Source organism: Mycolicibacter sinensis (assembly GCF_001667945.1).
Taxonomy (GTDB): domain Bacteria; phylum Actinomycetota; class Actinomycetes; order Mycobacteriales; family Mycobacteriaceae; genus Mycobacterium; species Mycobacterium sinense_B.
Genome location: NZ_LZJK01000039.1, coordinates 56,450 through 112,482, shown reverse-complemented (window position 1 = coordinate 112,482; position 56,033 = coordinate 56,450). Strand labels below are relative to the sequence as shown.

The 56,033-nt window shown below is 68.2% G+C and carries 56 protein-coding genes, 1 tRNA gene and 1 pseudogene (2 of these 58 running past the window's edge); 37 read left to right on the top strand and 21 right to left on the bottom strand.

Features of this window, described 5'->3' with window-relative positions; genetic code table 11:
* The 3 genes in view from A5694_RS04780 to A5694_RS04770 are tightly spaced (at most 60 nt apart) and all read left to right on the top strand, a layout consistent with a single transcriptional unit that may run on beyond the window.
* Positions 1-46, top strand: the end of a protein-coding gene (locus A5694_RS04780; protein ID WP_064920727.1) for an NINE protein. The gene continues 335 nt to the left of window position 1, outside the view; the window shows 46 of its 381 coding nt (coding positions 336-381); the start codon falls outside the window, past its left edge; the stop codon is at positions 44-46.
* A gap of 60 nt (positions 47-106) precedes the next feature.
* Positions 107-1,525: a pyruvate kinase gene (gene pyk / locus A5694_RS04775; RefSeq protein WP_064920689.1), complete on the top strand. Its 1,419-nt coding sequence runs from the start codon at positions 107-109 to the stop codon at positions 1,523-1,525.
* Complete coding sequence (locus tag A5694_RS04770; protein WP_064920688.1) at positions 1,525-2,403, top strand: acyl-CoA thioesterase II; 879 nt, start codon at positions 1,525-1,527, stop codon at positions 2,401-2,403. The genes pyk and A5694_RS04770 overlap by 1 nt, the downstream gene beginning before the upstream one ends.
* 9 nt (positions 2,404-2,412) lie before the next feature.
* Here the strand turns inward: A5694_RS04770 and A5694_RS04765 are convergent, their stop codons facing one another.
* The 4 genes from A5694_RS04765 to A5694_RS04750 all read right to left on the bottom strand — a co-directional run bounded on the left by A5694_RS04765 (position 2,413) and on the right by A5694_RS04750 (position 6,350).
* Positions 2,413-2,982 (bottom strand): DUF4190 domain-containing protein, encoded by a 570-nt coding sequence (locus A5694_RS04765; protein WP_064920687.1) that lies wholly within the window; start codon positions 2,980-2,982, stop codon positions 2,413-2,415.
* Positions 2,983-3,080: 98 nt separating this feature from the next.
* Positions 3,081-3,689 carry an HdeD family acid-resistance protein gene (locus A5694_RS04760; protein ID WP_064920726.1) on the bottom strand — a complete coding sequence of 203 codons (609 nt, stop codon included), beginning with the start codon at positions 3,687-3,689 and terminating at the stop codon, positions 3,081-3,083.
* Between the two features lie 40 nt (positions 3,690-3,729).
* Positions 3,730-4,974, bottom strand: a complete 1,245-nt coding sequence (locus A5694_RS04755; RefSeq protein ID WP_064920686.1) for an alpha/beta hydrolase — start codon at positions 4,972-4,974, stop codon at positions 3,730-3,732.
* A gap of 68 nt (positions 4,975-5,042) precedes the next feature.
* Positions 5,043-6,350 (bottom strand): adenylate/guanylate cyclase domain-containing protein, encoded by a 1,308-nt coding sequence (locus tag A5694_RS04750; protein ID WP_207515917.1) that lies wholly within the window; start codon positions 6,348-6,350, stop codon positions 5,043-5,045.
* 66 nt (positions 6,351-6,416) lie between these two features.
* Between A5694_RS04750 and A5694_RS04745 the strand changes: the two are divergent.
* Positions 6,417-6,632: pseudogene (locus tag A5694_RS04745) on the top strand (YnfA family protein); the annotation flags it as partial.
* Between the two features lie 58 nt (positions 6,633-6,690).
* Positions 6,691-8,802 (top strand): AAA family ATPase, encoded by a 2,112-nt coding sequence (locus A5694_RS22385; protein ID WP_082952505.1) that lies wholly within the window; start codon positions 6,691-6,693, stop codon positions 8,800-8,802.
* Between the two features lie 89 nt (positions 8,803-8,891).
* Here A5694_RS22385 and A5694_RS04735 read toward each other — a convergent pair.
* Positions 8,892-8,965, bottom strand: a tRNA-Leu gene (locus A5694_RS04735).
* An 81-nt stretch (positions 8,966-9,046) separates the two neighbouring features.
* Between A5694_RS04735 and A5694_RS04730 the strand changes: the two genes are divergently transcribed.
* The 8 genes from A5694_RS04730 (at position 9,047) to A5694_RS04695 (ending at position 17,846) form a co-directional block, all read left to right on the top strand.
* A complete protein-coding gene (locus tag A5694_RS04730; RefSeq protein ID WP_064920724.1) occupies positions 9,047-9,670 on the top strand; it encodes an ANTAR domain-containing response regulator in 624 nt (207 codons plus the stop codon).
* 37 nt (positions 9,671-9,707) lie between these two features.
* Entirely contained in the window at positions 9,708-11,066 is a 1,359-nt protein-coding gene (pafA, locus tag A5694_RS04725) for a Pup--protein ligase (RefSeq protein WP_109535593.1), read from the top strand.
* Positions 11,067-11,084: 18 nt separating this feature from the next.
* Positions 11,085-12,080, top strand: coding sequence for a helix-turn-helix transcriptional regulator (locus A5694_RS04720; protein ID WP_064920683.1), 996 nt, complete (start codon positions 11,085-11,087; stop codon positions 12,078-12,080).
* Positions 12,077-13,036 (top strand): helix-turn-helix transcriptional regulator, encoded by a 960-nt coding sequence (locus A5694_RS04715; protein WP_064920723.1) that lies wholly within the window; start codon positions 12,077-12,079, stop codon positions 13,034-13,036. Before A5694_RS04720 ends, A5694_RS04715 begins: the two co-directional genes overlap by 4 nt.
* 75 nt (positions 13,037-13,111) lie before the next feature.
* Positions 13,112-13,339: a Sec-independent protein translocase subunit TatA gene (gene tatA / locus A5694_RS04710; protein WP_064920682.1), complete on the top strand. Its 228-nt coding sequence runs from the start codon at positions 13,112-13,114 to the stop codon at positions 13,337-13,339.
* Between the two features lie 33 nt (positions 13,340-13,372).
* Entirely contained in the window at positions 13,373-14,284 is a 912-nt protein-coding gene (gene tatC / locus A5694_RS04705) for a twin-arginine translocase subunit TatC (protein ID WP_064920722.1), read from the top strand.
* 9 nt (positions 14,285-14,293) lie between these two features.
* The gene (locus A5694_RS04700) at positions 14,294-17,038 is read left to right on the top strand and encodes a DEAD/DEAH box helicase (RefSeq protein ID WP_064920681.1); all 2,745 of its coding nucleotides are present in this window, start codon (positions 14,294-14,296) and stop codon (positions 17,036-17,038) included.
* A 73-nt stretch (positions 17,039-17,111) separates the two neighbouring features.
* Positions 17,112-17,846 (top strand): DUF4333 domain-containing protein, encoded by a 735-nt coding sequence (locus A5694_RS04695; protein WP_064920680.1) that lies wholly within the window; start codon positions 17,112-17,114, stop codon positions 17,844-17,846.
* A 1-nt stretch (position 17,847) separates the two neighbouring features.
* On the opposite strand, the gene A5694_RS04690 is transcribed toward A5694_RS04695, so the two are convergent.
* Entirely contained in the window at positions 17,848-18,801 is a 954-nt protein-coding gene (locus A5694_RS04690) for a 5'-3' exonuclease (RefSeq protein WP_064920721.1), read from the bottom strand.
* Positions 18,802-18,896: 95 nt separating this feature from the next.
* Here A5694_RS04690 and A5694_RS04685 point away from each other — a divergent pair, with 95 nt between their 5' ends.
* Positions 18,897-20,024, top strand: coding sequence for a M24 family metallopeptidase (locus A5694_RS04685; protein WP_082952504.1), 1,128 nt, complete (start codon positions 18,897-18,899; stop codon positions 20,022-20,024).
* On the opposite strand, the gene A5694_RS04680 is transcribed toward A5694_RS04685, so the two are convergent.
* Positions 20,021-20,434 (bottom strand): F420-dependent biliverdin reductase, encoded by a 414-nt coding sequence (locus A5694_RS04680; RefSeq protein WP_064920678.1) that lies wholly within the window; start codon positions 20,432-20,434, stop codon positions 20,021-20,023. The two genes, A5694_RS04685 and A5694_RS04680, sit on opposite strands and share 4 nt — an antisense overlap.
* 35 nt (positions 20,435-20,469) lie before the next feature.
* Between A5694_RS04680 and A5694_RS04675 the strand changes: the two genes are divergently transcribed.
* The 4 genes from A5694_RS04675 to ric all read left to right on the top strand — a co-directional run bounded on the left by A5694_RS04675 (position 20,470) and on the right by ric (position 22,898).
* The gene (locus A5694_RS04675; RefSeq protein ID WP_064920677.1) at positions 20,470-21,219 is read left to right on the top strand and encodes an SDR family NAD(P)-dependent oxidoreductase; all 750 of its coding nucleotides are present in this window, start codon (positions 20,470-20,472) and stop codon (positions 21,217-21,219) included.
* Between the two features lie 128 nt (positions 21,220-21,347).
* A complete protein-coding gene (locus tag A5694_RS04670) occupies positions 21,348-21,665 on the top strand; it encodes a hypothetical protein (protein ID WP_064920676.1) in 318 nt (105 codons plus the stop codon).
* A gap of 66 nt (positions 21,666-21,731) precedes the next feature.
* Positions 21,732-22,115, top strand: a complete 384-nt coding sequence (locus A5694_RS04665; RefSeq protein WP_064920675.1) for a PPOX class F420-dependent oxidoreductase — start codon at positions 21,732-21,734, stop codon at positions 22,113-22,115.
* Between the two features lie 84 nt (positions 22,116-22,199).
* A complete protein-coding gene (ric, locus tag A5694_RS04660) occupies positions 22,200-22,898 on the top strand; it encodes an iron-sulfur cluster repair di-iron protein (RefSeq protein WP_064920674.1) in 699 nt (232 codons plus the stop codon).
* Here ric and A5694_RS04655 read toward each other — a convergent pair.
* Positions 22,895-23,602 carry a dienelactone hydrolase family protein gene (locus A5694_RS04655; protein WP_064920673.1) on the bottom strand — a complete coding sequence of 236 codons (708 nt, stop codon included), beginning with the start codon at positions 23,600-23,602 and terminating at the stop codon, positions 22,895-22,897. The genes ric and A5694_RS04655 overlap by 4 nt on opposite strands.
* Before the next feature lie 65 nt (positions 23,603-23,667).
* Between A5694_RS04655 and A5694_RS04650 the strand changes: the two genes are divergently transcribed.
* The 4 genes from A5694_RS04650 to A5694_RS04635 all read left to right on the top strand — a co-directional run bounded on the left by A5694_RS04650 (position 23,668) and on the right by A5694_RS04635 (position 28,278).
* Positions 23,668-24,177, top strand: a complete 510-nt coding sequence (locus tag A5694_RS04650; protein ID WP_109535591.1) for an FxsA family protein — start codon at positions 23,668-23,670, stop codon at positions 24,175-24,177.
* Positions 24,178-24,292: 115 nt separating this feature from the next.
* Positions 24,293-25,810, top strand: a complete 1,518-nt coding sequence (locus tag A5694_RS04645) for an amidohydrolase (protein ID WP_234786339.1) — start codon at positions 24,293-24,295, stop codon at positions 25,808-25,810.
* On the top strand, positions 25,803-27,533 hold the full coding sequence (gene lnt, locus A5694_RS04640) for an apolipoprotein N-acyltransferase (RefSeq protein WP_064920671.1): 1,731 nt from the start codon (positions 25,803-25,805) through the stop codon (positions 27,531-27,533). The genes A5694_RS04645 and lnt overlap by 8 nt, the downstream gene beginning before the upstream one ends.
* Entirely contained in the window at positions 27,526-28,278 is a 753-nt protein-coding gene (locus A5694_RS04635) for a polyprenol monophosphomannose synthase (protein WP_064920670.1), read from the top strand. Before lnt ends, A5694_RS04635 begins: the two co-directional genes overlap by 8 nt.
* A gap of 6 nt (positions 28,279-28,284) precedes the next feature.
* Here the strand turns inward: A5694_RS04635 and A5694_RS04630 are convergent, their stop codons facing one another.
* Positions 28,285-28,620, bottom strand: coding sequence for an RNA polymerase-binding protein RbpA (locus tag A5694_RS04630; RefSeq protein WP_064920669.1), 336 nt, complete (start codon positions 28,618-28,620; stop codon positions 28,285-28,287).
* 140 nt (positions 28,621-28,760) lie between these two features.
* Here A5694_RS04630 and A5694_RS04625 point away from each other — a divergent pair, with 140 nt between their 5' ends.
* Entirely contained in the window at positions 28,761-29,099 is a 339-nt protein-coding gene (locus A5694_RS04625) for a hypothetical protein (RefSeq protein ID WP_064920668.1), read from the top strand.
* 3 nt (positions 29,100-29,102) lie between these two features.
* Here the strand turns inward: A5694_RS04625 and A5694_RS04620 are convergent, their stop codons facing one another.
* Entirely contained in the window at positions 29,103-29,813 is a 711-nt protein-coding gene (locus A5694_RS04620) for a hypothetical protein (protein WP_064920667.1), read from the bottom strand.
* A gap of 151 nt (positions 29,814-29,964) precedes the next feature.
* On the opposite strand from A5694_RS04620, the gene A5694_RS04615 reads away from it, so the two are divergent.
* Together A5694_RS04615 and A5694_RS04610 are read left to right on the top strand one after the other, a co-directional pair.
* A complete protein-coding gene (locus tag A5694_RS04615; protein ID WP_064920666.1) occupies positions 29,965-31,473 on the top strand; it encodes a carboxylesterase/lipase family protein in 1,509 nt (502 codons plus the stop codon).
* Between the two features lie 63 nt (positions 31,474-31,536).
* Positions 31,537-33,120, top strand: a complete 1,584-nt coding sequence (locus tag A5694_RS04610) for a gamma-glutamyltransferase family protein (RefSeq protein ID WP_064920665.1) — start codon at positions 31,537-31,539, stop codon at positions 33,118-33,120.
* A gap of 15 nt (positions 33,121-33,135) precedes the next feature.
* Here the strand turns inward: A5694_RS04610 and A5694_RS04605 are convergent, their stop codons facing one another.
* Positions 33,136-33,678: an RDD family protein gene (locus tag A5694_RS04605; RefSeq protein ID WP_064920664.1), complete on the bottom strand. Its 543-nt coding sequence runs from the start codon at positions 33,676-33,678 to the stop codon at positions 33,136-33,138.
* 99 nt (positions 33,679-33,777) lie between these two features.
* Here A5694_RS04605 and A5694_RS04600 point away from each other — a divergent pair, with 99 nt between their 5' ends.
* Genes A5694_RS04600 through A5694_RS04585 form a run of 4 tightly spaced genes read left to right on the top strand, consistent with a single transcriptional unit; the run spans position 33,778 to position 36,005 of the window.
* Positions 33,778-34,191 carry a DUF2784 domain-containing protein gene (locus A5694_RS04600; RefSeq protein ID WP_064920663.1) on the top strand — a complete coding sequence of 138 codons (414 nt, stop codon included), beginning with the start codon at positions 33,778-33,780 and terminating at the stop codon, positions 34,189-34,191.
* Positions 34,148-34,720, top strand: coding sequence for an isochorismatase family protein (locus A5694_RS04595; protein WP_064920662.1), 573 nt, complete (start codon positions 34,148-34,150; stop codon positions 34,718-34,720). Before A5694_RS04600 ends, A5694_RS04595 begins: the two co-directional genes overlap by 44 nt.
* Complete coding sequence (locus A5694_RS04590) at positions 34,717-35,529, top strand: ketosteroid isomerase family protein (RefSeq protein WP_064920661.1); 813 nt, start codon at positions 34,717-34,719, stop codon at positions 35,527-35,529. The genes A5694_RS04595 and A5694_RS04590 overlap by 4 nt, the downstream gene beginning before the upstream one ends.
* Positions 35,530-35,561: 32 nt before the next feature.
* Positions 35,562-36,005 carry a TOBE domain-containing protein gene (locus A5694_RS04585; RefSeq protein WP_064920660.1) on the top strand — a complete coding sequence of 148 codons (444 nt, stop codon included), beginning with the start codon at positions 35,562-35,564 and terminating at the stop codon, positions 36,003-36,005.
* 1 nt (position 36,006) lies between these two features.
* On the opposite strand, the gene A5694_RS04580 is transcribed toward A5694_RS04585, so the two are convergent.
* Positions 36,007-36,360: a DoxX family protein gene (locus A5694_RS04580; RefSeq protein WP_064920659.1), complete on the bottom strand. Its 354-nt coding sequence runs from the start codon at positions 36,358-36,360 to the stop codon at positions 36,007-36,009.
* A 74-nt stretch (positions 36,361-36,434) separates the two neighbouring features.
* Here A5694_RS04580 and A5694_RS04575 point away from each other — a divergent pair, with 74 nt between their 5' ends.
* The 8 genes from A5694_RS04575 to A5694_RS04540 are packed head-to-tail and all read left to right on the top strand — an operon-like array spanning position 36,435 to position 45,665.
* The gene (locus A5694_RS04575) at positions 36,435-37,370 is read left to right on the top strand and encodes a sigma-70 family RNA polymerase sigma factor (RefSeq protein ID WP_064920658.1); all 936 of its coding nucleotides are present in this window, start codon (positions 36,435-36,437) and stop codon (positions 37,368-37,370) included.
* Between the two features lie 12 nt (positions 37,371-37,382).
* Positions 37,383-38,117, top strand: a complete 735-nt coding sequence (locus tag A5694_RS04570) for an ATP-binding cassette domain-containing protein (protein ID WP_064920657.1) — start codon at positions 37,383-37,385, stop codon at positions 38,115-38,117.
* 3 nt (positions 38,118-38,120) lie between these two features.
* Positions 38,121-40,034: a YhgE/Pip domain-containing protein gene (locus tag A5694_RS04565; protein WP_064920656.1), complete on the top strand. Its 1,914-nt coding sequence runs from the start codon at positions 38,121-38,123 to the stop codon at positions 40,032-40,034.
* 6 nt (positions 40,035-40,040) lie between these two features.
* A complete protein-coding gene (locus tag A5694_RS04560) occupies positions 40,041-41,360 on the top strand; it encodes an ABC transporter substrate-binding protein (RefSeq protein ID WP_064920655.1) in 1,320 nt (439 codons plus the stop codon).
* On the top strand, positions 41,357-42,241 hold the full coding sequence (locus tag A5694_RS04555) for a carbohydrate ABC transporter permease (protein WP_064920654.1): 885 nt from the start codon (positions 41,357-41,359) through the stop codon (positions 42,239-42,241). Before A5694_RS04560 ends, A5694_RS04555 begins: the two co-directional genes overlap by 4 nt.
* Positions 42,238-43,077, top strand: coding sequence for a carbohydrate ABC transporter permease (locus A5694_RS04550; RefSeq protein ID WP_064920653.1), 840 nt, complete (start codon positions 42,238-42,240; stop codon positions 43,075-43,077). The genes A5694_RS04555 and A5694_RS04550 overlap by 4 nt, the downstream gene beginning before the upstream one ends.
* Positions 43,078-43,079: 2 nt before the next feature.
* Positions 43,080-44,150 carry an ABC transporter ATP-binding protein gene (locus A5694_RS04545; RefSeq protein WP_064920652.1) on the top strand — a complete coding sequence of 357 codons (1,071 nt, stop codon included), beginning with the start codon at positions 43,080-43,082 and terminating at the stop codon, positions 44,148-44,150.
* A 45-nt stretch (positions 44,151-44,195) separates the two neighbouring features.
* Entirely contained in the window at positions 44,196-45,665 is a 1,470-nt protein-coding gene (locus A5694_RS04540; RefSeq protein ID WP_064920651.1) for an HNH endonuclease signature motif containing protein, read from the top strand.
* On the opposite strand, the gene A5694_RS04535 is transcribed toward A5694_RS04540, so the two are convergent.
* From A5694_RS04535 to A5694_RS04495, 9 genes are all read right to left on the bottom strand, one after another.
* Positions 45,662-46,732 (bottom strand): tellurite resistance/C4-dicarboxylate transporter family protein, encoded by a 1,071-nt coding sequence (locus A5694_RS04535; RefSeq protein ID WP_419179696.1) that lies wholly within the window; start codon positions 46,730-46,732, stop codon positions 45,662-45,664. The two genes, A5694_RS04540 and A5694_RS04535, sit on opposite strands and share 4 nt — an antisense overlap.
* On the bottom strand, positions 46,719-47,465 hold the full coding sequence (narI, locus tag A5694_RS04530; protein WP_234787901.1) for a respiratory nitrate reductase subunit gamma: 747 nt from the start codon (positions 47,463-47,465) through the stop codon (positions 46,719-46,721). Before narI ends, A5694_RS04535 begins: the two co-directional genes overlap by 14 nt.
* The gene (narJ, locus tag A5694_RS04525) at positions 47,453-48,100 is read right to left on the bottom strand and encodes a nitrate reductase molybdenum cofactor assembly chaperone (RefSeq protein ID WP_064920649.1); all 648 of its coding nucleotides are present in this window, start codon (positions 48,098-48,100) and stop codon (positions 47,453-47,455) included. The genes narI and narJ overlap by 13 nt, the downstream gene beginning before the upstream one ends.
* Positions 48,097-49,743: a nitrate reductase subunit beta gene (gene narH / locus A5694_RS04520; RefSeq protein ID WP_064920648.1), complete on the bottom strand. Its 1,647-nt coding sequence runs from the start codon at positions 49,741-49,743 to the stop codon at positions 48,097-48,099. The genes narJ and narH overlap by 4 nt, the downstream gene beginning before the upstream one ends.
* The gene (locus A5694_RS04515; RefSeq protein WP_064920647.1) at positions 49,740-53,453 is read right to left on the bottom strand and encodes a nitrate reductase subunit alpha; all 3,714 of its coding nucleotides are present in this window, start codon (positions 53,451-53,453) and stop codon (positions 49,740-49,742) included. The genes narH and A5694_RS04515 overlap by 4 nt, the downstream gene beginning before the upstream one ends.
* A gap of 184 nt (positions 53,454-53,637) precedes the next feature.
* Positions 53,638-54,366, bottom strand: a complete 729-nt coding sequence (gene ureG, locus A5694_RS04510; protein WP_064920646.1) for an urease accessory protein UreG — start codon at positions 54,364-54,366, stop codon at positions 53,638-53,640.
* Complete coding sequence (locus A5694_RS04505; RefSeq protein WP_064920645.1) at positions 54,329-55,159, bottom strand: urease accessory protein UreD; 831 nt, start codon at positions 55,157-55,159, stop codon at positions 54,329-54,331. The genes ureG and A5694_RS04505 overlap by 38 nt, the downstream gene beginning before the upstream one ends.
* Positions 55,160-55,175: 16 nt before the next feature.
* Positions 55,176-55,850: an urease accessory protein UreF gene (locus A5694_RS04500; protein ID WP_064920644.1), complete on the bottom strand. Its 675-nt coding sequence runs from the start codon at positions 55,848-55,850 to the stop codon at positions 55,176-55,178.
* Position 55,851: 1 nt separating this feature from the next.
* A protein-coding gene (locus A5694_RS04495; RefSeq protein ID WP_064920643.1) for an urease subunit alpha crosses the window boundary here: on the bottom strand, positions 55,852-56,033 show its 3' end. 1,528 nt of this gene lie beyond the right edge of the window; the window shows 182 of its 1,710 coding nt (coding positions 1,529-1,710); the start codon falls outside the window, past its right edge — the gene reads right to left on this strand; the stop codon is at positions 55,852-55,854.

Below are 56,033 nucleotides of genomic sequence, written 5' to 3'. Positions count from 1 at the left end.
GCGGGTGCACGACAAGCAGGGCCGGACGCTGCGCGAGTTCACATAACCCCTTGGCGCCAAGTGTTCCTGAGGAAGACAGCTCAGGCGGCCCGACTATGCTGGCGTCGTGAATAGGCGCGGCAAGATCGTCTGCACTCTCGGCCCGGCGACCCACTCCGCGGAGATGGTCAGGGCATTGGTCGATGCCGGCATGGATGTGGCCCGACTGAACTTCAGCCACGGCGACCACGAAGACCACCGAGCTTCTTACGAATGGGTGCGCATCGCCTCGGACGCGACCGGGCGGGCGGTCGGCGTGCTCGCCGATCTGCAGGGACCCAAGATCCGCCTGGGCCGCTTCGCCGACGGCCCCACCTATTGGGCGAACGGTGAGACGGTGCGCATCACCGTCGCCGATTGCCCCGGTGACCACGATCGGGTCTCCACCACCTACAAGCAGCTGGCCGCCGATGCCGCACCCGGCGATCGGGTCCTGGTCGACGACGGCAAGGTCGGCCTTGTGGTGGAGCACATCGACGGCGACGACGTGGTGTGCACCGTCACCGAGGGCGGTCCGGTCAGCAACCACAAGGGCATGTCCCTGCCGGGCATGAACGTCTCCGCGCCCGCGCTGTCGGAAAAAGACATCGAGGACCTGGAATTCGCCCTCGACCTCGGTGTCGACATGGTGGCACTGTCGTTCGTGCGCTCGCCTTCGGACGTGGAGTTGGTGCACGAGGTGATGGACCGGGTTGGGCGCCGGGTCCCGGTGATCGCCAAATTGGAGAAGCCCGAGGCGATCGATGACCTCGAGGCCGTGGTGCTGGCCTTCGACGCGGTGATGGTGGCTCGTGGCGACCTGGGGGTGGAGCTCGCCCTCGAAGAAGTGCCGTTGGTGCAGAAGCGTGCCATCCAGGTGGCGCGGGAGAACGCCCGGCCGGTGATCGTCGCGACCCAGATGCTGGAGTCGATGATCGAGAACTTCCGGCCGACCCGCGCCGAGGCGTCCGATGTGGCCAACGCGGTGCTCGACGGCGCCGACGCGGTGATGCTTTCCGGTGAGACCGCGGTGGGCAAGTATGCCCTGGAGGCGGTGCGGACGATGAGCAGGATCGTGTGTGCGGTGGAGGAGAATTCCACGGCCGCACCGCCGTTGACGCATGTGCCGCGCACCAAACGCGGGGTGATCTCATACGCGGCCCGCGAGATCGGTGAGCGGCTCGACGCCAAGGCACTGGTGGCGTTCACTCAGTCGGGTGACACCGTCCGGCGGCTGGCGCGGTTGCACACCCCGCTGCCGTTGCTGGCCTTCACCGCGCTGCCCGAAGTCCGCAGCCAACTCGCAATGACTTGGGGCACTGAGACATTCATCGTCCCGCAGATGCAGTCGACCGACGGGATGATCCGTCAGGTCGACAAGGCGTTGCTGGATCTGGGCCGCTACCAGCGCGGTGATCTGGTGGTCATCGTCGCGGGCGCCCCGCCTGGCACGGTGGGCTCGACCAACCTGATCCACGTACACCGGATCGGGGAGGACGACGTCTAGTGCCGGCCGAGTCGAACACGGACTTCGTGGAGCTGTTGGCCATCCTGGATCTCAAGGCCACCCAAGACGACGTGTTCGTCGGATCGCATCCCAGCAAGACCCCGCTGCGCACCTTCGGTGGACAGCTGATGGCGCAGTCGTTTGTCGCCGCGAGCCGCACCGTCGCCGACACCCTGCCGCCCGGCGCACTGGCGGTCCATTTCATCAACGGCGGAGATCCGGCCCGCGACATTGAATTCCGGGTGCACCGGCTGCGCGACGAACGCCGTTTCGCCAACCGCCGGGTCGACGCGATGCAGGGCGACACCTTGGTCGCCACCGCGATGGTCTCCTACCTATCGGGGGGCCGCGGACTCGAGCACAGCGTGGCAGCGCCGACGGTCGCCGAGCCGGAGTCGCTGCCCCGGGTCCGAGAGATACTCAAGGGCTACGAAGAGGTCGTGCCCGGCTTCGTCAACGCGCCGCATCCGATCGAATGGCGCTACACCAACGACCCCGCCTGGGTGATGCGCGACAAGGGCGAGCGGCTCGAACACAATCGGGTCTGGATGAAGGCTGACGGAGTGCTGCCCGAAGACCCGGTGCTGCATACCGCGCTGATGGTGTATTCGTCGGACACCACGGTGCTCGATTCGATCATCACCACCCATGGGCTGTCGTGGGGCTTCGACCGGATCTTCGCGGCGAGCGCCAACCACAGCCTGTGGTTTCACCGGCCGGTGCGTTTCGACGACTGGGTGCTGTACTCGACGTCCTCCCCGGTGGCCGCGGACTCGCGCGGGTTGGGCAGCGGGCACTTCTTCGACCGGTCCGGGCAGCTGATCGCCACCGTCACCCAAGAGGGCGTCCTGAAGTACTTCCCGAGCACCAAACGCTGACGCGCAGATCTAAGCCGGCATCAGCGCCGGATCCGACGACTCCTGCACCAAGGGTGCTTCGGCGCTACCGAACTTGTTCTCGAAGTGCTCCCGGAACCGCTCGGTGCACTGCTGCTGGGCGGCAGTATCGGAGCCGGCCTTCGTCATGCAGTCCACGTAGTCACCGCCGCCGGCGGTCCGCCAGATGCCGACGTAGACGAAGATGCAGCCGATTCCGGCCACCACGGCCAGCGCCCCGAGCACGATACCGGCGATCGCGACCCCGCCGTTGTCGGCTTCACCGCGCTTGGCCCGGCCGTGGCCGACGAACCCGAGCACCATAGCGACGATGCCGAGCACCACACCGCCGATCACCGACAGCGCGGTCACGATGCCGGCGATGGCGACCACCAGGGCGGCGATGCCGGCACCGTTCCGGGGCGCGCTGCGCGGGCCCGGCGGAGGATAGCCGGGGTGGCCGGGGTACTGCCCGGGCACCGGATACGGGTACGGGTAGCCCGGCGGGGGATAGCCGCCGCCGGCCGGCGGCCAGGACGGTTGAGACTCAGGCGACAGCGAAGGCATCCCGGGCTCGGGCATTGCGCGGACTCCACATCAGAGCATCAGACAGGTGTCAAACGGGTCAGATCTCAGGGTACCCGCGTTGGCGCCAGCGGGTCCCCGAGCTGGTAGGGCGGCTATGTGCCCGACACCGCCGCGTCGATCCGGCGGGACGCCGCCCGCACGCGCAAGGCCGTGATGATCTCGACGATCCCGATGACGATCAGCCAGCTGCCGACCACCAGCGCCAGGATCCACAGCGAGGTGAACGGCGCCGCCAGCGTCACCAACCCGGCCAGCAGGCTGACCACACCCATGACGATCTGCCAGCCACGGCCCGGCAGCGCCGGGTCACTGATGGCCGCGACGGTGGTGGCCACACCGCGGAAAATGAAGCCGACCGCGATCCAGATGGCCAGCAGCAACACCGCGAGGGCTTCCTCGTCGGCGTTGAAGTGCCGGAAACACAGCACGGCCAGAATCACCGAGGCGGTACCACTGAGAAACAGCAGCACCCGCCCGCCCGCGGACACGATGGGCAGACTGAACGCGAAGATCAGCTGAGCAACGCCGGTGATCACCAGATAGATGCCGAACAGCACGGCGGCGGCCAGGATGGTCCGGCCCGGCCAGACCAGGATCAGCACGCCCAGGGCCAGGGCCAGCACACCGGAGACCAGTGTCGACTTCCACAGATGCGGCAGCAGACCGGAAGGGGTTGTTTCCATGGCCGAAGTCTGGCACAGATACCGGCGTGCGGCCGGGGGATTGGCCCTGATCACCGCGTCAGGCGGCCGGGGCGACCTGCGAGGCGTAGATCTCGGCGAGGAACTGCTCGACAGCCAGCGCGGCATGCGCTGCCCGCGGCGAGCCGAAGATATCGAAGGCGTGCTGGGCCACCGGCAACTCCGCATAGACGACGGGGCTCGTGCTGACGTCGCGCAACCGGGCGGTGAAGACGCGGGCCTGCTCGACGGGCACCAGCGAGTCGTTGCGGCCGTGCAGCACGAAAAACGGTGGCGCATCAGCGGATATGTACGTCATGGGTGATGCGGCGCGGTAGGTGTCCGGGAACCGGCGCCGGCTCTGCTTGAACACGTAGGCGCTCAGTGCCGGTGCCAGCAGCGGATGCAGATCAGTGTCGCCGGTGAAGTCGTAGATGCCGTAGAACGGAATCGCCGCCCGCACGCTGGTGTCGGCATCGGCGAAACCCGGCTGGAACCGGGGGTCGCCGGCCGTCAGCGCGGTCAACGCGCACAGGTGACCGCCCGCCGACCCGCCGGTCACCGCCACCCAGTCCGGGTCGCCGCCGTAGTCGGCGATGTGGGCTTTGGTCCAGGCCAGGGCCCGTTTGACGTCGACGATGTGGTCGGGCCAGGTGGAACGTGGGCTGAGCCGGTAGTTGATCGACACGCACACCCAGCCCCGCTCCACCAGGTGGGTCATCAGCGGATGTGCTTGGCCCCGTTTGCTTCCCACCATCCAGGCGCCCCCGGGAATCTGGAGCAGCACCGGCGCGCGGCCATCGCGGGGGAGGTCGCGGTGCCGCCACACATCGAGGGTGTTGCGGCCGCCGTATTCGCCGTAGGGGATGTCGGCGTCGGTGGCGTAGTCGCGGTAGACCCGCATCATGCGCACCAGCCCGGGCGCTTTGGCGATTTCGCCGTCGGGGCCCGGCCGCTTCCACAGGTCAGCGCCGTCGGTGCGCCGGCCCGCGCCGAGCTCGGCGTCCAGCGCCGCGGTGAGCGGCCGATTGGCGGTGCGCCCGGCGTGGCTCAGCCCGAGCAGGCCCAGCCAGGACAGCGCCGACACCACCCAACCGAACCGTCTTGCCCGCGGCGGCAACCAGCGCGACACCGCTGCCAACGTCGCGGACTGCCCGGCGATGAGTTGCAGCGGAAGCTCGGAGGCGAATACCCCGAACGCGAACGCATACAGCGACGCGTAGCCGTGCTTGGTCAGCGGGCGGTAGCCGTTGAGGGTGGTGGCGAATCCAGCCAGCGAGCCGAGCACGGCCAGAAGCCTCGTCATCACGCTCCTCTGCGTCGTGGGACACCCTGATTCGGCACCCTACCGAAGAAGCCGGTCGCGTCCCCAGGTCAGCGCGCAGGGACCGACAGCGACCGGGCCGCCGGACCGTGCGCGGCGGGCCGGCGCGCACCCACCAGGAACCAGGTATGCATGACGCCCTTGCCCTTGACGTCGACGTCGCCGCGTTCCTCGAACACGAAATCACTGCTCAACCGCTCGTGGACCTCCCGCGGTACCTGGATACGGTTCGCGACGCCGGTGGACTCCATCCGGGAGGCCAGGTTCACCGCATCGCCCCACACGTCGTAGAAAAACCGGCGATTGCCGACCACCCCGGCGACCACCGGCCCGGCGGCCAGCCCGATCCGCAGCGACACCGGTCGGCTCAGCGGATCGCGCAGTTCGGCGACGGTGTCGGCGATGTCGAGCGCCAGCCGCGCCAGCGCATGCAGGTGATCCGGTCTCGGCTCGGGCACGCCGCTGACCACCATGTAGGAGTCGCCGCTGGTCTTGATCTTCTCCAGCCCATGCGCGTCGACGAGCCGGTCGAGACCGGTGTAGAGCTCGTTGAGGAATTCGACCAGCCGGCCCGGATCGGTCTGGCTGGCCCGCCGGGTGAAGTCGGCGATATCGGCGAACAGCACCGAGGCGTCCGGATAGCTGTCAGCGATCACGTCGACGGCCGGGTTCTTCAGCCGGTCGGCGACCGCCGTGGGCAAGATGTTGGCCAACAGCGCTTCGGAACGTTCGTACTCGGCCTCCATCGCCGCTTCGGCGTGCGCTATCTCGCGCAGCGCGAACCAGACCGTGGCGACCACCATGAAGCACGCCGAGACCACCACCAGCGCGAAGGACAGGTTGTGCAGCCAGGCCGGCTGATTCAGCTTGTCGGCAGGGACCAGGAACTGCAGGGCGATCGTCAGCGCGGCGCCGAGGCCTGCCACGACGGCGGCCAATGTGATCCGGTCGACGCCGAGGATGAGCACGCTGATCGATGCCGACGCCAGGAAGTAGAACTGGATGCCCGAGCCGGTCCCGACCACCCAGCAGATCACGAACGTCGTCAGGTAGGCGATGCCGACGAATGTCAGGGGCGCGATCAGCTCGCCGTAGTGGTAGAGCAGCGGGGTCAGCACGAAGGCGGCGGCGGCGATCAGATTGAGCGCACCGATCCACCAATAGGTGGGATCGGCCCAGATCTCCAGCAGCCCGAAGCCCGCACTGATGATCGCAGCCAGCCCGGCGGAGACCTTGAGGATCCGCAGCCGCTGCGACAGCCGCGCCGCGTAATGCCGGGTGCGGGCCGGTATGCAGTGCGAGTGCCGGTAGGGGCCCTGGGCCTCGGCCGGCACCGCCAGGAACCGCTTGACGGTCACAATCGACAGCCTAATCCGGTGAGCTGCGCAGTTGGCGGTTTCACCGGGCGGCTAACGTCGGGGGCCATGGTGCTGCGTTCGATCGCGCTGTTCGTGCTCGCCGCCGTCGCCGAGATCGGCGGCGCCTGGCTGGTGTGGCAGGGGGTGCGTGAACAACGCGGCCTGCTGTGGGCCGGGGCCGGGGTGATCGCCCTGGGGTTGTACGGGTTCGTGGCGACGTGGCAGCCCGACGCCCACTTCGGCCGGATCCTGGCCGCCTACGGAGGCGTCTTCATCGCAGGTCTTCGCCTACTCTTGAGTCGTCGACTACAGCGGTGCGCGCCTACGTGGGTTAGGACTTATGAGATTCAGCAAGTTGCACATACAAAATTTTAAAGCTATTCGTAGACTTGGCATCGATGACTTAACAGATTTCATACTTATCGCGGGGCCTAACGGCTGTGGGAAATCGTGCGTATTCGATGCAATTCGACTGCTCAAATCTATCTATGGTGGATACGATGGCGCAGAATGGATGCAGTGGTTCGGCGAATTTCAAATTGACATGAACGATCGTGAGCAGTTCAGGCGACTCTTTCGCGACCCGGAAAAGCCAGTGCATATCGCCGCCACCATTGAACTGCATGATTCGGAGAAAGATTACCTCGATGCTAATGCGGAGCGGGTAGTAGAACCTGCCGCCTGGGCCTTAGCAATCGGACAGCCAATACCAAGCGCTGCCTTTTCCCCAGCCGTGGCAACTCAATTTCGTCAACATGGTGAGGCTGCCCAGCGGAATATCGTATCTCTTGCGCTCGCGCTACGCCAAACGCTTACGGAACCCGAACACCACATATCTCTCACCATTGGCTCCGACCTGAAGCTTTTGCACACCCCAAATTTTATTGTGGAAATGATCTTTCAGACATACGCGCCAGATCACTTGGGCGTAATTGAGTATCATAGCGCTTCGCGCGCCTATCAGCGAGAAGCCATCGGCGAGGTCAATTTAGACGCGAAGCATATCGATTCGCAACGCAGACAGCAGTCCCTATATAATTGGCAACAGAAATACGCCAACGTCAAGACCCAGTTGGCCACGACATATATCCGTGACTTGATTTCGCGAGAGTCCGGCGCGCCATCCGGTCAATCGGATCTGAACGAAACGCTCAAAGAACTGTTTCAGACATTCTTCCCTGACAAAAAATATTTGGGAGTCGAACCGGATCCTAACGGCGGACTGAAGTTCCCCGTGCGCACCAGAGGCGGGCAAGTGCACGACATCAACGAACTCAGTTCAGGGGAAAAAGAAGTACTCTACGGCTATCTTTGGCTACGCAATTCGACGCCTCGAAATTCGATGATACTGCTAGATGAGCCGGAGTTACATCTAAACCCTGGCCTTCTACGCGGATTTCCCGACTTCTATCACAAGCACCTGGGCAAGGCGAGGGATAATCAATTATGGCTTGTCACCCACTCGGACGCATTGCTCCGTCAAGCTGTTGGGAACCCCAACTACAGCGTATTCCATATGACTGCGGCCGATACTGAGGACTTCGCAGACAATCAAGCCGTGCCAATTACGGCACACAACGAGTTAGAACGTGCAACCATAGATCTTGTTGGCGACCTCGCGATGTACCGCCCGCAAGGAAAGGTGGTGCTATTCGAGGGCGGCGGCGATACTGACACTGATGTGCGGATTACTGAAAAGCTCTTTCCAAATTTCGCGAAGAGCGCAAATCTTGTGAGCGGCGGCAGTAAACAACGTGTTCGAGATCTCTATGAGGTTCTGGCGCACACTGCCGAGCGGGTAGGTTTGGCTAGAAGATTTTTCGCCGTTACCGATAGAGATTCAGCACCATGGGAATCGTCGCCGCAAGGTGCCCACCACTTAAGCTGGGATGCCTACCACATCGAGAACTACCTGTTAGAGCCCCGTTTTGTCCGCGAGGCTGTCGGTGTTCTCTTGGGACGTCCAAAGTTCGATTCCGACGACCAGGTCACAGAAGCGCTCGTAGGTGCAGCAAGGGATGTTTTACCAGGACTTGTCGTCACCAGGCTGAGGAAAATTGTGAACGACAGGATCGTATCGTCGGTGAAACTCGGCGGCGACCCTAACAAGCAAGACGCGGCAGAAGCGCTCATTGCCTCGGTCGAGGCGACATTCGGCCGTCTAAACGATGCCCGAGGCACCATCGACATGACGTTCCTTCAGGAGCATGCAGCGGCCATCAGAGGTGACTTCGAGGCCGCTCTTGAGAACGGCACATGGGTGAGCGAAATACCTGGCCGGTCCATCTTGCAGCGCTTCGCCGCTCGGGAGCTGTCCGGTGCCGGCAGCTACGAGGGGTTCCGCAACGTCATCGTGGACCAAATGGTTGATGCCGCATACGAACCGCCGGGAATGCGGCTAGTGATCGACTTCATCACGGCAACCGACCCAGCGCTCGGTCCGGCCGCTTAATGCGGACCCCGCCAACGTCTGATTGCTGGGTGTGACCCGCCGGCTGAGGCGCCCGCAATGAGACTGCCCGACCTGCTGGTTCCTGTGGGTGCCCTCGGTGAGATTCGAACTCACACTGTACGGGTTTTGAATCCGTTTCCTCTGCCAGTTGGGATACGAGGGCGTAAGCGCTTGGGCGCGGGTCTCCACCTTAGACGATGCCCCGCGGGGTTGCCGCGGCCGCCAGCCGCGACAGAATGGGGTGGTGACTGCGTCGACATCCGAGAGCGCCGCGCGCCCTGCCCGCCGGGTCCTGATCGCCGAGGACGAGGCGCTGATCCGGCTGGATCTCGCCGAAATGCTGCGGGAAGAGGGCTACGAAGTGGTCGGCGAGGCCTGCGACGGCCAGGAGGCCGTGGAGCTGGCCGAGCTGCTGCGCCCGGACCTGGTGATCCTCGACGTGAAGATGCCGCGCCGCGACGGCATCGACGCGGCCTCGGAGATCGCCGGCAAACGCATCGCGCCGATCGTCATGCTCACCGCGTTCAGCCAGCGCGACCTGGTGGAACGGGCCCGCGACGCCGGGGCGATGGCCTATCTGGTCAAGCCCTTCACCGCTGGTGACCTGGTCCCGGCCATCGAGTTGGCAGTCAGCCGCTCCGAGGAGATCGCCGCGCTGGAACGCGAAGTCAGCACCCTGTCGGAGCAACTGGCAACGCGCAAGCTCATCGAGCGGGCCAAGGGCCTGCTGCAGGCCAAGCAGGGACTGAGCGAGCCCGAAGCGTTCAAGTGGATTCAGCGGGCGGCGATGGACAAGCGGACCACCATGCGGCAGGTGGCCGAGGTGGTCCTGGAAACCCTCGACACGGCGGCGAACCCCCCGGCCTGACCACCGTTGCGGTTGCTCAACGGCTACGCTCGATGACGTGCAGCGCAGAATCATGGGCATCGAGACCGAGTTCGGTGTCACCTGCACCTTCCACGGCCACCGGCGCCTGTCGCCCGACGAGGTGGCGCGGTACCTGTTCCGCCGGGTGGTGTCGTGGGGCCGTAGTTCGAATGTCTTCCTGCGCAACGGCGCTCGGTTATACCTGGATGTCGGCAGCCATCCCGAGTACGCCACCGCCGAGTGCGACAACCTGACCCAGCTGGTCACCCACGACCGGGCCGGTGAACGGGTGCTCGAAGACCTGCTCATCGATGCCGAGCAGCGGCTGGCCGATGAGGGCATCGGCGGCGACATCTACCTGTTCAAGAACAACACCGACTCGGCCGGTAACTCCTACGGCTGCCACGAGAACTATCTGATCGTGCGGGCCGGAGAGTTCTCCCGGATCTCCGATGTGCTGCTGCCGTTCCTGGTGACCCGCCAGCTGATCTGCGGCGCCGGCAAGGTGCTGCAGACCCCCAAGGCCGCCACGTTCTGCTTGTCGCAGCGCGCCGAACACATCTGGGAGGGCGTCTCCAGCGCGACCACCCGCTCCCGCCCGATCATCAACACCCGCGACGAGCCGCACGCCGACGCCGAGAAGTACCGCCGGCTGCATGTCATCGTCGGCGACTCCAACATGTCGGAGACCTCGACCCTGCTCAAGGTCGGCAGCGCGGCGCTGGTGCTGGAGATGATCGAGGCCGGCGTGCCCTTCCGCGACTTCTCGCTGGACAACCCCATCCGGGCGATCCGCGAGGTCAGCCACGACGTCACCGGTCGCCGGCCGGTGCGGCTGGCCGGGGGACGCCAAGCCGGCGCCCTGGACATCCAACGCGAATACTTCGGGCGGGCCGTGGAGTACGTGCGGACGCGGGCCAGCAACCCGCAGCTCGAGCAGGTCATCGACTTGTGGGGCCGCCAGCTCGACGCCGTGGAAACCCAGGATTTCGCCAAGGTGGACACCGAGATCGACTGGGTGATCAAGCGAAAGCTGTTCCAGCGCTACCAGGATCGCTACGACATGGAGCTGTCGGACCCGAAGATCGCCCAGCTGGATCTGGCCTATCACGACATCAAACGCGGCCGCGGCGTGTTCGATCTGCTGCAGCGCAAAGGCCTGGCCGCCCGGGTCACCACCGACGAGGAGGTCGACGAGGCGGTCGACACCCCGCCGCAGACCACCCGGGCCAAGCTGCGCGGTGAATTCATCAGTGCCGCACAGGCGGCCGGACGCGACTTCACCGTCGACTGGGTGCACCTCAAGCTCAACGATCAGGCCCAGCGCACCGTGCTGTGCAAGGACCCGTTCCGGTCCGTTGACGAGCGGGTCAAACGCCTGATCGCCAGTATGTAGCGCCTATCCTCTCTTCTCATGGCGACCGCCAAAGTCGAACGGCTCTTGAACCTGGTCATCGCGTTGCTGTCCACTCGCGGTTACCTCACCGCGGAGAAGATCCGCACCAACGTCGCGGGCTACGACAGCACCCAGAACCTCGACGCCTTCTCCCGGATGTTCGAGCGCGACAAGAACGAGCTGCGTGACCTGGGCATTCCGCTGGAGACCGGGAAAGTGTCGGGTCTGGACCCGGTCGAGGGCTACCGGATCAACCCCGAGGCCTACGCGCTGCCCGCGATCGAACTCACCCACGAAGAAGCGGCCGCGGTCGCGGTCGCCGTCCAGCTGTGGCAGTCGCCGGAGTTGCGCGCCAACGCCCAGGGCGCGGTGACCAAACTGCAGGCCGCCGGTGTCGACGTGGACGCGGACCGCGCCGACGTGCTGGTTGCCCCGCCGGCGGCGCTGCCGGGCATCCATCGCGCCGAGCCGGCGCTGCGGGCGCTGATGGACGCCGTCCAGGCGGGGCAGGCCGTGCAGTTCGGCCATCGCCCGTCACCGGTGGCGCCCTACAGCACCCGCACCGTGGAGCCGTGGGGGGTGGTCACCCACGGCGGACGCTGGTACCTGGTGGGCCACGACCGCGACCGCGATGCGGTACGCACCTTCCGGATGTCGCGGATCGCCGACGATGTCACACCGATCGGGCCGCCGGGCGCGGTCACCCGCCCCGACACCGCCGATCTGCGCCAGATCGTCGCGGCCGCCGTAGGGGAGGCTCCCAGTGGTCTGCAGGCGCGTATCTGGGTCGCCGACGGTCGGGCCGTGGCGCTGCGCCGAGCCGGCACGGTACTGGGCCGCGAGGCGTTAGCCGGCCGCGACGGCGACGTCATCGGCGTCGACATCGGCACCCACGACCGGCTGGCCCGGGAGATCGCCGGGCATGGGGCCGACGCCGTCGTCCTGGACCCGCCCACGCTGCGCGACGACGTGGTGGCCCGCCTCACCGCTTGCGCCCGGGGGGTGCCGGCGTGAGCCCGCTGTCGACCCGGCTGGTCCGGCTGCTCAACATGGTGCCCTATTTCCTGGCCCGCCCGGGCATCACCAAAGAGCAGGCCGCCGCCGAACTCGGGGTGAGTCTGGGCCAGTTGCAGAGCGACCTGGAGCAGCTGGCGGTGTGCGGGTTGCCCGGTTACGGGCCCGGGGACCTGATCGACCTGACGTTCTACGAAGACCGCATCGACGTCTACGAATCCGCGGGAGTGGATCGGCCCTTGCGGCTGACCTCGCGCGAGGCCACCGCCATGCTGATGGCGCTACGGGCGCTGGTCGACATGCCCGGCATCGTCGACCCGCGGGCCGCCCGCAGCGCGATCGCCAAGATCGAGAACGCCGCCGGCACCGCGGTGCAAGAAGCCTCCGAGGCCGCCGGCGACGACAACGCGGCCGCCGACGTGGTCCGCGACGCCGTGCGCCGCCACCGTGCCCTGGCCATCGACTACTACGCCGCCTCGCGCGACACCTCGTCGCACCGGGTCGTCGACCCGATCCGGGTGGTGCTGATCGCCAACCACAGCTACCTGGAGGCCTGGTGTCGCGAGTCAGCCGGTGTGCGGTTGTTCCGCTTCGACCGCATCGACGGAGCCGAGGTGCTCGACGAGCCGTCCACGCCGCCGGAACCGGCGCGGCAGGCTGAGACCGACACGTCGTTGTTCGATGCCGATCCGTCGATGCCGGTCGCGACCGTGCGGGTGGCGCCCTCAGCAGCGTGGATGTTCGAGTACTACCCGATGCGTCTGGTGGCGGAGCTGTCCGACGGGTGGCGCGAGGCGGAGCTGACGTACGCCTCCCACGAGTGGTTGACCCGGCTGCTGCTGGGGATGGGCGACGAGGTGCAGGTGGTGGCGCCGGAGTCGCTGGCGGCCCGGGTGCGCGATGCCGCGGCGGCCGCACTGGCGGTGTATGGCGGGGTACGTACCGGCTCCGGCTAACAGCCCGCGCTGCGCGGAGGCGGGCCGACCTGCGGTACTGCGGTAGCATCGAGGCGACGTCTGGAGGTATCCGAAGTGGGCAGTCTCAGTCCGTGGCACTGGGCAATCCTGTTGCTCGTAGTGGTCGTGCTGTTCGGCGCCAAGCGGCTCCCCGACGCGGCACGGTCGCTCGGCAAGTCGCTGCGAATCTTCAAATCCGAGATCCGCGAACTGCAGGGCGAGAGCAAGGCGGAACCATCTGCCACGCCATCACCAGTACAGTCCGAACGCGTCGAGCCACCGGCTGACCCACGGTCGGCCTAGGCTCTCGTCTCCGCAGCGCCCGAGCGCCCCGTGATGGTGCGTGCCACCAGCTTCGTCAAGCGGCTTGACCCACGCCAACGGCGCAGCCGCACCAATCCCGACGGGACGATGTCGCTCGTCGACCACATCCGTGAACTGCGCACCCGGTTGCTGCTCTCACTGGCCGGGATCGCGGTGACCACCGCCTTCGGGTTCGCCTGGTACTCGCACGGCTTCCTGGGGATGGAAAGCCTCGGCGAGTGGCTAAGACATCCCTATTGCGCGCTGCCCGACTCCGCGCGAGCACAGATCGCTTCTGACGGGCACTGCCGACTGCTGGCCACCGGGCCGTTCGATCAGTTCATGCTCCGGCTCAAGGTCGCTGTCGCCGCCGGCGTGGTGCTGGCCTGCCCGATCTGGTTCTACCAGCTGTGGGCCTTCATCACACCGGGGCTGTACCGCAAAGAGCGCCGCTTCGCGGTGGTGTTCGTCGTGTCGGCGGCCGTGCTGTTCGTCACCGGCGCCGTCCTGGCTTATCTGGTGCTGGCCAAAGCGCTGGGCTTTCTGTTGACCATCGGCAGCGACGTCCAGGTGACCGCGCTGTCCGGCGAACGCTATTTCGGTTTCCTGATCAACCTGCTGCTGGTGTTCGGGATCAGCTTCGAGTTCCCCTTGCTGATCGTGATGCTCAATCAGGTCGGCGTGCTCAGCTACGCCCGGCTGGCCGCATGGCGGCGCGGGTTGATCTTCGCAGTGTTCGCGTTCGCGGCGGTCGCCACGCCGGGCTCCGATCCCTTCTCGATGACCGCGCTGGGCCTAGCGCTGACGCTGCTGCTGGAGCTCGCGATCCAGATCGCCCGGCTGCACGACAAGCGCAAGGCCAAGCGGGAGGCGGCCGCACCACTGCCCGACGACGAAGCCTCGCCCATCGAAGCTCCCGCCCCCGTCGCCGCGCCGCATGAGTAGCTGCCCGGCATGACCGAACTGAGCCGGTTCGCCACGGAACTGCCGTTCGGGCTGGACGACTTCCAGCGCCGGGCATGCCAGGCCCTGCAAGACGGCCGAGGTGTGCTGGTGTGCGCCCCGACCGGCGCCGGCAAAACCGTGGTCGGAGAGTTCGCGGTGCACCTGGCCCTGGCCGCCGGCGGCAAGTGCTTCTACACCACCCCGATCAAGGCGCTGAGCAACCAGAAGCACACCGACTTGGTCGCCCGCTACGGCAAGGACCGGGTCGGGCTTTTGACCGGTGACCTGTCGGTCAACGCCAACGCGCCGGTGGTAGTGATGACCACCGAGGTGTTGCGCAACATGCTCTACGCGGATTCGCCTGCTCTGCAGGGGCTTTCGCATGTGGTGATGGATGAGGTGCACTTCCTGGCCGACCGGATGCGCGGCGCAGTCTGGGAGGAGGTCATCTTGCACCTGGCCGATGAGGTGCGGCTGGTCAGCCTGTCGGCCACAGTCAGCAACGCCGAGGAATTCGGCGGCTGGATCCAGACCGTGCGCGGGGACACCACCGTTGTCGTCGACGAGCACCGTCCGGTGCCGCTGTGGCAGCACATGATGGTCGGCAAGCGGCTCTTCGACTTGTTCGAATCCGGGCCCGGCGCCGAGGGGCCGGGCCGCCCGCGCGTGGACCCACAACTGTTGCGGCACATCGCCCACCGCCGCGAAGCCGACCGGCTCACCGACTTCTCACCACGCCGCCACTCGGGCAGGGGCGGCCCAGGGCGCCCGGCCTACCGGCCCCCGATGCGCCCCGATGTGATCGCGGTGCTGGACTCGGCCGGGCTGCTGCCGGCGATCACCTTCGTGTTCTCCCGCGCCGGCTGCGATGCCGCAGTCAAGCAGTGCCTGCGTTCACCGCTGCGGTTGACCACCGAGTCCGAGCGCGCCCGGATCGCCGAGGTGATCGACCACCGCTGCGGTGACCTCGCCGACGACGACCTGGCCGTGTTGGGCTATTACGAATGGCGCGAGGGGCTGCTGCGCGGGCTGGCGGGCCACCACGCCGGGCTGCTGCCGGTGTTTCGCCACACTGTCGAGGAGTTGTTCGCCGCCGGCCTGGTCAAGGCCGTGTTCGCCACCGAGACCCTGGCGCTGGGCATCAACATGCCCGCCCGCACGGTGGTGCTGGAACGCTTGGTCAAGTTCAACGGCGAACAGCACGCCGCATTGACGCCGGGGGAGTACACCCAGCTGACCGGGCGGGCCGGCCGGCGCGGCATCGACGTCGAGGGCCATGCGGTGGTGCTGTGGCATCCGGGGGAGGCCACCGCCGATCCCGACCAGGTGGCCGGGCTGGCATCTACCCGTACCTTCCCGCTGCGCAGCTCGTTCGCGCCGTCGTACAACATGACGATCAACCTTGTCCAGCAGATGGGCCCCGAGCAGGCCCACCGGTTGTTGGAGCAGTCGTTCGCCCAGTATCAGGCCGACCGCTCCGTGGTCGGCCTGGTGCGCGGCGCCGAACGCGGCGAACGGATGCTCGATGAGATCGCCGCCGAACTCGGCGGCCGCGACGCGGCGGTACTCGATTACGCCCGGCTGCGGGCGAAGATCTCCGAACGGGAACGCGCCCAGGCGCGTGCCTCCCGGTTGCAGCGCCGTCGGGCCGCCAGTGATGCCTTGGCGGCGTTGCGGAAAGGCGACATCATCACCTTGACCCACGGCCGCCGCAGTGGTCTGGCGGTGGTGCTGCAAGCCGACCGGGACTCCGACGAACCGCGGCCGCTGGTCCTCACCGAGCACCGGTGGGCCGGCCGGATCTCCTCGGCCGACTACTCCGGCGCCATACCGCCGATCGGCACCATGAGCCTGCCCAAGCGGGTGGAGCACCGCCAGCCCCGGGTCCGTCGCGACCTGGCCTCGGCGTTGCGGTCCGCGGCGGCCGGGCTGGTGGTGCCCAACCCGCGCCGGCGGCGCGGCAGCGGGCCGCCGGAGGAACCGGTGGATCCGGAACTGGCCGCGCTGCGCCAGCGCATGCGCGACCACCCGACCCACGCCGAGCCGGATCGCGAGGCCAAGGTGCGCACCGCCGAGCGCTACCTGCGGGTAGAGGCCGACAATGCGCAGCTGCGCCGCAAGGTCGAGGCGGCCACCAACTCGCTGGCCCGCACCTTCGACCGGATCGTCGGGCTGCTCGCCGAGCGGGACTTTATCGCCGTGGGTGACGGTGATCCGAAGGTGACCTCCGACGGCCGGATGCTGGCCCGGATCTACAGCGAGAGCGACCTTTTGGTCGCCGAGTGTCTGCGGACCGGGGCGTGGGACGGTCTCGGCCCGGCGGAACTGGCCGCAGTGGTCTCCGCGGTGCTCTACGAATCACGCGGTGCGGACGGCCCGGGTGGGCCGCCCACCCTGCAACCGCCCACCGAGCCGGTGCGCCGGGCGCTGCATCAGACCCGCAGGCTCGCCGCGGCGCTGCGGGCCGACGAGCGCCGGCACGGCATCACCGCGAGCCGTGAGCCCGACGAGGGCTTCGTCGCCGCGGTGTATCGCTGGGCTCGCACCGGCGACCTGGCTTCGGCGCTGGACGCTTCGGACGCGGCCGGGGCCGGTTCGCCGTTGTCGGCGGGTGACTTTGTGCGCTGGTGCCGCCAGGTGCTCGACCTGCTCGATCAGCTGCGCAATGCGGCGCCCGGAGCCGACCTGCGCGCAACCGCAAAACAGGCCATCGACACGGTTTTGCGCGGCGTAGTCGCCGTTGACGCCGGGTAGGCTGGTCCGGGCGCTACGGTGGAGAGCCGGCGGTGATCAGCACCCGCTACGTGAGAGGACTCGAGGAACAACGATGAGCGGACCGCAGGGATACGACCCGACGCAGCCGTGGCAGCCTCAGCAGCCCGGACAGCCCGAAGAACAGCCGGGCACCGGCCAGAGTCCTGCAACCGGCGCCGAGCAGCAGTGGCAGCCGCCGGCCTACACGCCGTCGCAGTACCCGCAGCAGACGTCCTACCCCTCGGCGCCGCAGTATCCCGGCTATCCGCAACCGGAGCAGTACGGCCAGCCGGCCCAGTATGGCCAGTACGGGCAACCCGCTCAGTACGGCCAGCCGGGTCAGTACGGGCAGCCCGGCCAGTACGGCCAGCCCGGCCAGTACGGGCAGCCGGGCCAGTACGGCCAACCCGGTCAGTACGGTCAGTACCCCCAACAGCCGGGCCAGTTCGGTCAAGCCGGGCCGGCGAACAAGCGCCCGACCGCGCTGGTCGGCACCGTGCTCGCCGCATGCGTGGGCATCGCCGCTCTGGTGGTGCTGGTGCTGGGGTTCTGGAAGCCCGGGTTCTTCGTGACCACCAAGCTCGACGTCGAAAAGGCGCAGCAGGGCGTGCAGCAGATCCTGGCCGACCAGACCAACGGCTACGGCGCGAAGAACGTCAAGGACGTCCGGTGCAACAACGGTCAGAGCCCGGTGGTCAAGCAGGGCGACACGTTCAACTGCGAGGTCAGCATCGATGGCACCAAACGTCAGGTGACCGTCACCTTCCAGGACAACTCGGGTACCTACGAGGTCGGCCGGCCCAAGTAGCTCAGTCCGGCAGCGTGTCGAGTGCCCGCTGCAGCCGGGCGATCGAGGATCCGACGCCGAAGCGGTCGGCCAGTTCGGCGACGCGAGCGGGGTCGGCCGCCGCCAGCGGCAAGGTGTCCGACGGTGTCGACAGCTTGACCGGGGCGTCGGTAGCCACCCGCACCACCGGGCCGGCGGCGGCGATATAGTCTTGCGCCGCCTGCAATTTGGCTCGCACTCCCTTGGCCATCGGCGAGCCCGGATCAGCCGCGGCGTCCAACACGGCCGCCAGCGAACCGTACCGGGCCAGCAGCCCGACCGCTGTCTTCTCGCCGATCCCGGGCACACCGGGCAGCCCGTCCGACGGGTCCCCGCGCAGCAGCGCCATCTCGGCGTAGGCGGCGCCGGCGCGCTCGGCGGGCAGACCGTAGCGCTGCGCCACCTCCGCCGGGCCGAACAGGGTCGCCTGCGCCAGCCCGCGCCCGAGGTAGAGCACCGACACCGCAACCGGGCGGTCGGCGACCACCTGCAGCAGGTCACGGTCGCCGCTGACCACGATCACCGGATCCTTGCGTTCGGCCGCGGCCAGCGTGCCCAGCACGTCATCGGCCTCGAAGTCCGGCGCCCCGGCGGTGGCGATCCCGAACGCGTCGAGCAGATCGGCGATCATCTCCACCTGGGGACTCAGGTCGTCGGGGACCTCCTCGACATCTGGGTCGTCGGGCACTTCTTCAGCCACCCGGTGCGCCTTGTAGGAGGCGATGAGGTCGACCCGCCACTGCGGCCGCCAGTCCAGATCCAGGCAGACCGCCAACCGGCCGGGACGCTGCCGGGTGATCAGGGTGGCCACCGAGTCGAAGAAGCCGCGCACGGCGTTCACCGGACGGCCGTCGGGAGCGGTGATCGAAGACGGCACCCCGAAGTAGGACCGGAACCACATACTGGCACCGTCGAGCAGCAGCACGGGAGCAGGCATGATTGCCACCCTATTTCCCCCCGCGAGTGGGAATACCACGACGGCACTCAGGCGTGTCGCCTCGTGAGATTCGCACTCGCGGGCCGGTTAGCCTGGTGTGCGTGACTTCCCGGTTCGACAGCTCCGTGTACGCCGACCGCCTGGCCGCCGCGGCCGCCGCCACCGCTGACGCCGGCCTGGACGGGATGGTGATCACCCCGGGCTACGACCTGCGCTACCTGATCGGGTCGCGCGCCCAGACCTTCGAGCGGCTGACCGCGTTGGTGGTGCCCGCGTCCGGCCGGCCCACCATGGTGGTGCCGCGGCTGGAGTTGGCGGCGCTGCGCGAATCGGCGGTGGCCGACCTGGGTATCGCAGTGCAGGACTGGGTCGACGGGCAGGATCCCTACCGCCTGGTGGGCGCGGCGCTGGGTGCATCGCCGACTTCCGCGGCGGTCACCGAGTCGATGCCGGCCTTGCATCTGCTGCCGCTGACCGATGTGCTGCGGACGACTCCGGTGCTGGCCACCGAGGTGTTGCGCGAGCTGCGAATGATCAAGGACCCCAGCGAGATCGACGCGCTGCGTAGGGCCGGTGCAGCGATCGATCGGGTACACGCCCGGGTGCCGGAGTTTCTGGTGCCGGGCCGCACCGAGGCCGACGTCGCCGCAGACATTGCTGAAGCGATTGTCGCCGAGGGGCATTCGGAGGTCGCATTCATCATCGTCGGTTCCGGGCCGCACGGCGCCGACCCGCACCACGAGTGCTCGAACCGCGAGCTAGAAACCGGCGACATCGTCGTGGTGGACATCGGCGGCCCGGTCGAGCCTGGATACCATTCCGACTCGACCCGGACCTACAGCCTGGGGGAGCCGGATCCGCAAGTGGCGCAGCGGTATTCGGTCTTGCAGCGGGCGCAGCGCGCGGCGGTCGAGTGCATCCGCCCCGGGGTTCCGGCGCAGCAGGTCGACGCGGCGGCACGCGATGTGCTGGCCGAAGCGGGATTGGCGGACTACTTCGTGCACCGCACCGGCCACGGCATCGGCTTGTCGGTGCATGAGGAGCCCTACATCGTCGCCGGCAACGACGTTGCGCTGGCCGCCGGGATGGCGTTCTCGGTCGAGCCGGGCATCTATTTCCCCGGCGAGTGGGGCGCCCGGATCGAAGACATCGTGATCGTCACCGAGGACGGCGCCGAGCCACTGAACAACCGGCCGCACGATCTGGTAGTGGTACCGGGCTAACGGTTGCCGCGATCGAGCAGGTCGGCCGACCCGAGCACGCGCTCTACCTGCACTTCGATCACCACGCGCTGCGGGTTCACCCGCGGCGTGCGGTATCGCTGGGCATAGCGCAGCTCCGCGTCACGCACGGCGGCGGCCGCGTCGTTGACGCTGGCGCGGCCCTCCAGCGAGAGCCAGCGCGCGCCGTCGACTTGGCTCAGCACCGCCACCCCGGCGCGCTCGGCGTTGACCGCCTTCTGCGAACCGCCGGTGGTGATCACCCGGGCGATGTGGGTTTTCGGATCAAAGGTGAAGCCGACCGCGACGACGTGTGGAGAGTTGTCGGCGCGCAGGGTGGTCAGCATCGCCAGGTGGCGTTCAGTGAGAAACGCCAGCGCGTCGCTGGTCAGCCGGGTCGTCGCGTTCGCCATCACCGTTCACGCTAGCGCAGGCGATAATCGCAGCCGTGAACGACACGGTGGACGGGCCGGTGGTGATTTTCGGCGGGCGCAGCGAAATCGGCGTGGAGTTGGCGTGCCGACTGGCGCCCGGCGCGACGGTGGTGCTGGCCGCCCGCGCTGCTGACCGGCTCGACGCCCAGGTCGCCGCGGTGCGCAACGCGGGTGCCGCGGCGGTGCACACCATAGAGTTCGACGCCGACGACCTGGCCGGGCACGGCCCCCTGGTCGCGGCCCTGATCGCCGAGCACGGCCCGATCGGCACCGCGGTGCTGGCCTTCGGGATCCTGGGCGACCAGGCCCGCGCGGAATCCGATGCCGCGCACGCGGTGGCCGTGGTCCACACCGACTACGTTGCACAGGTCAGCTTGCTCACCCACCTGGCCGCGGCGATGCACGCGGCCGGCCGGGGCCGCCTGGTGGTGTTCTCGTCGATCGCGGGGGTGCGGGTCCGCCGCGCCAACTACGTCTACGGCTCGGCCAAGGCCGGTCTGGACGGGTTCGCCAATGGACTTGCCGATGCCTTGCACGGCACCGGCGTGCAGTTGCTGATCGTGCGTCCGGGGTTCGTCATCGGGCGGATGACGGCCGGTATGAAACCGGCTCCGCCGGCCAGCACGCCGGCCCAGGTGGCGGACGCAACCGCTCGCGCGCTCGCCCGGGGCCGACGCATGGTCGCCGTGCCCTGGCTACTGCGGCCGATGTTCGCCGTGATGCGGCTGGTGCCGCAGGCCCTCTGGCGGCGGATGCCGCGCTGACCGGGCGAAGATGATCGCAATCCGATGCTCGTAACGTGGCAGGAAACTGACATCAATGTAAGAAAAGCCGAGGAATCTGGTACGCTGGTCTGGTCATCGCCCTTCTAACAGGACTATGGTCTAAAACCATGGACGATCGTGATAAAGACCCGTCGGTGGTGCTGCCCTATCTGATCGGTCGGCCGCTGCCTGCGACCGAAGTCTATGAAGCTTTCGGTTACCGCAAGTCCGCCTACTACAAGGCGGCACACGAAGGCCGGCTCATCACCGCCGACAACCTGCTCCGGGTCGCCCAGCACTTCGGCCTCAACGCCGTTGATCTGCTGGTCCGCTACGGTCTGATCTCCGCCGACGCGGTGGCCGCCTACGTGGACTCGGCCCAGCCGAAGCCCGCGCTGCCCAAGCTGGCCGAGCTGCACCCGCTGCCGAGCCGGCCTCCGCTGTAGCCCGGGCCGACTCGCCCCGTTGTCACGCTTCCGGCGCCGCGGCTCCGGGCGGGTAGATTCGCGTCCGTGGCACCGACCTTTGCTGACCTCGCCCAGTCCGACTACCTGCTGCTGACCACGTTCACCAAAGACGGCCGCCCCAAGCCGACTCCGGTGTGGGCGGCCGCCGACGGCGACCGGCTGTTGGTAATCACCCAGGAATCGTCGTGGAAGGTCAAGCGGATCCGTAACACCCCGCGCGTCACCCTGGCGGTCTGTGACATGCGGGGCCGTCCCAAAGGTGAGGCGATCGAGGCGCTGGCCACCGTCCTGGACAAGTCGGACAACGGCGCCGTCTACGCCGCGATCGGCAAGCGCTATGGGCTCATCGGCCGGGTGTTCAACGTGTTCAGCAAGCTGCGGGGCGGCATGCATAACAACGTCGGGCTGGCGCTGACCGCCGCCGGCTGAGGACGCGACCGGGTCACATATAGTGGACTTCAATCATTGAAATTGCCATTGTTGGATTGACCCGCCGACAACCCAGGAGTTCTCGTGGCCGCCTTCACCTCCGACCAGATCCTTGGCGACATCGTCACCGCCGACCCGTCGACCACCCGCATCCTGAGCAGGTTCGGGATCGACTTCTGCTGCCATGGCCAGCGCACGCTCGGTGACGCGTGCGCTGCCGACGGTGTCGACGCCCAGGAGCTGCTCGCCGCGCTCAACAGCTCCACAGCGCCCGCTCAGCGCGCCGACTGGGCCGGCTTCGACGACCCTGCGCTGATCGCCCACATCGTCAGCACCCACCACCGCTTCCTGTGGGACGAGTTCCCACGGCTGGCGGAGCTGGTCGACAAGGTGGCGCGGGTGCACGGCCGCAACCACGGCGAACTCGTACGCGTCCGGGAGCTCTTCCACCAGCTGCGCGCCGGCATGGAGCCGCATCTGCGCACCGAGGAGACCATGCTGTTCCCCGAGATCAGCCTGCGGGCCGGCCGGCCGGACCGTCCGCTCTCCGACGAGTTGCGCAACGAACTCGCCGCAAACCAGCGGGAGCACGACAACGCCGGCCGCCTGCTCGCCGAACTGCGTGAGCTCACCGACGGCTACACCATTCCGGCGGACGCCTGTGCCAGCTACACCGCGATGCTGTCCGGCCTGGCGGACCTGGAGAGCGACATCCACTTGCACGTGCACAAGGAGAACAACGTCCTGTTCCCGCGGGTGCTCGCCACGGCGGCCACCGCTTAGTCGCCGCTGTCGGCGCGCAGGTGTTCGCCGAAGAACGCGAATACCCGTGCCCAGGCATCGGCGGTCGCGGCTTCGTTGTAACCGAAGCCGGCGATGCGGATCAGCGGCTGGGCCGGCAGCTTGTTGGCGAAGCTGTGTCCGGCGCCGGGGTAGACCTTGATGTCGTGCGGGATGTTCTTGTGCTCGACGATCCGTCGTAACCGATTGGGTGCGCCGATACCCATCGGGTCGCGTCCCCCGAAACTGGCCACGATCGGGCAGGCGCCCTCGAGCGTCTCGCTCAGCTGCCGGGGCAGCGGGGTGCCGTAGAACGGGGCGGAGGCGCCGAATCCCTTGGGCGACAAGATCAACGCGAATTGTCCGCCCATACAGAATCCGGCGATCCCCACCTTGCCGGAGCACTCCGGCATGCCCAGCAGGTGATCGCGGGCGGCGATGATGTCATCAAGCGCGCGGCCGCGCTGGGTCAGCAGCTCCCGGAACACCCGGGTGATGCAGCGGGCCCGCCCGCCGCGCGAGTACAGGTTCGGCGACACCGCGAGATAACCCGCCTCGGCGACGTGCCCGGAGATGGCCGCCATGTCCGCGGCGTATCCGATGGCGTCGTGAATCACCACCACGCCGGGCCATGGGCCCGGCCCGTCCGGAATATCCAGCAACGCGTCGATGGGTCCGTCCGGGGTGGCGAGTTCGATGGTCGTCATCGCATCAACGTATGCCCCGGTGTGCCCAGAGGGAACCTCCTCGGCGTCCCGGACGTTGGGGTGGCATGGCGAGCGCTGTGTTGCGGATGTTTGTGGTCTACGTCCTGGCCGAGTCGGCCGCGGTTGCCGCGCTGATCTGGGCAATCGGATTCGGCTGGACGCTGCTGCTGCTGCTGGGCGCCTTCGTGGCGGGGCTGGCGCTGTCGGCCGGGCAGCTTCGCCGCCAGATCGGCCGGCTGCGGTCGGGCCTCAAGCCGGGCGTGCTCGCCGATGGCGGGCTGATCGCGGCGGGCACGCTGCTGATCCTGGTTCCGGGGCCGCTGACCACGCTGATGGGCTTGCTGCTGCTGGCGCCGCCCACCCGGACCGCCGCCCGTCCACTGCTGGCTGCGGCGGCCACCGCCGGGCTGGGCCGGCATACGCCGCTGGCGGCCGCCACGGTCGCCGGCGGACGCTGGTATGCCGCTCGGCGCGCTCCGGGCCGGCGAGCCGACTACATCGACGCCGAAGTCGTCGACGTTTCTGACGTCACCGACGTGCGCCCGCTCCAGCCGCCCGCCCTGTCGGTCGGCTGATCCGGCGTCATCGGCACCCCGTACGTTTTACGACGTGACAGTCGTGTCCGGGGCCCCCACGTTGCTGCTGCTCGGCGGCCGCATTCACAGCCCGACGCATCCGGAGGCCACGGCGATGGCGGTCCGCGACGGGCTGGTCGCCTGGCTGGGCAGCGATGCGGTGGGCCGCGAGCAGTTCCCCCGGGCCGAGGTGCTCGACCTCGACGGGGCTTTGGTGACACCGGCTTTCGTGGACAGCCACGTCCATGTCACCGAGACGGGGCTGTGCCGCACCGGCCTGGATCTGCGGCCGGCCACTTCCCGGCGGCACTGTTTGCAGCTGATCGCCGACCACGCGGCGGCCCATCCCGATCAGCCGATCTGGGGCCACGGCTGGGATGAAACCGGCTGGCCGGACGGTGCGGCGCCGGACACCGCGGCGCTCGACGCGGTGGTGGGGGACCGGCCTGCCTACCTGTCTCGCGTCGACGTCCACTCCGCGCTGGCCTCCAGCGGGCTGCGCCGCCGGGTGCCGGGCCTGGAACACCACCCCGCGACGCCGCTGTCCGGTGCGGCCCACCACCGGGTGCGTGCGGTGGCGCGCACTCTGCTCACCGCCGAGCAGCGCGCCGCTGCCCGCACCGCCGCGCTCGACGCCGCGGCCGCGGCCGGCATCGTCGCGGTCCACGAGTGCGCCGGCCCGGATATCGGTGGCCTCGACGACTGGCGAGAGCTGCGGGCGCTGGACCACGGTGTCGAGGTCATCGGTTATTGGGGCGAACCGGTCCACAGCGCCGCCCAGGCCCGAGAACTGCTCGCCGACACCGGCGCCCGCGGTCTGGCCGGCGACCTGTTCGTCGATGGCGCTTTGGGCTCGCACACCGCCTGGCTGCACGAGCCCTACGCCGACGCTGCAGACTGCACCGGCGTGTGCCACCTGGACGCCGACACCGTCGGCGCCCATCTGTGGGCCTGCACCGAGGCGGGCGTGACCGCCGGGTTCCATGTCATCGGCGACGCCGCGGTGTCATCGGTCGTTGCGGCTCTGGAACAGGTGGTCGAGCGCTTCGGCGTTGCCGCGGTGGCGCGCTGCGGGCACCGGCTCGAGCACCTGGAGATGGTCAGCGCCGAGCAGGCCGCCAAGCTGGGATCCTGGGGCGTGATCGCCAGTATGCAACCCGTTTTCGACTCGCTCTGGGGCGGCGAGGACGGGATGTACGCCCAGCGGCTGGGCGCGCAGCGCGCCGCCGGGCTGAACCCGTTGGCGCTGTTAGCATCCCAAGGCGTGCCCCTCGCGTTCGGTTCCGACAGCCCGGTGACCACGCTCGATCCCTGGGCCACGGTGCGCGCGGCCGCACACCACCGCACCCCGGGCAGCGCGGTGTCGATGCGGGCGGCCTTCGCCGCCGCCACTCGCGGCGGCTGGCGAGCCGCCGGGGTCAACGACGGCATCAGCGGAACCCTGGTGCCCGGTGCACCCGCGTCCTACGCGGTCTGGGACGTCACTCGGCTGGCCGTTCAGGCGCCCCGCGACTCCGTTCAGCGCTGGTCGACCGATCCGCGCTCCCGGGTGCCTGCGCTACCGGTGCTGGAATCCGATGACGCGCCGCGGTGCCGGCGCACCGTGCACCGGGGAGTGATCCTGCATGGCTGAGGCCGCCGACGATCCGGCCGGTCCCGACGCCGACGCCCAGTCAGAGCCTGCCGGCCCGAACCGACTGGAGCGCCTGGGCGTTGCGACCGCCGACCGCTGGGCCCAGCTGGCGGCCGCGGTGGGTGCCGGCATGCTGCTGCGCGCCGGCTTCCCTCCGCTGAACTGGTGGTGGGCGGCGATCCTGGCATTCGCGCTGCTGGGCTGGGTGCTGACTCACCGCACGACCACCGTCGCCGGGGGTTTCGGGTACGGCCTGCTGTGCGGTCTGGCGTTCTATCTGCCGTTGCTGCCCTGGGTCGGCGGTCTGGTCGGCGCGCTGCCGTGGCTGGTGTTGACGCTGATGTGTGCGCTGTTTCCCGCCGTGTTCGGTGCGGCGGCGGTGGTGGTGCGCGGCGTTCCGGGCTGGCCGATCTGGTTCGCCCTGCTGTGGGCGGCCCAGGAATGGGCGAAGTCGGTGATCCCGTTCGGCGGGTTCCCTTGGGGCGCGGTGGGTTACGGGCAAACGGCGGGACCGCTGCTACCGCTGGTGGCCCTGGGCGGGGTTCCGCTGCTCTCGACCGCCGTGGTGCTGACCGGCGGCGCCGCCACCGCGCTGACCGTGGAGATCGTGCGGTGGCTGCGCGAGGAACCGACGACCCGCGGCGCCGACCGACCGCCGGCGGTGCTGCTGCCGGGCCTGTGCATCTGCCTGGTGCTGCTGGCCGCGATCGTGGTGTGGCCCGGTGTGCGCCGCTCGGGGGCGGGCGCCGGTGATGATCCGGCGATCACCGTGGCGGCGGTGCAGGGCAACGTGCCGCGCCTCGGACTCGACTTCAACGCCCAGCGCCGTGAGGTGCTGGACTATCACGTCCGCGAAACCCTGCGGTTGGCCGACGACGTCGAGGCCGGCCGGGTCCCGCACCCGCTGTTCGTAATCTGGCCGGAGAACGCCTCCGACATCGATCCGACCGCGAACGCCGATGCCGCTCAACAGATCACCGTGGCCGCGCAGGCGATCGATGCCCCGATTCTGGTAGGCACGGTGCGGGCGGCACCGGGCTGGACCCGCGACAACCCGGAGGCGACGAATTCGGTGCTGGTGTGGGATCCGCGCACCGGGCCGGGGGACAGCCACGACAAGCGGATCGTCCAGCCGTTCGGGGAGTACCTGCCGTGGCGCGGGTTCTTCCGGCACTTGTCGGGCTACGCCGACCGCGCGGGGTATTTCGTCCCGGGCCATGGCGACGGGGTGGTGCAGGTCGCCGGCGTTCCGGTCGGGGTGGCCACCTGCTGGGAGGTGATCTTCGACCGCGCGCCGCGGCAATCGGTGCTGGCCGGCGCCCAGCTGCTGGCGGTGCCGACCAATAACGCCACCTTCGACGAGACGATGAGCGAACAGCAGCTGGCGTTCGCCAAGGTGCGCGCGGTCGAACACGACCGCTACGTCGTGGTCGCCGGCACCACCGGCATCAGCGCCGTGATCGCGCCGGACGGTCGCGAGCTGGCCCGCACCGGGTTCTTCGAAGCCGCCTACCTGGACAGCCACCTGCGGCTCAAGACCTCGCTGACCCCGGCGACCCGGTGGGCGCCGATCCTGCAAGGGGTGCTGGTCGGCGCAGCTGTTGCGGGCCTGCTGGCGGCCATACTGCAAAATGGACACTTCATGCGCGGCCGGAAGCGGCAGTGGTTCAAGGGGCGTCCTGCCGGCGCCGAGGTAAACAGGAGGAGCGGCGCCGATGACTGAGCGTCCCAGTCTGCACACCCTGGTGGTGATCCCCACCTACAACGAGCTGGAGAACCTGCCGATCATCGTGGGCCGGTTGCAGCAGGCCCGCCCGGACGTGCACGTGCTGGTCGTCGACGACGGCAGCCCCGACGGCACCGGCAAGCTCGCCGATGAGCTGGCGGTCGCCGACCCCGAACGCATTCACGTGATGCACCGGACCGCCAAGGCCGGGCTGGGCGCGGCCTACCTGGCGGGTTTCGCCTGGGGGCTGGCCCGCCACTACGAGGTGATCGTCGAGATGGACGCCGACGGCAGCCACGCCCCCGAACAGCTGTACCGGTTGTTGGACGCCATCGACGCGGGCGCCGACCTGGCGATCGGTTCGCGCTATGTCGACGGCGGGGCGGTGCGCAACTGGCCGGTGCGCCGCCTGGTGCTGTCCAAGACCGCCAACACCTACGCGCGGCTGCTGCTCGGGGTCGGCATCCACGACATCACCGCGGGCTACCGCGCCTACCGGCGCGGGGTACTGGAAAAGATCGGCCTGGACGCGGTGGACTCCAAGGGCTACTGCTTCCAGGTCGACCTCACGTGGCGCGCCGTCAACAACGGCTTCACCATCACCGAAGTGCCGATCACGTTCACCGAGCGCGAACTGGGCGTGTCGAAGATGAGCGGCTCGAACATCCGCGAAGCGATGGTCAAGGTCGCGCGCTGGGGGATCGGCGGCCGGGTGAACCGGCTCCGCAACGGACGCGGCTAAGGCGGTCTAGCTCCGCCGCTTCGACTTGATCAGCTCCAGCCGCTCCTTGAGCAGCTCTTCGAGGTCTTCGATCGAACGACGCTCCAGCAGCATGTCCCAGTGCGTGCGCGGCGGCTTGACCTTCTTCGGCTCGGGCAGGTCGCCCTCGACGAGGGTGCCTTCCAGGCCGTTGCGGCACATCCAGGTGCCGGGAATCTCCGCGTCATCGGCGAACGGAACCTCGAACTCTTCGCCGTTTTCGGTGCGGTACCGCGCGATGCGGCGCGGCGCCAGGTCATGGTTGCGGTCGGTCTCGTAGCTCACGGCTCCCAGCCGACTGCCCCGCAGAACACGATCAGCCATCGACCCACACTCCTTATGCCTGTCAGTGAAAATGTCTCGCGGTAGTCAACGCGAACGGGCCCTATGCAGTTCCCGGCGCATGCGGCGCGACCCTCAATGATACCGGGATCCTCCCGGGTACCGGACTAAGGTAGTCAGCCGTGCCACGCAGTCCCCGCCCGCAACCGTGTCGATGGTGCGGCCGTGACGTGGGCGACGCCGGTATCGGACGGCGCCGGCAGTATTGTCGGCAATCCTGCCGGCAGCGCGCCTACGAACAGCGGGCCCTGATCAGCAGCGGTAAGACGACCGCGCTGGCCCCCGACGCCGTGGTGCTCTCGGCCGAGGAGGCCACGGCCCTGTCCGACCGGGTGTATCAGGTCCGCTGCGCGGCCGAAGACATCGCGACCGCGCTGGCCGAGGACGCTCCCCGCGAGGAGCTGCAGCAACTCTGTGACGCGCTGCTACGCGCCGTCGACTCCGCCGACCGCTGGCGCTGAGCGTCAGCTTGCGCAGCTGAACAGCTTGCCGGCGTCGGCGGGCGGCGGAACCGGGCGCAGGCAGCCGAAAACCGCGATGTCCTCGGGGCTGAACCGCACCGCCGAGCGGTGGGCGTAGTTCACGCAGAACAGCCCAGCGCGATCCGCCCGGCACCGGTAATCGCCGAACGACAGCGTCGATCCGTCGGGCAACTCCGCCCCATCACCGTGCACAAACCGGCCCGGGTCACCGTGCGCGGACCCCACCTGCAGCGTGTTGCCGCCGTAGTCGACCCAGCCGCCCTTCCACTGCCCGTAGATCTCTGCGGGCTGCGCCGGCGGATTGACCAGGTCCACCACGCAGGCCAGTGCGCCATCAGCGGACCCGGAATCGGTCATGCAGTTGGTGGCGCGGTGCGGCGCGGCCGGCACCGTGAAGGCCACCTCGTCGACGAGGTCGGTGGTGACCCCGTCCCGGGTGGCGCTGTGGTAGCCCGCCGCATCGACGGGCCGTCCGGCCTCGATCCAGGCGATCACCTCGGCGATCGCCGCACCCGGAGCCGGCGGTGCCGACGGGACGGATGACGACGACGTCGGCGAGGCGGGCACCGATGATGCGCCGGTGGTCGTTGCCGGGCTGGACGGGCCGGTCGCGCTGGGCTCCGGTTCGCCGACGGTTGCGCGGGAACACCCGGCGATCAACAGCAGCACAGCGATGAGCCCGGCGAGACGCATGCCGTTAGGCTAACCGCCGGGTTTACGCGGCGGTCCAGCATCACCTCTCCTTCGTCGAGGTTCGCTAACCGCCGGGCCCAAGCGGCGGTCCAGCATCACCTCTCCTTCGTCGAGGTTCGCTAACCGCCGGGCGGTTCGCTACCGTTCGCTCATGCATAACCACCCTGTGCAGGCCAGCATCGCCACGGGCGTCGTGGAGGGTTTCGCAAGTGGCGGGGTGCGTCGATGGCGCTCAATTCCGTATGCCCGGCCGCCGGTCGGCCCGCTGCGGTTCCGGGCACCCCAGCCAGCGCAGCCGTGGTCGGGGGTGCGGCACTGCCACGGGTTCACCAACTGCGCACCGCAGGAGCGGATGTACACCATCCTGAGCCCGGGTCGCTTCCAGCCGACCGGCGAGGACTGCCTGACCCTCAACGTGGTGGCTCCCGACGAGGCCGGTGCCGGCCCGCTGCCCGTCATGGTGTTCATCCATGGTGGCGGCTACATCCTGGGCAGCTCGGCGACCCCGATCTACGACGGGGCGGCGCTGGCCCGGCGCGGCTGCGTCTACGTCTCGGTCAACTACCGGCTCGGGGCGCTGGGATGCCTGGACCTGTCGTCGCTGTCGACCTCCGAGGTCACCATCGACAGCAACCTGTACCTGCGCGATCTGCTGCTGGCCTTGCACTGGGTGCGGCAGAACATCGCCGCCTTCGGCGGTGACCCCGAGAACGTCACGATCTTCGGCGAAAGCGCCGGCGCGCACATCGTCGCCACCCTGCTCGGGGTACCCGAGGCCGAGGGCCTGTTCGCCCGCGCGATCGCCGAAAGCCCCGCCGCGGGAATGGTCCGCAGCCCCGAGATGGCCGCGGAGTTCGCCCGCCGCTTCGCCGCCCTGCTCGGGGTCCGCCCCGCCGATGCCGCGCCGACGCTGCTGCGGGTGTCGCCGACGGAGTTGGTGGCGGCCCAAAACCGATTGCTCACCGAGGGCACCCGCGACATGCTGGGCGCGTTCCCGATCGGCCCGGTTTTCGGCGACGACCTGCTGCCGCTGGATCCGGTCGAGGCGATGCGGCGCGGTGCGGCCCACCGGGTGCCGCTCATCGTCGGCAGCAACGCCGAGGAGGGACGCTTGTTCACCCGGTTCCTGAAGATGCTGCCGACGACCGAGCCGATGGTCGAGGCGGTGCTGGCCAACACCGAGGAAGGCGTGCGCGACCGCATCATCGCCGCCTACCCGGATTATCCGAGCCGGACGGCCTGCATCCGGCTCGGCGGCGATTTCGCCTTCAACGCGGCAGTCTGGGAGATCGCCGAGGCGCACGCGGCTCATGCGCCCACCTACGTGTACCGCTACGACTTCGCGCCGCGGGTGCTGCGCTGGTCGGGCCTGGGCGCCACCCATGCCACCGAATTGTTCGCCGTGTTCGACGTCTACCGCAGCGGTGGCTTGGGCCGCTTGCTCACCGCCGGTGCGGATCGCCGGGCGGCGCTGCGGGTCAGTGGCCAGGTGCAGCGTCGCTGGCGGGCCTTCAGCCGCGACGGGGTGCCCGGCGACGACTGGCCGGTCTACACCCCGACCGACCGTCCGGTGATGGTGTTCGACCGTACGACCCGGGTGGAATTCGACCCGACGCCCGAACGCCGCAGGGCCTGGGAGGGATTCTCGCTGGCCCGCTGATGGTTGCAGCCCGCCGGCCGGCGGACCGTTGAGCGGTCGGCTCCGGCGTGCAACGATCCGGGAGTGCCCGTGCCGTTCGGCTGGACCTCGGCATATGCCTGGCCGCGTCAACCCGTTGTGGCCGGCAACGTGGTGTGCACCTCACAGCCGCTGGCCGCCCAAGCCGGCCTGCAGATGCTTGCCGACGGTGGTAACGCGGTGGACGCCGCCGTCGCCGCGGCCGTCACTCTCACCGTGGTGGAACCGGTCTCCAATGGGATCGGCTCGGACGCGTTCGCCATCGTGTGGGACGGGCAGCGGCTGCACGGACTGAACGCCTCCGGTCGCTCACCGGCGGCATGGACGCCGGACTACTTCCACGGCAACGCGATTCCAGCCCTCGGCTGGAATTCGGTCACCGTTCCGGGCGCGGTATCGGGGTGGATCGCACTGCACGGCGCCTTCGGCAGACTCCCGTTGGGGCGACTCTTCGAGCCGGCGATCCACTACGGCCGCAACGGCTTCCTGGTCTCGCCCACGGTTGCCCACCAATGGGCGGAGCAACTGCCGCGGTTGGTGGCTCAGCCAGGCTTCGCCGAAACGTTCATGCCCGGCGGCCGCGCCCCCAAGCCCGGCGAGCGCGTCAGGCTGGCCGACCATGCGCTGACCCTGGAGAAGATCGCCGCCACCGGGGGTGAGGCGTTCTATCACGGAGAATTGGCGGCGGCGATGGCGGCGCACGCAGCGGCCCACGACGGTGCCCTGCGGTCCTCCGATCTTGCCGCGCACCGCGCCGACTGGGTCGGCACCATCGCCGGCGATTACCGCGGCTACACCGTTCACGAGCTCCCGCCCAACGGGCAGGGAATCGTCGCACTTATCGCCCTGGGAATTCTCGCAGAGTTCGATATGGCCTCAGCCCCAGTCGATTCCGCCGACAGCGTGCATCTTCAGATCGAGGCCGTCAAGCTGGCCTTCGCCGATGCGCACGCCTATGTCGGCGACATCGACCACATGCGGGTGCGTCCCGAAGCCCTGTTGGACCGGGCGTATCTGCAGCGGCGCGCCGCCGAGATCGACCGGGGCAGGGCCAAGCCGGCCGTCGCGGGCGCGCCCCGCGGGGGCACCGTGTGTCTCACGGCTGCGGACGCCGCGGGGATGATGGTGTCGATGACGCAGTCCAATTACTGGGGCTTCGGCTCGGGTGTGGTGGTCCCCGGCACCGGCATCTCGCTGCAGAACCGTGGTGTGGATTTCGTTGCGACACCGGGACATCCGAACCAGGTCGGTCCCGGTAAGCGGCCGTACCACACGATCATTCCGGGCTTCATGACCAAAGCCGGCGCGCCGGTGATGAGCTTCGGTCTGATGGGCGGTGCTATGCAGCCGCAGGGACACGTGCAACTGGTGGTGCGCATCGTCGACCATGGGCAGAATCCGCAGCAAGCCTGTGACGCGCCCCGGTTCCGCTGGCTGCAGGGTGAGCAAGTGGCGCTCGAAACCGGTTTTGCCCCGGCAACTCTCGATGAACTGCGCCGGCGCGGCCATGAGCTGGTCGTCGTCGACGACTACCACCGGTTCGGCAGCTGCCAGGCGATCTGGCGGCTCGATGACGGTTATTTCGCTGCTAGCGATCCGCGCCGTGACGGCCAAGCCGTCGGATTCTGACTCTCGAGAACGCGATCAGTCCCGGATCACCCGGGTGCCGCCGGCCAGCTCGTCGTGCTTGCCCTGTTTGGTCGGGCTGCCGCTGATCGTCACCGCGATCACGACGTAGGCCACGAAGGCCAGCAGCGGGCCCAGGTAGGGCAGCACCGCCAGCACGGTGAAGGCGTTGCGGACGGCCGACTGTCCCAGCGTCGGCTTGGACACCCCGTCGGGCCCGCGCACCGCCAGGCCGAGCAGGCGCTTGGCCGGGCTGGCTCCCTGGGTGACCTCGAACAAGACGAAGTAGCCGTAAGTCAGCACACCGGAGAACAGGCCGGTCACCAGGAACGGATAGTCGTCGGCGAACACGAACAGCGACAGGGCGAACGCCACGATGCTGACCAGCACCCCGTCGATGAGCCGGGCCCAGAAGCGCCGGCCCAGCCCGCCCGGCTTCTGCCCCTTCGCCGGCGGCTGCCCCCAGCCCTGCGGCGGCGGATAGGCGCCGGGCTGGCCATAGCCAGGGCCATAACCAGGGCCATAGCCGGGGACGTTCGGGTCAAAACCGCCGGTTGTCATCAGATCCGCTCCTGACTATCAGGTGTCCGCCAATGTACCGTGGCGGTCGCAGACGGAAGCGAATTCTGCGTACGGCGAAACGGCGGGCCTTCTAGGACCATGTACCCCATCGCGGTGGTGCTCATCGTTGCAGTGCACCTGGCCTTCGTCGGCTACGTCATCGCCGGCGGGTTTCTGGCACTGCGCTGGCCGCGCACCATCTGGCTGCATATCCCGGCGGTGGTATGGGGGCTCCTGATCCTCACCGCCCACCTGGACTGCCCGCTGACGTGGCTCGAGCGCGGCGCCCGCGCCGCCGCCGGGATGGCCCCGCTCCCGCCGGAGGGTTTCATCGCCCAGTATCTGGCCGGTGTCGTCTATCCGGCCGCCTGGACCGCAGCAGCCGAGGCCACGGTGCTGGCGGCCGTCATCGCGTCCTGGATGCTCTACGCGCGGGCCGCACTGCGGCGCCGACGATACGGTGGTGGTCATGCGGGCGCTGATCATCGTCGACGTGCAGAACGACTTCTGTGACGGGGGCGCCTTGCCGGTGAGCGGCGCCGTCGACGTCGCGGACGGCATCACCCGCTACCTACACGGCGCGGCCACCCGGGACCGCTACGCCCACGTGGTGGCGACCAAGGATTGGCATATCGATCCCGGGGACCACTTTTCAGCGCACCCGGATTACGTGACGTCCTGGCCGCCGCATTGCCGCGCCGGAACCGCCGGCGCCGATCTTCATCCCGCGCTGAGCACCGACCGGATCGACGAGGTCTTCACAAAAGGCCAATACGACGCCGGATACAGCGGATTCGACGGCGTCGACGGTGACGGCACCGCGCTGGCCGACTGGTTGCACCGGCATGAGGTGGACCGCGTCGACGTAGTCGGCGTCGCCACCGACTACTGTGTGCGCCACACCGCCGAAGACGCGATCCGCGCCGGGTTTGCCACCGCGGTGCTGGCGCAGTTGACCGCGGGGGTGGGCGCCGAATCGTCGGCTGCTGCGGTGGCGGCGATGCGCCGCGCTGGTGTCGTTGTGGTGGAGGCAGCCGGATGACGGACTCGATAGCGCAGGATCTGCTGGTCACGGTCGAGCAGTCGCCGGCCGCCGCGGCCGCCCACGACCGCAGCGGCTGGGTGGGCCTGTTCAGTTCCGACGGTCAGGTGGAGGACCCGGTGGGTTCGCGCCCGCACGTCGGGGCGCAGCAGATCGGCCGCTTCTACGACACGTTCATCGGGCCCCGCGACATCACCTTCCACCGCGACCTGGACATCGTGCACGGGACGACTGTCATCCGGGACCTGCAGCTCGAGGTGGCGATGGGCCCGTCGGTGGTCATGCACATTCCAGCGATCCTGCGCTATGACCTGACCGAAGACCTCACCGAGGCCGGCAGCCGATGGAAGCTGCGTCGGTTGCGCGCCTACTGGGAGCTGCCGGCGATGATGCGCCAGTTCCTCGGCAACGGCCTGGCGGCGGTGCCCGCCGGGGTTGGGCTGTCGCGATCGCTGCTGCGCAACCAGCGCCTCGCCGGCAGCGCCGGCTTCGCTGCCGGGTTTCGCCGGCCGGCCGGTCGGGGCAAGCATCCGGTGCGCACATTCCTCACCGCGATCAGCTCGGGTCAGCTATCCACCGTGACGGCGGCGCTATCGCCCACTGCGACAATGACTTACGGCGACGACACCGCGATAGATCTTGCCGAGCTCGGCGCCCGGCTCGACGGTGCGCGCCCGACGAAGCTGCTGGCGGCCGGCGGCACCGTCGCGGTCTCGATGACTTCGGCGCAGCAGCGCGCGGTGCTTTTCGCCGACGTCGACCGCCGGGGCCAGGCGATGACGGCGATCCGGTACTTCGCACAAGCCTGAGCCAGCGGGCCGGCGAGGATAAGCTCAACGACGTGCCAAGCTTTCGAATTGCCGAAGTCGCCGAACTGCTCGGGGTCAGTGACGACACCGTCCGGCGCTGGATCGACTCCGGTCGCCTCTCGGCGACGACGGGAACCGGCCCCCGGATGGTCGACGGCGCCGAGCTGGCGCGGTTCGCCCAGGAGCGCGCCTCCGTCGAACCGATGTCGCGCAATCCGGTGGTGGGCCAGTCTGCCCGCAACCGGCTCGTCGGGTTGGTCACCAACGTCACTCGGGACACGGTGATGGCACAGGTCGACGTTCAGGCCGGCCCATTCCGGCTGGTGTCGCTGGTCAGCCGGGAAGCCGCCGACGAGCTGCAGTTGCAGCCCGGCAGCCTGGTCGTCGCCTCGGTCAAAGCCACCAACGTCGTCTTGGAACTGCCGCGGCGGGCCGGTTCGGCCGGCCACACCGACCCGGCGGCCGAATTCGGATAACTCAGGCCAGCAGCATCATCAGCGACGCCGTCGACAGCGCCAGGTAGGCGGCCGGAAAACCGATGTTGTACAACACTCCGGCCCGCAGATGCGTCACGACGGCCCCGATGAAGAAGGCGACCAGCCCGGCCGCGGCGGCGACGCCGATCCAGGCCACGCCGGCCAGTCCGATGACCAGGCCGGCGCCCCCGGCCAGCTTCAGCCCGCCCAACAGCGGCAGCCAGGACCGGGGCACCCCCACCTGCGCCGAATTGGCCAGGACGAACTGCGCCGGAATGAAGTCGGCGATCGCGATAGCGATGGTGACGACCGCGGTGACGGTGATGACCGCGAGGTAGACGGTCGATACGCTCATGAGGTTGCTCTTCCTTTCGTCGGCGGATGTGGCTATTCCTATGACTGACGACTCCCGGAACCGAAAGGTGACCCATGAGCAACCCGGGAACGCTGGAGAATCTGGCCCGAGAGTTCGAAGGCCACCGGCCTCGCCTGCATTCGGTGGCCTTTCACCTGCTCGGCTCGACCGCCGACGCCGACGACGCCGTACAGTCGGCCTGGCTCAAAGCCAGCGGCGCCGACTTCGCTGCCGTCGACAACGTGGCGGGCTGGCTCACCACGATCACCGCCCGCACCGCGGTCGACCAGTTGCGCGCGCGTGCCCGGCGCGGCGAACAGCCACTGCCTGACCCCTTGGGCAACGCCGGCAGCGCCGCCGCGCCCGCCGCCGACGAGGAGGTGCTGCGCTCCGAGGCGGTCAGTCGCGCGCTGCTCGTGGTGCTGGACCGATTGTCGCCGGCACAACGGGCGGCCTTCGTCTTGCACGACCTGTTCGACGTCCCCTTCGAGCAGATCGGTGCACTGTTGGACAAATCCCCGGATGCCGCCAAGAAGCTGGCCAGCCGGGCACGCGCCCGGCTGCACGCCGGGCCGGCCGCCGAGCCGCGGCGCCGTGCCGAGCACCTGCAGATCGTCACGGCGTTCCTGGCGGCCTCCCGCGGCGGCGATATCCCCGCGCTGCTGGAGCTGTTGGCGCCCGACGTGGTGCGCCGGGTCGATCCGGTGCTGGTGCCGGCCGGTGTCGCCACCGAAATGCGCGGCGCCCCCGACGTCGCCACCGAGACCAGGCGCTTCACCAGACGCGCACGCGCCGGTGCCGTCCTGCTGATCGACGGCGCCCCCGGGATCGCGATCGCGCCCGGGGGCCGGCTGTTGGCTGCGCTGCACATCGGAATCGGTGCCGACGGGCGCATTCACACCATCGACATCGCCGGCGAGCCGGATCGGCTGCGCCTCCTGACACTGCAACTGCCGGAACCGATGCCCGGTTCTGCTTTGATGGGTCACGCGGACCGATTCGGCGGTTAAAGGGGGAATCCCATGCCAGAGGAAGCGAAGGCTCCCGAGGAGAAGCCCGTGGCGGTCAGAGCGCGCGGGATCTCGATGACCGGCCCGTGGGGGCGGGTTTTCGGGCCACTCGACTTGGACATCGAGGCCGGTGGGGTCACGGTGCTGGTCGGCCCGCCCGGCTCGGGACGCACCGCGCTGCTGATGAACCTGGCGGGCCGGATGAAACCGTCTACCGGAACGGTCGCGGTGTTGGGCCACGACAAACCTCGCGACATCTTCGGCGTCTCCGCCCTGGCTGGAGTCGAACAACTCGACGCGATCTTCGAATCGGTGACGGTGCGCGACCTGATCACCGAACAACTCCGCTGGGACGCACCCTGGTATCGGCTGGTGCCGCGCGCCGGCGAAACCGAGCGTGACGCCGTCTGCCGGCCGGTCTTCGGCGAGCTGCCACTGCCGCAACTGCACGCCTACGTCGAGCAGCTCGACGAACTGACCGGGCTGCTGTTGCGCATCGCGCTGGCCAACACCGCGCGGCCACCGCTGTTGGTGGTCGGCAGCATCGATCAGGTCACCAGCGACCGCGACCGCGCCACCCTGATCGGCCGGCTGGTCGCGCTGGGCGAGCAGCAGACCGTGATCACCGCGTCGGCCAACGCGGTGCCAGAAGGCTCGGGCGTTGCAGCGCAGATCCATGTCGAGCATCTGGAGCCGGCCGAGCCGGCCCACAGCAGCCACGGCCGCCACGAGAAGGGGGACGAGTAGACCATGCTCGCCGGAATGTCGCTGGGCACCGACCTCAAACGCTACTCGCGCGGCACCATGCCGCGGCTGGCCCTGATCACCATCATCGTGCTGCCACTGCTCTACGGCGCCATGTACCTGTGGGCGTTTTGGAATCCGTTCGCCGCCATCGACAAGATCCCGGTCGCCCTGGTCAACCAGGACAGCGGTGCCACCGTCTCCGGAGACCAGTTGCACGCCGGTGACGAGGTCACCCGTGCACTCGTCGACTCCGGCCAGCTCGATCTGCATCAGGTATCGGAAAGCGAAGCTGCCAAAGGGGTTTCCGACGGCACCTACTATTTCTCGATCACCCTGCCGCAGGACTTCAGCGCGGCGGTGGTGTCGCCCGCGGGTCCGCACCCGCAGAAGGCGCAGATCCAGTTCCGGTTCAACGACGCCAACAACTATCTGGCGTCGGTCATGGGACAGAACGCCGCCCGTGAGGTCCTCAACGAAGTCAGCGCCAAGGTCGGCCAGCAGGTGATCGGTACCGCACTGACCCAGGTGACCGACGAGGTCAAGAAGGCGGCCGACGGCGCCAGGCAGCTATCCGACGGCTCAAATCTGTTGGCGGACAATCTCGGCACCGCACGCGACGGTGCAGCGGCACTCGCCGACGGCAGCCGCAGGCTGGCGGCGGGGATTCAGCAGGCCACCGATCCGCTGCTGAAGCTGACCGACGACCTCGGCGCCATGGGCTTGGACCCGAACGCCGCGGGCGCTGCCGCTACCGCATTGAGCGGCAACATCAAATCCGTGTCCGACCGGATCGCGGCGCTCAACGTCAACTACCAGCAGGCCGCTGGAATCGTCAACCAGGTGGTGGACGCCTTGCACGCCAACCCCGACCCGGCGGTGCGCGGTCTCGGCGACACGTTGGCCGGTGCGCAACGTCTCCTCGCCATCAAGGGAATCGACCCCGCCACCGACGAGGGCCTCGCCAAGCTGCGCGCCAACACCCAACAGCTGGAGAGCGACTTGGCCGACCCCAACAGCGGGTTGCGTACGCTCATGGCCCACGCGCTGGACGGTGGCCTCAAGAACGATCTGGTCACGCTGCGCAACGGCGCAACCGATCTCGACGCGGGCACACACAAGCTCAGCGACGGGCTGGTCCAGCTGGCCGACGGCGGCAACCAACTCAAGGACGGCGCCGCGCAGTTGGCCACCGGGCTGGGTGAGGCGGATCAGCGCGCCTCGACGATCACTGACCAGCAGCGCGTCGAGGTGGCGCAGATCCTGGCCAGCCCGGTCGGGGTCGATATGGACTTCACCCATCACGCCGCCACGTTCGGCACCGGCTTCGCCCCGTTCTTCCTGCCGCTGGCGTTGTTCATCGGCTCGCTGATCGTGTGGATGTTGCTGACACCGCTGCAGACTCGCGCCATCGTGAACGGCCTCGGCGCACTGCGGGTGGTGTTGGCCTCCTACTGGCCCGCCCTGCTGCTGGGCCTGTGCCAGGTGGTGCTGATGTATGCGGTGGTGCATTTCGGCGTCGGGTTGCAGGCGCGCTACGCCGCGGGGACGGTCGCGTTCCTGGCCTTGATCGCCGCGTCGTTCCTGGCCCTGATCCAGGCGTTCAACGCCGTGCTCGGTGTGGCGGTCGGCCGGGTGTTCACCCTGGCCTTCCTGATGTTCCAGCTGGTGTCGTCCGGCGGGGTGTATCCGGTCGAGACGACGGCGAAACCGTTCCAGATCCTGCACCCCTACGATCCGATGACCTACGCGGTCAACGGTTTACGTCAGCTGACTGTCGGCGGTATCGATGCTCGGCTGTGGACGTCGGTGGGGGTGCTGGCCGGGATTCTGGTGGTGTCGTTGGCGGCCAGCAGCTGGGCCGCGCGCCGAGATCGCCAGTACACCCTCGAACGGCTCTATCCGCCGATCGAAGTGTGACAGGCCTTGCAGCGGCGCACGTTTCTGCGCGGTGCCGGCCTCGTCGGCGCCGCCGCCGCCCTGGCGCCCGTCCCGGCGGCGTGCAGCGCCGACGACGACGCACTGACCTTTTTCTTCGCGGCCAACCCGGAAGAGGCCGACACCAGGATGGGCATCGTGAAGGCATTCGAGCGCCGGCATCCTGGCATCCGGGTGCGCACCGTGCTGGCCGGGGGAGACCCCACGCAGCAGATCTCGACCTTCTGCGCCGGCGGCCGATGCCCCGATGTGCTGATGGCTTGGGAGTTCAACTATGCGGGACTGGCCGACCGGGGCGTGCTGGCAGACCTCAATCCGCTGTTGGACGCCGACCGGGAGTTCGCCGCGGCCTTGCGCGCCGAGAGCATCCCGGCGCTGTATGAAACCTTCGGCTTCAGCGGTGGCCAGTACGCCTTCCCGGAGCAGTGGTCGGGGGCGTTCTTGTTCTACAACACCCGGCTCTTCGCCGAAGCCGGTGTGCCGCCACCGCCCGGACGCTGGGACCAGCCCTGGACGTTCGACGAATTCCTAGACACCGCAACCGCGTTGACCCGCCGCGCACCCAACGGCCGGACTACCCAGTGGGGGTTCGTCGACACCTGGTCACCGCCCTACACCGCGGCCCTGTTCGGGATGAACAACGGCACGCCGTGGGCCGTACCGCGGCTCAACCCTACCCACCTCAACTTCGACGACGGCGACTTCCTCGACGGCATCCAGTTCTACGCCGACCTGTCCAACCGGCACCGAGTGGCCCCCGCCGCATCCGACACCCAGGCGATATCCACCATGGGCCTGTTCACCGCGGGCCAGGCGGCGATGGCGCTCGGCGGCCACTGGCGCTACCAGACGTTCGCGCAGGCCGAGGGGCTCGACTTCGACGTGGCGGTCTTGCCCACCGGGCCGGCTGCGGCCGCCAAGGGGATGGCTGCCCGCTCAGCGATCGGTAGCACCGGCCTGGCGATCGCCGCGGCCAGCCGCCGCCGGGAACAGGCTTGGGAGTTCGTCAAATTCGCTGCCGGGCCGGCGGGACAGGCGCTGATCGGGGAGTCCGGCCTCTTCGTTCCGGTGCTGCGTTCGGCGATCGCCGCACCCGGGTTCGCCGCCGCCCACACCGGTATCGGCAATCTGGCGGTGCTCACCGGCGGGCCGGCCCACGCCGAGGGACTCCCGATCTCACCGGAGTGGCAGAAGGTGCACGCCCTGATGGACCGGGCCATCGGGCCGGTGCTGCGCGGGAAACTGCCCGCGGCGAGTCTGAAGACCGAGCTGTCACCCCAGATCGACGAGGTCTTGGCCACCGCATGAACCCGACACGCAGGCGCGCACGGGCGGGACGCTGGTTCATCGCCCCGAACCTGGCGGCGGTCGCGGTGTTCATGGCGTTCCCGCTCGCGTTTTCGCTCTACATGAGCGTCCAGCACTGGGACCTGTTCAGCCCGCCGGAGTTCGTCGGCGCGGTCAACTTCCGCGACCTACTCACCGACGATCCGCTGTTCGGTATCGCCGTCCGCAACACGGCGGTGTTCACCGTCGGCACCGTGCTCCCGACGGTGGTGATCAGTTTGGCGGTGGCGGGCTTGTTGAACCGCAAGATCACCGGCATCGGGCTGTTCCGGGCGATCGCCTTCCTTCCGCTGGCGGTGTCCTCGGTGGTGATCGCGGTGGTGTGGCAGTTCGTGTTCAACACCGACAGCGGGTTGCTCAACATCATGCTCGGCTGGTTCGGCATCGCGCCGGTGCCGTGGCTGACCGAGCCGCACTGGGCGATGGCGTCGCTGTGTCTGGTCAGCGTCTGGAAGAGCGTGCCGTTCGCGACGGTCATTCTGTTGGCAGCCATGCAAGGTGTGCCGGAGTCGCTGTACGAGGCGGCCCGCATCGACGGCGCCGGCGAGTTTCGGCGCTTCGTGTCCATCACGGTGCCGATGATCCGCGGCGCCGTGTGGTTTGTGGTGGTGATCTCAGTCATCAACGCGTTTCAGGCATTTGATCTGGTTTACGTCCTCACCGGAAGCAGCGGCGGCCCCGAGACCGGCACCTACGTGTTGGCGATCATGCTGTTTCAACAGGCGTTCGCCTTTTTGGACTTCGGTTACGCGTCGGCGCTAGCGTGGGTGATGTTCGCGGTGCTGCTGACATTGACGATCATCCAACTGCGGTTATCCCGGCGAAACGCGGTAGACCAATGACACGCCCAGCATCGCGGTACCGTATCGCGCGCTTGCTCGGCGTCTACGCCGGCCTGGCCGGCGTCGCCGCATGCGCACTGTTCCCCATCCTGTGGGCGCTGTCGGGATCACTGAAACGCCAAGCCGAGATCAGCCAGCCGATGCTGTTACCCGCGCACCCCCAGTGGTCGAACTACCTCGACGTGTTCGCCCGAATGCCGTTCTGGCGGATGTTGTTCAACACCGTTCTCTATGCCGGCGCTGTGACCGCAGGGCAGGTGTTCTTCTGCTCGCTGGCCGGCTACGCGTTTGCCCGGCTCCCGTTCACCGGACGCGACACGCTGTTCGTGCTGTACCTGGCCACGCTGATGGTGCCGTTGACGGTCACCGTGATTCCGCAGTTCATCTTGATGCGGGTGTTCGGGTGGACCGACACCATGTGGGCGATGATCATCCCGGGGCTGTTCGGCAGTGCCTTCGGCACCTATCTGATGCGGCAGTTCTTCGCGACGCTACCCATCGACTTAGAGGAGGCGGCCATTCTGGACGGATGCTCGCCGTGGCAGGTCTATTGGCGGATTCTGTTGCCGCACGCCAAACCGGCGGTGATGGTGCTCGCGGTACTGACTTGGATCAACGTCTGGAACGATTTTTTGTGGCCGCTGTTGATGATCCAACGCAAGAGCATCGCCACCCTTACCCTCGGACTGGTGTGGATGCAGGGGGAGTACGTCGCCGAGTGGCCGGTGCTGATGGCGGCGTCCATGCTGATGCTGGCGCCGCTGATCCTGATTTACGCGGTGGCCCAACGCGCCTTCATCAGCGGCATCGCCGCCACCGGATTCGGTGGACGCTAGCCATGGCTTCGGTGACGTTCGATTCGGTGACCCGGCGCTATCCCGGTGCCGACCGCCCCGCGCTGGACGCCTTGAACCTGGCCGTCGAGGACGGCGAGTTCATGGTGCTGGTAGGGCCGTCCGGCTGCGGCAAGACGACCACGCTGCGGATGCTGGCCGGCTTGGAACCGGTTGATGCGGGCCGGATCTGCATCGGCAATACTGATGTCACCGCGACCGACCCCGGCGCCCGCGATATCGCCATGGTGTTCCAGAACTATGCGCTATACCCGCACATGACGGTGGCGCAGAACCTGGGTTTCGCCCTCAAGGTCGCCAAGACGCCGAAAGCCGAGATCCGCACCCGGGTGACCGAGACCGCTCGGCTGCTGGGCTTGGAAGCGCACCTGGGTCGCAAGCCCAAGGATCTGTCCGGGGGTGAGCGTCAGCGGGTGGCGATGGGCCGGGCGATCGTGCGTCGCCCGCAGGTGTTCTTGATGGACGAGCCGCTGTCGAATTTGGATGCCATGCTGCGGGTGCAGACCCGCAATCAAATCGCCGAACTGCAACGCCGGTTGGGCATCACCACCGTCTATGTCACCCACGACCAGGTGGAGGCGATGACGATGGGCGACCGGGTGGCGGTGTTGCGCGACGGGGTGCTGCAACAGTGTGCGCCGCCACGCGAGCTCTACCGCACCCCGGCCAACGTGTTCGTCGCCGGGTTCATCGGCTCACCGGCGATGAACCTGTTCACCGTGCCGGTGATCGATGGAGCGGTGACGTTGGGCGGCTATACCGTGACGGTGCCGCGCGAAATCGCCTCGAGCCCAGCTGAACTGGTGATCGGCGTGCGGCCAGAGCATCTCGTGCTCAGTGACGGCGGTTTCGACGTCGAGGTGGATCTGGTCGAGGAACTCGGCGCTGACGCCTACGTGTACGGCGGAATCATCGAATCAGGGGCAACCTCGCGCCGGCCCGTTACCGCCCGGGTTGGGGGCGACAACTCCGTGCGGCGCGGTGAGCGCCTGCGGTTGCGCCCCGACCCTGAGCACGTGCACTTCTTCAGTGTGGACGGCATGCGGCTCGGGTAGCGCAGCCCGCTGCATATCTCGGCAAAACGGTGTATATTCGAACATATGTTCGATATCAAGCTTCCGTCGCTGGCGGGGATCCGCGAGTGTGATGACGCGGGCTTGGTCGATGCCATGCAGGCCGCGGCGCGTCTGCAGGCGGCGTTCCTGGCGCGGGTGTTTGCCGCGGGGGCGGAGTTATATCACCGGCGGTTGGCCGAACAGGAGGTCGCGCGTCGCGAGATCTGGGCCATCGATGGTTGGGAAGCAGTGGCCGCCGAGGTGGCGGCGGCCCAGGGCATCAGTCGTGGGCGTGCGGCGGGGCAGTTGCGGATCGGTCTGGCTCTCGCGGAGCGGCTGCCCAAGCTCGCGGCGCTGTTTGCGGCAGGTCTGGTGGACTACCAGGTGGTCGCGGCGGTGGTGCATCGCACCGAGTTGATGATGGATCCGGATGCCATCCCGCGGATGGACCGGTGGTTGGAGCGCAACGCCGCCCGGTGGGGCACCTGGTCGCGCAGCCGCATCGTCGAAGCCGTCGACTACTGGGTGCAGGTCCTCGAACCAGCTGCGGTGCGCGAAGCGCGCACCTTCGAACGATCTCGCCACATCGGTGTGATGCCGCAGCATTCGGGTTTGGCCGAGATCTTCGGCGACGTGCGCACCCCCGACGCGTTGGCGTTCGATCAGCGGCTCAGCGAACTGGCCGCGACCGTGTGCAAAGCCGATCCGCGCACCAAAGGCGAGCGGCGGGCCGACGCCTTGCGGGCGCTCACCGCGGGCGCCGCCACGATGGCGTGTGAATGCGGCTCGCCGGAGTGCCCCGCCGCCACCGGCGATGCGCCCGTGGGTGCGGTGATGATCCACGTCATGGCCGAACAGGCCACCCTCGACGGGAGCTCCGAGGCACCTGGTTACGTCCCCGGGTTCGGCGGCATATCGGCGGAGGCGCTGCGCGAGGTCGCCAAGTCGGCCAAGGTGCGCACGGTTCGTCACCCGAAGGATGCGCCGCCGGAGCCGGGGTATCGTCCGTCGACGGCGCTGGCGGACTTCGTGCGCTGTAGGGATGTGACATGCCGGTTTCCCGGCTGCGGGCGCCCGGCAGAGTGCGCCGACATCGACCACACGGTGCCGTATCCGCTCGGACCGACGCACGCATCGAACCTCAAACTGCTGTGCCGTCCGCACCACCTTTTGAAGACGTTCTGGACTGGTGAGAACGGCTGGCGTGATCGGCAGGAGCCGGATGGAACCGTCACCTGGATCGCCCCGACCGGGCACACTTACGTCACCAAACCCGGAGGCGCCCTGTACTTCCCCCAGCTGGCCATTCCCACTGGGGAACTGGAGCTGCCGGTATGGTCACCGGTCGGCGACCGCGGGTTGATGATGCCGACCCGCAAGCGCACCCGGGCGCAGGATCGAGCAACGCGCAGGCAGTGCGAGCGCAACCGGACTGAGGCCCGCCTCGCCGCCGAAGCCGCCGAAGCGGCCCACCGACGCGCACTCGCGGCCTGCAACGATCCACCACCCTTCTAGCGCGCCCCGGGCCCGAGGGTCACCACCAGGTGATGCAGCATGAGGACGAACGTGATCGTCCATGCGGCCAGCGCGATCCAGCTCTGCACCGAGCCGATGTAGTAGACGATCGGCAGGTGGTCGGCCTGCCCCAGGTAGTGGCTGCCCACCCCGTACATGCCCAGTGGGAAGATCACGCTCCACCACGGCGCCTCATAGCGCAGTGAGATCCGGTGCACCACATGCCGCCACACCCCGGCGGCGATCAACGGCGGGATCAGCCAGGTGCCGAACGCCCAGAACAGCACCGACGTTCCGGCGATCAGACCACGGGTCGCGGTGACCATCGGAGCCTCGGCCATCTCGACGATCCGGGCGCCGGCCAACACGGTGATCGCGCTGGCGCCCATCCCCACCCAGTACTGCGGAATGAGTTCCTCGGGCAGCAGTGGGTAGAGCAGCAACCGCAACGCCACGAAGACCCCCGCGGCGCCGTAGAGGAACACCCCGATCGACCAGGACACCACCGCGAGCAGCGCCAAACTCTGGCGCCACGGACCGTCGATGTCGACCTCGAGCACCGCGGCCAGCACCGCGACGGACTGGCTGGCCACCACCCAGATGAACCAGGTGCCGTTGGCCCGTCGCACCACCGGGCGCTCCGAGGTGCCCAGCACCGCGGTCCACGGAATGAGATAGCCGAGCACCAGCCACGCCAGCGAGCTGACTATCAGCAGCCCGGCCGCCACCCTCGTATGCCCGTCGATGACGAGGCGGGCCCCTAGCACGTTGGTGGCCGAGACGAACGTGAACAGCCCGAAGGCGCGGCCGGAATCGGACAGGTCGGCCCGGAACGCGTGGGGAAAGGCGATGATTCGTACCGCCGACACCGTCACCAGCACCAGGTAGGACAGCACGGTCACCCACAGCAGCAGCACCGACAACCGGTAGGCCTGCTGGTGGTACATCGCCATCGACACCATGCCACTGGCCATCACCAGCGCGAAGTAGCCGGGGTTGAGGGTGCGAACCGCCTCCCGGGTGCCGCCAGCACCTCCCACGGTCAGTTGAGTATCAATACGGGACACCGATTTTCCGCCACTTTCCGCCGGTTCCCGGCTCCTTGGGTCGGGTCGCAACCCGGCTACGCACCACGATGTAGGGCCGCCACAGGTACCACAGCGGATAGCTCCAGGCATGAACCAGGCGGCTGAACGGCCAGACGAAGAAGATCGCCCACGCCGCGATGGCGTGCACCTGATACATCAGCGGCGCGCTCGCGATCGCCGTGACGTTCGGGTCCATGGCGAACAGGCTACGAAACCAGACACCGACCGTGTTGCGGTATTCGTAGTGCGAGGTGTTCTGGATGCCCAAGGTCAGATAGATGCCAAGCAGCACGATGATGCCCAGCAGGATCAGCGTCAGATAGTCCACCGCGCTGGTGGTGGCGCGCACTCTCGGCACCGCGGTGCGCCGCAGCAACAGCACCCCGCCACCGATCAGCACTCCGATCGCCGCGGCCGACCCGCCGATGGCCGAGAAATCTTGGTACCAGGTCTCATGGATACCGAGCCAATCGGTGAACGACTTGGGAATCAGGATTCCCATGACGTGGCCGGCGATCGCGGCGAAAGTGGCGTAGTGGAACAGCGGGGCACCCCATTTGAGCAGCCGCCGCTCCTGTAACTGGGTGGAGCGGCTCGTCCAACCGAACTGGTCATAGCGCCAGCGCCAGATGTGCCCGACGATGAAGACGGCGATCGCCACATACGGCAGGATCACCCACAAGATCAGCTGCCAGGGGGTTATCTGTGGCATTGCGCACCTCCCAGGGCGTCGGAGCCGGTTCCGTAGCCAGACAGGTAATCCGGAGGAGCGAACGGCTCCAAACCCACCTCTTCGGCTGGGGGTCCTGCCTTCCAGGCCGCCTGAACCCGCCCCAGCTCGCGCTTACCGAGTTTCGGCAAGGCGGCGGTGACCGCGGCGATGACGTCGGCGTAGGGCGACTCGGCTTTGACCAGGGCGCGACGCAACAGCTCCAGGTCACTGCGATGGTTCGCCAACAGCCGCTCACCCTTCGGGCACAGCGCGGCGAAATCCAAGACGATCGGCAGGAAGTCGGGCAGGTCGTGATCGCAGACCACGAAGCCGGCGTCGCGGTAGGCAGCCTTGAACACCACCATCGCCATACCCCGCTTACGGGTGTCGCCGTAGCGGTAGTAGGTCAGGTAGAGCGCGCACCGTCGACGCAGGTCGAATGTCGCAACGTAGTGCGCGGCGACGTCGGTTGCGGGTGTGGCGCCCAGCCAGTTCAAGAACGTCCCGAAGGACTCCCGGGCCGCCTTGGGACCGGCGGTCGCCGCGAACCGTTCCAGTTCGGGCAGCCCGTCGAAGAGCGCTTCGGTCGGATACTGCAGCAGCACCGATGCCAGTTTCGCGGTCGCGGTATTCACGCCGAACCCGGTTCCGGGAACATTCCGGGTGCAGCGTCCCGGCCATTCCAGTTGAGCAGGTTGAGCCGGCCCGCCGGGCGGCCGGCATGTTTGGGGGTGTTCGCCGCGGAATCGGAATCGGAATGCGGCGGATGGTAGGCCCCGATGCCGTGCGGGCCGGTCGGGCCCATACCGCCCATGCCCGGGCCGCCGTCGGTGTCCAGGCTGCAGAACAACTGCTCGTGCTGGCCCATCAACCGGCCCGCCTCCTCGGCGTGCGCGGGCGGGATAACGTAGCGCTCTTCATATTTGGCGATCGCCAGCAGCCGGTACAGATCGTCGAGATCGTCAGCGGTCGCCCTCACGCTGGCCGGCAAGTCGGTGTCGATGGACAGACCAAGCTGGCCTGCCCGCTGGATGGCCCGCACCGCGGCGAGCTTTCGCAGCACCGTGCGCACCACGTCGGCATCGCCCGCGGTGAACAGGTTGGCCAGGTATTCAACCGGAATGCGCAGCGCGTCGATGGTGGCGAACACCTTGTCCGGGTTGTCGACGTCGTAGCCTTGGGCGCTCACCACGTCGGCGACCGGTGACAGTGGCGGGATGTACCAAACCATCGGCAGCGTACGGTATTCCGGGTGCAACGGCAGCGCCACCCGGTGGCGTACGGCCAGCTCGTAGCACGGTGAGCGTTTGGCTGCCTCGATCCAGTCGTGCGGGATACCGTCGCGTTCGGCGGCGGCCTGCACGTCGGGATCGTGTGGGTCCAGAAACACCCCGAGCTGGGCTTCGTAGAGGTCCTGCACATCCGGGACGGCCGCGGCGTCGAGCAGCTTGTCGGCGTCGTAGAGGAACAACCCGAGGTAACGCAGCCGGCCCACGCAGGTCTCCGAGCAGATGGTGGGCAGTGCTTGTTCGATGCGGGGATAGCAGAAGGTGCATTTCTCGGCCTTGCCGGTGCGGTGGTTGAAGTAGACCTTCTTGTACGGGCAGCCTGACACACAGAACCGCCAGCCTCGGCACCTGTCCTGATCGACCAGCACGATGCCGTCTTCGGCGCGTTTGTACATCGCCCCGGAGGGACAGGAGGCGACACATGACGGGTTGAGGCAGTGCTCGCAGATCCGCGGCAGGTAGAACATGAAGACCTCTTCGAACTCCATCTTCACCTGTTCTTCCAGGCCCGCGAGGTCGGGGTCGCCCGGAGCCAGCTCGGGAGCGCCGGCGAGATCATCGTCGAAGTTGCTGCCCCACTTCACTTTCATGTCACGGCCGGTCAGCGCGGAGATGGAATGCGCTGTGGGGTTCGGTGTGCCCAGCGGTGCGTCGATGACGGTCTGATAGTCATAGGTCCAGGGGTCGCCGTAGTCGTCGATGCTCGGCAGGTCCGGGTTGTAGAAGATCGACAACAGCTTGCGCAGCCGGCCACCGGCCCGAAGCTGCAGCCGGCCTTTGCGGTCCAACGTCCAGCCGCCGTGCCATTGGTTCTGGTCCTCATAGCGTTTCGGGTAGCCGATGCCCGGCTTGGTCTCGACGTTGTTGAAGTAGACGTACTCGGTGCCGGGACGGTTGGTCCACACCTGCTTGCAGGTGACCGTGCAGGTGTGGCAACCGATGCACTTGTCGAGGTTCATCACCATCGACACGTTGGCCATCACCCTCATTGGTATTGCACCTCCTGGGCGCGGCGGCGGATGACGGTGATCTCGTCACGCTGGTTCCCGGTCGGGCCGTGATAGTTGAACCCGAACGACTGCTGCGCATAACCGCCGATCATGTGGGTCGGTTTGATCACCAGCCGGGTCAGCGAGTTGTCACCGCCGCCGTGGTAGTCCGACACCTCGGTCTTCGGCGTCATCAGGTGCCGGTCCATGGCGTGGTACATGAACACGGTGCCTTCCGGCATCCGATGAGTGACCACCGCCCGGCAGGCCACCACGCCGTTGCGGTTGAACGCCTCAATCCAATCATTGTCGGCCACATCGATTTTCGCTGCATCCTGCGGGCTCATCCAGATCACCGGCCCGCCGCGGAACAGCCGCAGCATGTGCAGGTTGTCCTGGTATTCGGAGTGGATCGACCACTTCGAATGCGGCGTGAGATAACGCACCGTGATCTCGCGGCGGCCCTGGGCACGCATGCCCTGCTCACCGAAGTGGCGCAGGTAGTTCAGCGGTGGGCGGTAGACCGGCAGCCATTCTCCGTATTCGGCGATCCAATCGTGGTCGAGAAAGAAATGCATCCGACCGGTGAGGGTGTGCCAGGGCTTCTTTCGCTCGACGTTGACCACGAACGGCGAGTAGCGCCGGCCACCGGTCTCGCTGCCGGACCATTCGGGTGAGGTGATCACCGAGCGGGGCTGGGTCTGGGTGTCGTCGAAGGTGATCTGCTCACCGGAGCGCTCCGCAGCCAAGTCCGCCAACAGCATTCCGGTACGTTCCTCCAGTGCCTGCCAGCCCTGCATCGCCACCTCGCCATTGGTGGTGCCCGACAGCGCCAGAATGGCCTCGGCCATATGGATGTCGCGACCCAGCGACGGTCGGCCGTCCCCGGGGCCGCCGTGCACGATTCCGTTCTGCCGGCCCAGCCAGTCGACCGCGGTGGTCGGCTTCCACGAGATGCCTTTGACCCCGGTGCCGACCGTCTCCACCAGCGGGCCGAGCGCGGCCATTTTGGCTGCCACGGCGGTGTAGTCCCGTTCGACGGTGATCAGTCGGGGCATCGTCACCCCGGGTATCGGGTCGCTCTCACCCCGGGTCCAGTCGGCCACGACCCCGCCGGGTTGCGCCAGCTCGTCCGCCGAATCATGCATCAACGGTGCGGCGATCACATCGGTGCGGGTGCCCAGATGCTCGCTGGCTAACCGGGAGAAGGCGCGGGCGATCGTGGCGAAAGTATCGAAGTCGGTGCGGGCTTCCCACGGCGGGGCAATGGCCGGGTTGAACGAATGCACGAACGGATGCATGTCGGTGGTGGAGATGTCGTACTTCTCATACCAAGTCGCCGCCGGCAACACGATATCGGAGTAGGTGCAGGTGCTGGTCATCCGGAAATCAAGGGTGACGGCCAAGTCCAGCTTGGCGGTCGGTGCGGTGTCGCGCCAGCGCACCTCCGACGGTCGCAACGCCTCCGGGGTCTCCTCGGCACGCACCGCATTCTGGGCACCGAGAAGGTGTTTCATGAAATACTCCATGCCCTTGCCCGAGGAACCCAGCAGGTTGGCCCGCCACACGGTCAGCACCCGCGGGAAGTTCACCGGGTTGTCCGGGTCCTCTCCGGCGAAACGCAGCCGCCCGGCCGTCACCTCGTCGACCACGTAGTCGGCGACGCTCTTGCCCTCCTGCGCGGCGGAGGCAGCCAGACTCAACGGGTTCCGATCGAACATCGGGTGCGACGGTGTCCAACCCAGTCGCGTCGCCTGCGCCAGCGCGTCGGCCATCGCCCGGCCGCGAAACAGGCCGGGGCCCAACGGTGAGGACAGCTCGTCGGCGCCGAATTGCTCGTAACGCCATTGGTCGGTGTGCAGGTAGAAGAACGACGTGCCGGTCATCTGCCGGGTCGGCCGTTGCCAGTCCAAGGCGAATGCGACTTGCTGCCACCCAGTCAGCGGTCGCACCTTTTCCTGCCCGACGTAGTGCGCCCAGCCGCCCCCGTTGACGCCCTGACAACCGCACAGCATGGTCAACGTGAAAAACGTGCGGTAGATCTGGTCGGAGTGAAACCAGTGGTTGGTGCCGGCGCCCATCGCGATCATCGACCGGCCGTGGGACAGTTCGGCGCTGCGGGCGAACTCCCGCGCCACCCGGGCCGCGGCGGCAGCCGGCACCGAGGTGATCGCTTCCTGCCAGGCCGGCGTATTGGGTTGAGCTGCATCGTCGTAGCCGGTCGGCCATTGTCCGGGCAGGCCGTCGCGGCGCACCGCATAGTGGGCCATGAGCAGATCGAAGACCGTCGTCACCAAATGCTCGCCGATACGCAGCACCGGAACACCGCGCCGGATCGCCGACCCGCCCTCGGTGGCGCCGATATCGAAGCGCGGCAGGTCGATCCGGGCCGATTCGGTGCCATCACGGCCGTACAGCGTCAGCACTGGATCCACCTCGCCGAGGTCGAGGTTCCAGCTGCCCTTGCCGGATTCGCTGAAGTGGTCGGCCACCGTGCCGTTGGGCACGACGGGTTCCCCGGTGGCCGAGTCCAGCAGCACGGTGCGGTGGGCGGCGTGCTCAACATCGCGGCCGAGGTCGGCGGCGGTCAAGAAACGGTCGGGGACGTAAGCGTCCTCGCGTTGCCGCAGGGTGACCAGGAACGGCAGGTCGGTGTAGGTCTTCACGTAGGACTGGAAGTAGGGCACCTGCCGGTCCCGGAAGAACTCGGAGAGCACCACGTGCCCCATCGCCATCGCCAGCGCGCCATCGGTGCCGGGGGCGCACGCCAGCCAGTCGTCGGCGAACTTGGTGTGGTCGGAGTAGTCGGGGCTGACCACCACCACCTTCTGGCCGCGGTAGCGCGCCTCGGTCATGAAATGCGCGTCCGGGGTACGGGTGATCGGCAGGTTGGTGCCCCAGATGATCAGATAGGCGGCATTCCACCAGTCACCCGATTCCGGGACATCGGTCTGATCGCCGTAAACCTGCGGTGAGGCGATCGGCATGTCGGCGTACCAGTCGTAGAACGACAGGATGGTGCCGCCGATCATCGACAGAAACCGGGTCCCCGCGGCGTAGGAAACCTGCGACATCGCCGGGATGGGGGAGAACCCCACCACCCGATCCGGGCCGTATTCGGAGATCGTGTGCACATGTGCGGCGGCGATCAGCTCGCTGACTTCGGCCCAGGACGCCCGCAGGAAGCCGCCCTGACCGCGGGCCGACTTGTAGCGGGCTGCACGCTCGGGATCGCCGGTGATCTCCGCCCAGGCGGCCACCGGGTCACCGAGCCGGTGGCGCGCCTCCCGCCACATCGCCAGCAGCGGCTCCCGGATGTAGGGGTAACGGACTCGGGCCGGCGAATAGGTGTACCAGGAAAACGATGCGCCCCGCGGGCATCCGCGCGGCTCGTACTCGGGGCTGTCCGGTCCCACCGACGGGTAATCGACCGCCTGGGTTTCCCAGGCGATGATGCCCTCTTTGACGTAGATCTTCCACGAGCACGAACCGGTGCAGTTGACCCCGTGGGTGGAGCGCACCACCTTGCCGTGCCGCCAGCGCTGCCGATAGAACTCCTCGGCGCCGCGCCCGCCCCGGCGATGTACCTCGCGGTGATCCGGTGTCGGGGTGCCGGGGGTGAAGAATTGTGCGCGGCGCAGCAGCGATTCGATCGGCTCGCCGCCCGGTAGCAGCGGCGCCAACGACGCCTGTGGTGTGCTTGCCGTCATCGCCCCGGCCTCCGTTCGTCGCGGATCTCACCGTGGATCAGATTTCGCCCGGCCTCGACGTTGGGGTCAGCACCATCCCAGCGAGAGCAGCACTGCGTCCCGGTATACCACCGGAGCCGATCCGAAAACGCAGATCGAGTCGCTTCGTACCGTTTTCTTCGCGAGCGCCGAACAGCCGAAGCCACTATGTCTCGTGGTCATGGCTGTGCGGTGCCATCGGACCCGGGTCGACCGGGATGTGGCCGCCGCGGCGGTAGGCGGCGTGCAAGGTGCGCACCCACTGGCACAGCGCGTCGACGGTGCGCTGGTCGTTGCGCGACAGGGCCAGGACGGGGGCGCCGGCGCGGGCGGCCCGGGCATCGGCAATCATCTGCCGCACATCGACTTCGACGTAGGCCCCGAGGTCGATCTTGTTGATCACCAGCAGGTCCGCGCGCGCGATTCCGGGTCCGCCTTTGCGTGCGACGTCTCCGCCGCCGGCGACATCGAGGACGAAGATCTGGGCGTCGACGAGGCCGGGGGAGAAGGTGGCGGTGAGGTTGTCGCCGCCGCTTTCGATCAAAACGATGTCGAGCGGAGCGAAATCGCGTTCGAGGTCTTCGACGGCAAGCAGATTCATCGTGATGTCGTCGCGGATCGCGGTGTGCGGGCAGGCGCCGGTTTCCACGGCGCGGATCCGCTCGGCGGGCAGAATTCCTTGCGCCCGCAGAAAACGCGCATCCTCGTCGGTGTAGATGTCATTGGTGACGACACCGAAGCGGTAGACGCCGGACAAGTTGCGGCACACCGTGGCGATCAGGGAGCTCTTGCCGGTGCCCACCGGCCCGGCTACTCCCAGCCGTAGCGCACGCGAGTCGGGGTGGATTGGTTGGGCGTCAGGCACTGTGCGGCTCCTTCTCGAGTGGGACTTCATCGGATTGCCACGGAGTCCCGAGGTCGTCGAGGCCCGCGGTCAGCGACCGGCGCAACGCGAGGCTGTCGTCGGCAAGCGCGCAGACCAGCGCCGCCGGGCCGGCCAGCGGCAGCAGCGCGGCCGACGGGCACAGCGTGGCACTGCGCTGCGTCGTCCAATCCCGTTGCGGATCCACCACCAGCACCGAGCCCACGGCCCGGTGGTCGGCGGCGACCGCCGCACTGTTCCAGCCCGGGGCGTCGGCCCCGATATGCAGGTCCTGGCGGTAGAGCGGCTGTCCGGCGCGCCGGATCCGCAGCCGCTGGAAGATGGTGCCCGGTTGTTCGCCGTGGCGGCCCAGTACCAGCTCTTCACGCAGCAGCAACCGGGCGGTGTCGGCCAGGTCGACCTGCACCTCGTTGAGGTGGTTGCAGTTTGCCGCGGCGATCAACGGCTCGGCCAGCCAGACCAGGGTGGCGCCGTGTGCCACCCGGACCCGTACCGAACTGCGGGAGCAGCGCCCCTGCGCGCCCGGCAGCAGCACGGTGGCGGAGATGTCGGTGAGGACCAGGGAGCTGTTGGCTCCCACATCGATGTCGAAGTGGGTTTCGTCGCCACCCACCGGTCCGGCGGCGCCCGCGGCCACACTCACCCGGACCGGCGCGGGTAGCCGATCCGCCCACGGCTGCGGTTCCTTGGGCCCGGTGATGCGCGGGACGATCGAAGCCTGGGCGCGCAGGGCGCTGACGTGGCTGATCCACTGTCCGTCGCCGCCGATCGTGGCTTCGGTGGCCAGCCGTGCGTAGGCGCGCATCTCGCCGGGTTGCGGTTCAGGAAGCAAATAGCCGCGCCTCCTGCCGGACGTGATGTTCAGCGGCGATATCGAGCAACGGGGCGGTGTGCGCCGGCAAGTCCGGCGCCGGGGTGTCGGCGTGACCGGCAGCGGTGGCGGCCAGGGCATCGAGGTCGGCCAGCAGATCTGCCAGCACGGCATGGACTTCGAGCGGATCGAGGCTGATCAACCGGACCGCGGCGGCGGCCGGCCCAGCCACGCTGTCATACAGCGTCGCCGTGGCCGCCTCTCGCGCATCGAGGTCGAAGACGGCGGCGACCACCCCCATGGCGATCGGCTGGTGCGGGTGTCGGCCCAGCGCATCGAGCTGGGGGGCCGGCCGGATGGTGCGCATCGCCCGCTGCAGTTGACGGCCCAGGGCACGCGAGACGCTGCGCAGCGCCGGTGAGGGCATCCGGGCATCGAGTTCGGCTTCCAGGCCGGCAAGTCGCGGGATGTTGTCCGCGGTGGCCGCGCTGCAGGCCGCGGCGGCGAATGCGGCCGCGACGGCACCCGAGGTGGCGGCCCGTCCGCGCAGGAAGTTCTCCAGGCTGGCTCGGTCATGTACGCGTCCCGCCTGAACCGATGCCTCGACGCCGCCGGAGTGCGCGTAACCGCCGGCCGGTAGCCGCCCGTCGGTGAGCAGCAGCAGCACAGCGGGCGTGGTTGGCATGTCAGTAAAGGAAGTAACGCTGGGTCATGGGCAGCTCGGTCAGGGGTGGATGATTGGCCACCTGCCCGTCGATGCGGACCTCGAAGGTGTCGGGGTTGACGTCGATGGTCGGCAGCGCATCATTGTGGGGCAGGTCGGCTTTGCTGCGTCCGCGCATGTTCTTGACCGGCACGAGCCTGCGTT

Excerpts from the sequence above, each read along its gene's own strand:
- A5694_RS04765 (WP_064920687.1), bottom strand. The coding sequence starts at position 2,982 with ATGCCCGAGCCCGGGATGCCTTCGCTGTCGCCTGAGTCTCAACCGTCC.
- A5694_RS04755 (WP_064920686.1), bottom strand. The coding sequence starts at position 4,974 with ATGACGAGGCTTCTGGCCGTGCTCGGCTCGCTGGCTGGATTCGCCACC.
- A5694_RS22385 (WP_082952505.1), top strand. The coding sequence starts at position 6,691 with ATGAGATTCAGCAAGTTGCACATACAAAATTTTAAAGCTATTCGTAGA.
- A5694_RS04720 (WP_064920683.1), top strand. The coding sequence starts at position 11,085 with ATGGCGACCGCCAAAGTCGAACGGCTCTTGAACCTGGTCATCGCGTTG.
- tatC (WP_064920722.1), top strand. The coding sequence starts at position 13,373 with ATGGTGCGTGCCACCAGCTTCGTCAAGCGGCTTGACCCACGCCAACGG.
- A5694_RS04700 (WP_064920681.1), top strand. The coding sequence starts at position 14,294 with ATGACCGAACTGAGCCGGTTCGCCACGGAACTGCCGTTCGGGCTGGAC.
- A5694_RS04695 (WP_064920680.1), top strand. The coding sequence starts at position 17,112 with ATGAGCGGACCGCAGGGATACGACCCGACGCAGCCGTGGCAGCCTCAG.
- A5694_RS04690 (WP_064920721.1), bottom strand. The coding sequence starts at position 18,801 with ATGCCTGCTCCCGTGCTGCTGCTCGACGGTGCCAGTATGTGGTTCCGG.
- A5694_RS04680 (WP_064920678.1), bottom strand. The coding sequence starts at position 20,434 with ATGGCGAACGCGACGACCCGGCTGACCAGCGACGCGCTGGCGTTTCTC.
- A5694_RS04670 (WP_064920676.1), top strand. The coding sequence starts at position 21,348 with ATGGACGATCGTGATAAAGACCCGTCGGTGGTGCTGCCCTATCTGATC.
- A5694_RS04655 (WP_064920673.1), bottom strand. The coding sequence starts at position 23,602 with ATGACGACCATCGAACTCGCCACCCCGGACGGACCCATCGACGCGTTG.
- A5694_RS04650 (WP_109535591.1), top strand. The coding sequence starts at position 23,668 with ATGGCGAGCGCTGTGTTGCGGATGTTTGTGGTCTACGTCCTGGCCGAG.
- A5694_RS04645 (WP_234786339.1), top strand. The coding sequence starts at position 24,293 with ATGGCGGTCCGCGACGGGCTGGTCGCCTGGCTGGGCAGCGATGCGGTG.
- lnt (WP_064920671.1), top strand. The coding sequence starts at position 25,803 with ATGGCTGAGGCCGCCGACGATCCGGCCGGTCCCGACGCCGACGCCCAG.
- A5694_RS04635 (WP_064920670.1), top strand. The coding sequence starts at position 27,526 with ATGACTGAGCGTCCCAGTCTGCACACCCTGGTGGTGATCCCCACCTAC.
- A5694_RS04630 (WP_064920669.1), bottom strand. The coding sequence starts at position 28,620 with ATGGCTGATCGTGTTCTGCGGGGCAGTCGGCTGGGAGCCGTGAGCTAC.
- A5694_RS04620 (WP_064920667.1), bottom strand. The coding sequence starts at position 29,813 with ATGCGTCTCGCCGGGCTCATCGCTGTGCTGCTGTTGATCGCCGGGTGT.
- A5694_RS04615 (WP_064920666.1), top strand. The coding sequence starts at position 29,965 with ATGCATAACCACCCTGTGCAGGCCAGCATCGCCACGGGCGTCGTGGAG.
- A5694_RS04605 (WP_064920664.1), bottom strand. The coding sequence starts at position 33,678 with ATGACAACCGGCGGTTTTGACCCGAACGTCCCCGGCTATGGCCCTGGT.
- A5694_RS04600 (WP_064920663.1), top strand. The coding sequence starts at position 33,778 with ATGTACCCCATCGCGGTGGTGCTCATCGTTGCAGTGCACCTGGCCTTC.
- A5694_RS04595 (WP_064920662.1), top strand. The coding sequence starts at position 34,148 with ATGCGGGCGCTGATCATCGTCGACGTGCAGAACGACTTCTGTGACGGG.
- A5694_RS04590 (WP_064920661.1), top strand. The coding sequence starts at position 34,717 with ATGACGGACTCGATAGCGCAGGATCTGCTGGTCACGGTCGAGCAGTCG.
- A5694_RS04580 (WP_064920659.1), bottom strand. The coding sequence starts at position 36,360 with ATGAGCGTATCGACCGTCTACCTCGCGGTCATCACCGTCACCGCGGTC.
- A5694_RS04575 (WP_064920658.1), top strand. The coding sequence starts at position 36,435 with ATGAGCAACCCGGGAACGCTGGAGAATCTGGCCCGAGAGTTCGAAGGC.
- A5694_RS04570 (WP_064920657.1), top strand. The coding sequence starts at position 37,383 with ATGCCAGAGGAAGCGAAGGCTCCCGAGGAGAAGCCCGTGGCGGTCAGA.
- A5694_RS04565 (WP_064920656.1), top strand. The coding sequence starts at position 38,121 with ATGCTCGCCGGAATGTCGCTGGGCACCGACCTCAAACGCTACTCGCGC.
- A5694_RS04555 (WP_064920654.1), top strand. The coding sequence starts at position 41,357 with ATGAACCCGACACGCAGGCGCGCACGGGCGGGACGCTGGTTCATCGCC.
- A5694_RS04550 (WP_064920653.1), top strand. The coding sequence starts at position 42,238 with ATGACACGCCCAGCATCGCGGTACCGTATCGCGCGCTTGCTCGGCGTC.
- A5694_RS04545 (WP_064920652.1), top strand. The coding sequence starts at position 43,080 with ATGGCTTCGGTGACGTTCGATTCGGTGACCCGGCGCTATCCCGGTGCC.
- A5694_RS04540 (WP_064920651.1), top strand. The coding sequence starts at position 44,196 with ATGTTCGATATCAAGCTTCCGTCGCTGGCGGGGATCCGCGAGTGTGAT.
- narI (WP_234787901.1), bottom strand. The coding sequence starts at position 47,465 with ATGCCACAGATAACCCCCTGGCAGCTGATCTTGTGGGTGATCCTGCCG.
- narH (WP_064920648.1), bottom strand. The coding sequence starts at position 49,743 with ATGAGGGTGATGGCCAACGTGTCGATGGTGATGAACCTCGACAAGTGC.
- A5694_RS04515 (WP_064920647.1), bottom strand. The coding sequence starts at position 53,453 with ATGACGGCAAGCACACCACAGGCGTCGTTGGCGCCGCTGCTACCGGGC.
- ureG (WP_064920646.1), bottom strand. The coding sequence starts at position 54,366 with ATGAAGTCCCACTCGAGAAGGAGCCGCACAGTGCCTGACGCCCAACCA.
- A5694_RS04505 (WP_064920645.1), bottom strand. The coding sequence starts at position 55,159 with ATGCGCGCCTACGCACGGCTGGCCACCGAAGCCACGATCGGCGGCGAC.
- A5694_RS04500 (WP_064920644.1), bottom strand. The coding sequence starts at position 55,850 with ATGCCAACCACGCCCGCTGTGCTGCTGCTGCTCACCGACGGGCGGCTA.